Genomic DNA, 57,671 nt, shown 5'->3' with positions numbered 1-57,671 from the left:
ATAGGAGGATTCTTTATGGCTTTAACTTATTCACTAGACGATTTCACAGTAAGTTTCTTCGTTACTGGTAATGGCTTTAGTGTGTTATCAGTTGAAGTTTATGCTATGGCGAGAAAAGGAATTAGTATGGAAATTAATGCGATTTCAACATTATTGTTTGCTGTTATTGTATTAGGAATACTAGGATATTATTTGATTCAATACGTGATAAATAAGAAAAAACTAATCAAGCGAGGTGTAAAATAATGAAACGTTTTTTACAACTCATTATAGGTGCATTAGTTGTGGGTATGCTTTGTCTTATTTTAAGTCATTGGTTTAAATCTAAAGAACAAGTGCATACAAATCAAAAAATTTACGTATACAATTGGGGCGAATATATTGATCCAGAGTTAATTAAGAAATTTGAAAAAGAAACTGGCATTCAAGTCGTTTATGAAACTTTCGATTCAAATGAAGCGATGGAAGCCAAAATTCGCAATGGCGGTACACATTATGATGTTGCTTTTCCTAGTGAATATACAGTTCAAAAATTGAAAAGAGATTATTTATTGTTACCAATAGATCATAATAAGGTACCTAATATTAAAAATTTAGATTCAGATTATATGAATATGTCATTTGATAGAGGCAATAAATATTCTTTACCTTATTTCTTTGGAACTGTAGGTATTTTATATAATAAAGAAAAGTATCCAAATGAATCATTTGATAGTTGGAAGTCATTGTATAATCCTAAATTTAAAAACCAAATTTTACTAGTTGACGGTGCTAGAGAGATTATAGGCATGAGTTTGAATAAACTTGGGTATAATCTAAATGACCGTAATTCGCACCATTTAAAAGAAGCAGAGCGAGATTTAACCAAACTAGCACCACAAGTAAGAGGTGTCGTAGGTGATGAAATTACCATGATGCTTCAACAAAATGAAGGTAACATAGCGGTTGTTTGGAGTGGTGTTGCAGCACCTCTAGTGCAAGAAGGGGATAAATATAACTATGTTATTCCTAAAGAAGGATCGAATTTATGGTTCGACAATATGGTAATTCCAAAAACGGCACAAAATAAAGAGGGTGCATATAAATTTATGAATTTTTTATTAGATGCTAAAAATAACAAGCAGAATACAGAATTCGTAGGCTATGCAACGCCAAACAAGGCTGCTCGACAATTGTTGCCTAAAGAGGTTAAAGACGACCATCGTTTCTATCCGACTAAGAAAGAGCAAGAACGCCTTGAAGTTTATAAAGATTTAGGACCTGAAGTTTTAAGTGAATACAATGAAAACTTTTTGAATTTCAAAATGTCATTAAAATAAAATCATAAATAGTAGTTATTTACTGTATATTTAGTTATAATAACGGGATAAGTACTATAAGGAGTTGTAACGAATGACTGGAGAACAATTTACTCAAATTAAACGTCCAGTAAGTAGATTAACTGAAAAAGTTCTAGGTTGGTTATGTTGGGTGATGTTATTAGTGCTTACTGTCATTACTATGTTTATAGCACTTGTTTCATTCAGTAATAACACATCGATTGCTAATCTTGAAAATACATTAAACAATAATGCATTTATCCAGCAATTATTAGCTGGAAATGGCTATAATACAACACAATTTGTAATATGGTTACAAAATGGTATATGGGCTATAATCGTTTACTTTATTGTTTGTTTGTTGATTTCATTTTTAGCTCTCATATCTATGAATATAAGAATCTTGTCAGGTTTCTTATTCTTAATATCAGCAATTGTAACGATTCCTTTAGTTTTACTTATCGTTACTTTAATCATTCCGATATTATTCTTTATTATTGCGATGATGCTATTTATAAGAAAAGATAAGGTTGAAATGGTTGCGCCACAATATTATGAAGAGTATAACGGACCGATTTATGATTATCGTGAACCTGTGTATGAGCGCCCCCAACCGAAAGATGATTATTATGATGTGCCTAAATATGAAAAAGAATTGGATAAATCAAACACTGTATATGATCAAGAACAGGAAAGAGATAAATATGATCAATTTCCTAAACGTGCAGTTGAAAGTGAATATAATCATGATGAGCGCACTGAGGAAGAACCATCAGTATTATCCAGACAGGCTAAATACAAACAAAAAAGTACTGAAGAACTAGGTATTGAAGATGATGGTTATTATGCAGAACCTGAAGTTGATCCAAAAGAATTGAAAGCACAACAAAAGCGAGAAAAAGCTGAAATTAAAGCTAAGAAAAAAGAAAAACGTAAAGCTTATAACCAACGAATGAAAGAACGTAGGAAAAATCAACCTAGCGCAGTTAGTCAACGTCGAATGAATTTTGAAGAGCGACGTCAAATTTACAACAATGATATTTCTGAAGAACGCAATTCAAGTGAAGTTAAGGACAAAAAAGAGCAAGAATAAATATTGATGATACCCAGATTAGTAAGTAGAGGTCTTTTGCTTATTAATCTGGGTTTTTATATGAGGTTAATTATCGATAACGTTTAATTAAAGTGTTTAGGTGTCATAATTTTAAATGACGATTTCTCATTACCATACACCTAAATTATCATCAATCTGAATTCAGATGTTTATTATAAAAATTAGATGAAAAATATGTTAATATACAAGTAATTTAATGTGCGTATATCTATAGGCTCGTAGTATACTTATTAAAATATTAAACAAAGAAAGGATTTTAAGATGAATAGAAAACCTGAATTAATCATGGCTTGGATTGCAAATAGTATTAGTATTATTTATTTATTAGTTATGGGGCTATCCTATTTTTCTTTAAAAAGTGGTAATGCATCACAACGTGAAGAATTAGCGAAGCAATTATCTCAGAACGGTGGCAATGTTTCTTTAGATATGCTTCAGACAACAATGGGTGCATTAGCAATTATTTTATTAATTTCAACACTTTATGGTATATTTGCGACAATTTGTATTAAAGGGCGTAGAAAATTATCGATTATACTTTTTGTTATCGCGATAATTGTAAGTTTGATGGCTCTTAATTTAATTGCAATTGTCTTATGGGTTATCGTGATGATTATGTTGATTTCTAAAAAAGAATCAAAAGAAACTACACATAAGGACGATGAGTATATTTATCATTAATATGTTCATAGCAAAAGAAAAACCATTAAAATGTTAAGTTGTTAATTATTAGATACAACCAGCATTTTAATGGTTTTATTTTTAACTTTGTAGTTCTTGGAATGTTTGAACGATTAAATAGACATTTAAAATACTTAGAATAATAATAAGTGTCCATGAAATGATATTAACCCATGTTTTATTATAGAAAGGTCCCATCAAGTCTTTATTACTAGTAGCCAATTGTAATGGTATTAAACAGAATGGCAGAGCAATACTTAAAAATACTTGAGAGAATACAAGTAGTTGCTCAATTTTAGCTGCATTACCTTTAAAAATGATTAAGCATACGATAACAGGAATGACAGCAAGGGAACGTGTAATTAAACGTCTTAACCAATTTGGTATGTGTAATCTTAAAAATCCTTCCATTACAATTTGTCCTGCTAAAGTACCAGTAATCGTTGAATTTTGACCTGACGCTAATAATGCAACTGCAAATAATGTACTCATGATTGCACCCATTGTTGCACCTAGTACAGGTTCAGTTTTTAAGGCGTGATATAAATCATAGAAACCACCTAAATCGTCAGCGTTTGAGTTGAAAAATAGTGATGCTCCTAACACTAATAATAAGCAATTGACTACAAATGCGATTGATAACTGAATGTTCGAATCTATCGTAGCAAATTTAATCGCTTGGGCCTTTTCTTCATTGTTATGTCTTGAGTATGTTCTAGATTGTACAATTGATGAATGTAAGTACAAATTATGAGGCATAATTGTAGCGCCAATAATACCTAATGCAATATAGAGAATGCCGTTATTTGTAATGATTTCACTATGTGGTATAAATCCATTTAACACAGCGTTCAACTGTGGTGATGAAATATAGACTTCAAATATAAAGATGAATAACACTGTGAAAATTAATGTACCAACAATAGCTTCAATTTTTCTAAAACCATATTTCATTATAAATAGTAGTAAAAATACATCAAGTACAGTTATTAGTGCACCGACGATTAAAGGTATGTTAAATAGGAGATTAAGAGCAATAGCACTACCAATTACCTCAGCAATATCTGTGGCGATAATTGCTAGTTCTGCAATGATCCAAAATATTATAGCAATAGGTCTTGATAAATAATGTCGTGTCATTTGAGCTAAGTCCATACCTGTTGCTATTCCTAATCTCACTGTCATGCTTTGAAGTAACATTGCTGATAAACTTGAAATAAGAATTACGAATAGCAAAGTATAGCCATATTGCGCGCCACCTTGCATTGATGTTATCCAGTTTCCGGGATCCATGTAACCAACAGCGACTAATAACCCAGGTCCAAGAAATGATAAAAATTTCTGTTTATTTGAACTGCGATGATCGAATTTAATTGTATTGTTTATTTCGTCTAAACTTAATTGTTCATTTGTTGAATGTCGTTTATTATTCATTTTGACTCACCTCTACTTCTTATGGACAATATAATAACCTAATAAAATGTTTAGGTCAACCTAAATTTATTTTAATTTTTTTAAAAGCCTGAATTATTATGTTGAACGTTCGATTTAATATTAAGAAAAAAGAGCACGAAATCATGGATGTGATTAAGTGCTCTATTATTTAAACAAAGTTATTTATGCAGAATAAAATGGTAAGAACTGATCGAAGGTTTCTTCTAAAAATGCAATAAATGCTTTGTCACTTTTTAATCTTTTATCTTGTGGTGTGATTGCACGCGCTATAAAGAATTCACTTTTTTTCACATTGATGGCTCTTTGTATCGCTTCTTTTAAATCATCATCCGTTAAATCTTTAATAAATGGTTTATCAGGTTTCATATGATCTAAGCAAACACGATAATCGTCAGGTAATTGTTGAATAGCTTTAAATTTTCTTTCAAAAACTTTTGCACGTGTTGCTTTATCTTTTGCTTCATGCATGATTCCAAACATAACAAACAGTTGATCTTCAAACATACCAATTTGGAAATGAGGTAACATTTTATAGCCTCTTTTGTTTGTTGCAAAAGCAACCCATGTATCTTTAGGAGGATTCACACTTCTTCTAGCATGCTTTGCTACGTGAGGATAAAATGTTTCACCAGTTTGACTTGTAAAGAAGTCACTAAAATATTCTCCTAATTCATGGAGTTGTGGTCGTATGTATTCGTTTAAAGCTTCCATTCGTGCGTCTAAGCCTTCTACGTTGAACGCTTTGAAATCTTTAGGTTTAAATGTATATTTTGTCATAGAGTACCTCCTGTATAGTGTTTTAAAATATTGTAGCATATGTTTTATCAATTGCGGCTTAAGACGCTCTCATTAAAATTAGTATTTTCATTTTTATCATAAGAAGTTATTTTTATAAAATGTTGATGTATAATAAAGATGTTAGGAGATGATGTTATGGCACTTTATGGATTTGCCCAAGGACTTATTCAAGAAGCAGGAATTAGAATTAAACAATTGATGGAGCAAAATTTAACAATTGAAACAAAGTCAAATCCGAATGACCTTGTTACAAATGTAGATAAAGCAACAGAAGATTTCATTTTTGATACAATTTTAGAAACATATCCCAATCATCAAGTATTAGGTGAAGAAGGGCATGGTCATGACATCGATACTTCCAAAGGTACGGTATGGGTTGTTGACCCAATAGACGGTACATTGAATTTTGTTCATCAACAAGAAAATTTCGCAATTTCAATTGGTATTTATATCGATGGTAAACCTTATGCAGGTTTTGTATATGATGTTATGGCTGACGTCTTATATCATGCTAAAGTAGGGGAAGGTGCATATCGTGGTAGCCAACCCTTGAAACCATTGAATGATTCTAATCTAAGACAAAGCATTATTGGGATCAATCCGAACTGGTTAACTAAACCAATTTTAGGAGAAATCTTTAAAGAAATTGTTAATGATTCTAGAAGTGCAAGGGCATATGGTAGTGCAGCGCTTGAAATCGTTTCAGTTGCTACAGGTAATTTAGAAGCATATATGACGCCAAGACTTCAACCATGGGATTTTGCTGGCGGATTGGTTATTTTATATGAAGTAAATGGACAAGCTTCCAATTTACTAGGAGAACCATTAACAATTAGTGGTCCAAATTCAATCTTAGTTGGAAATCGTGGTCTCCATCAAGAAATTAGCAACGATTATTTAGAGCCCCACCATGATGCGTTAATACAATTACATGAACAACGATTTAAAAGAAAATCAAAATAATTACCAAAAGCGTAATATGAAGTCCTAACAATTAGGTAACATATTACGCTTTTATACCTTAAATAATAAAAACACGCGCCAATATAAAACCAGTTAAATGTTCATCATGAACATGTGTGGTCTTAAATCAACGCGTGTTATTGTCGATATAACTTATAGCCAATCGTTTTCTCGATATTTTTTCTTTGTAGTAAATCCAATTCCAAAGGTTGCAACGAGTAATATAAATGTTAAAATCATCATTGGTACATTTGATGCACCAACAGCAAAACTAAATAATACTAAGAAAACAACAGCTAATATAGAAAATACCCAAAAGATATTTTTAGATTTTTTTTGTTTCATCCTATCCCCACCTTTTGCTTATCTTTTCTCAATTATATGATATAATAAAAAAGTTGTAATTAAAAGTGGGATTTTACTTAAGAAAGAAGGAAACTATTTATATGACTAATAAAAGAGAAGATGTCCGCAATATAGCAATTATTGCTCACGTTGACCATGGTAAAACAACTTTAGTAGATGAGTTGTTAAAACAATCTGGTATATTCAGAGAAAATGAACATGTCGATGAACGTGCAATGGACTCTAACGATATCGAAAGAGAGCGTGGAATTACGATTCTAGCCAAAAATACGGCTGTTGATTATAAAGGTACACGTATTAATATTTTGGATACACCAGGACATGCAGACTTTGGTGGAGAAGTAGAACGTATTATGAAAATGGTTGATGGGGTTGTCTTAGTAGTAGATGCGTATGAAGGTACAATGCCTCAAACACGTTTTGTACTTAAAAAAGCGCTAGAACAAAACCTGAAACCTGTTGTTGTTGTTAATAAAATTGATAAACCATCAGCACGTCCAGAGGGTGTTGTAGATGAAGTTTTAGATTTATTTATTGAATTAGAAGCAAACGATGAACAATTAGAATTCCCTGTTGTTTATGCTTCAGCAGTAAATGGAACAGCTAGCTTAGATCCTGAAAAACAAGATGATAATTTACAATCATTATATGAAACAATTATTGATTATGTACCAGCTCCAATTGATAACAGTGATGAGCCATTACAATTCCAAGTAGCATTGTTGGACTACAATGATTATGTTGGACGTATTGGTATTGGTCGTGTATTCAGAGGTAAAATGCGTGTCGGAGATAATGTATCACTAATTAAATTAGACGGTACAGTGAAAAACTTCCGTGTAACTAAAATCTTTGGTTACTTTGGATTAAAACGTTTAGAAATTGAAGAAGCACAAGCTGGAGATTTAATTGCTGTTTCAGGTATGGAAGACATTAATGTTGGTGAAACTGTAACACCACATGACCATCAAGAAGCATTGCCAGTTCTACGTATTGATGAGCCTACTCTTGAAATGACATTTAAAGTTAACAATTCTCCATTTGCTGGCCGTGAAGGTGACTTTGTAACAGCGCGTCAAATTCAAGAACGTTTAAATCAACAATTAGAAACAGATGTATCTTTGAAAGTTTCTAACACAGATTCTCCAGATACATGGGTAGTTGCTGGTCGCGGTGAATTGCATTTATCAATCCTTATTGAAAATATGCGTCGTGAAGGTTATGAATTACAAGTTTCAAAACCACAAGTAATTATTAAAGAAATAGATGGTGTAATGTGTGAACCATTTGAACGTGTGCAATGTGAAGTGCCACAAGAAAATGCAGGTGCTGTTATTGAATCATTAGGTGCACGTAAAGGTGAAATGGTTGATATGACTACAACTGATAATGGACTTACACGTTTAATCTTTAATGTACCGGCTCGTGGTATGATTGGTTATACGACTGAATTTATGTCAATGACAAGAGGTTACGGTATTATTAACCATACATTTGAAGAATTTAGACCACGTATTAAAGCACAAATTGGCGGTCGTCGTAATGGTGCATTAATTTCAATGGATCAAGGTTCTGCAAGTACTTATGCCATTTTGGGACTTGAAGATAGAGGTGTAAACTTCATGGAACCTGGTACTGAAGTTTATGAAGGTATGATTGTTGGTGAACATAATCGTGAAAATGATTTAACTGTTAACATCACTAAAACAAAACATCAAACTAACGTACGTTCTGCAACGAAAGACCAAACACAAACAATGAATAGACCGCGTATTCTAACATTGGAAGAAGCGTTACAATTCATTAATGATGATGAACTTGTTGAGGTTACACCAGAAAGCATACGTTTAAGAAAGAAAATTTTAAACAAAAATGTTCGTGAAAAAGAAGCAAAGCGTATCAAACAAATGATGCAAGAAAACGAATAATTTAACATAATAAAAGAGAAGCTGAGCGATGAAAGTTGCTTAGCTTCTCTTTTGGCATATAATATTTGAAAAAGTGTTTAAATGCTATTATTTCCTGTTACTTTCACATTTTCAAATTTCTAACTTGTTTATTCAGATATTAATCGAGCGGATAGTGTTGCGCACGTTGTTTAGGTGTGTCTAATCGACTTTTACAATCATCACACATAAATGTTCGAATAGGATTGTTTTTAAGTCGTTTAGACTCAGTTGTGCGCTCATCTATAAATACTTTTGCATCACAGATAATGCATTGCACTTGTCTCAAATTAAATCACCTCAATATGAGTTACATGGTTGATTCGATATGAATAACCATCTTCTTGATTGTAAATAAAACTATCTACACCATTATCGCTGTAAAGTCGTTTACCGTCTTTTGCAAATTGGAAAAATAAATAGGGTAATAGATCTATCGGTATATCTAAATGATTATGCTCATTTGATAATCGAATAGTAGTTGCAGAGTCATGTGGTTCGGAATGTTTGAAAAAAGGTGTCATATTAATGACAAATGAACCTTCTAACATGGCACGTTTTTTATATTTTATTTCTGAATTTAAAGTAGGCGGATTAGTTTGTCCTTCTAGGATAGCACGATTCCATTCATGATTATCTTCAAAGTCGATTGGTTTTGAACCATCAAATACACCTTTTTCTAAATCTTCGATGCTAACTTTTCTATCATCGAAAATCCAAGTCGTACTATCTAATGTTATAGGAAACTTTACGGCTCCTTTAATTTGTATCATTTTCCCACTCCCTATCAATGTATATAGCATTATTTTAACACAAATTGCTAACGACACATTTTAAATCTACTTGCTTTTTAATATTTAGTAAGATAAACTTTTAGTAAGACTTGAGAATTTATATAGAGGGGGAGCGTGTCATGGCGAAACAAGCAACAATGAAAAATGCAGCTTTGAAACAATTGACTAAAGATGCTGATGAAATCTTGCATCTGATTAAAGTTCAACTAGATAATTTAACATTACCTTCATGCCCATTATATGAAGAAGTACTAGATACACAAATGTTTGGACTTCAAAAAGAAGTTGATTTTGCTGTTAAATTAGGTTTAGTTGACCGCGAAGATGGCAAACAAATTATGTTACGTCTTGAGAAAGAACTTTCAAAATTACATGAAGCTTTTACACTTGTTTAAGGTTTAATATATAAGCATATTAAAATGGCGTGAGATATCGACAATTGAGCTGCGCCGATTTTATATTTATAGTTTAATTACTGATTAAAGTGGCTGTTATGTTGTCTTCTTGATGACATGTCAGTCACTTTTATTGGGTTTTAGCAATTCACGATATTAAGTAAACAAATATTCTATAAATTACCTCAAGAGACCTGTTAATATTTGTGATTATGACTGTGTCATGTATATAATAAGTAACATGGATTTTTAAAATTAAAGTATAAAACGAAATCATTTGAAGTATAAATTGTAGAATTGGATGACTGAATATATGAAGAATTTTAGAAGTATTTTACGGTATATTGGTAAAACCTCAAAGTTTATTGATTATCCGTTATTAGTTACATATATTGTATTGAGTTTAATTGGATTAGTTATGGTATATAGTGCAAGTATGGTTCCAGCAACTAAAGGCACATTGACTGGTGGTATCGATGTTCCAGGAACGTATTTTTACAACCGACAATTAGCATATGTCATAATGAGTTTTATAATTGTATTTTTTATTGCATTTTTAATGAATGTTAAATTACTGAGTAATATTAAAGTGCAAAAAGGTATGATTATAACTATCGTCTCACTATTATTACTGACGTTAGTAATAGGTAAAGATATTAATGGTTCTAAAAGTTGGATAAACTTAGGATTTATGAACTTACAGGCATCTGAGTTATTAAAAATTGCAATCATATTATATATCCCATTTATGATCAGTAAAAAAATGCCTAGAGTATTAAGTAAACCAAAATTAATTTTAAGTCCTATTGTATTAGCATTAGGTTGTACGTTTTTAGTTTTCCTACAAAAAGACGTAGGGCAAACATTACTAATATTAATTATTTTAGTTGCGATCATTTTTTATTCAGGAATTGGGGTAAACAAAGTCCTAAGATTTGGTATACCAGCAGTGCTAGGATTCTTAGTAGTATTTGTCATTGCATTAATGGCTGGTTGGTTACCAAGTTATTTAACAGCCAGATTTAGTACGCTAACAGATCCATTCCAATTCGAATCAGGAACTGGATACCATATTTCCAATTCATTGCTTGCGATAGGTAACGGTGGCGTATTTGGAAAAGGATTAGGAAATAGTGCAATGAAATTGGGCTATTTACCAGAACCACATACAGATTTTATTTTTGCAATTATTTGCGAAGAATTAGGTTTAATCGGAGGATTGCTAGTTATTACTTTAGAGTTCTTTATTGTATATCGTGCCTTCCAGTTTGCAAATAAAACATCATCATATTTTTATAAACTTGTGTGTGTTGGGATTGCCACATACTTTGGAAGTCAAACGTTTGTAAACATTGGCGGTATTTCGGCAACAATTCCATTAACTGGTGTGCCATTGCCATTTATCAGCTTTGGTGGATCATCAATGATTAGTTTAAGTATTGCTATGGGATTACTTCTGATTGTAGGTAAACAAATCAAAGTAGACCAGCAACGAAAGAAACAACAACAAAAAGTTGATATAAGAAGACAATTTAATTAAAAAAATACTAGCCAATATTTAGTACGAGATGACTTCTGTCATTAAGCAATGCTAAACATTGGCTATTTGTATACTCTTTGTCAAATTGGACTGATGAGTTCAATAACGGAAGTTAGGCAACCAAACAACGCTTAACTTCCTTTTTGTTTTGATATTACGAGATTACTCATGATTATCAAATTTTATAAACAAAACAACGTATAATTATAACTAAATTTTATGACTAAAAATTACTAAATGTGGTGGCGAAATTAGAATCATGATGATAAGATAAAGTTATCGCTATTGATAATAAATGTTGATGTTTTGCAATTTTATTTTTAATTTTTTAGAGTTGTAGAAATCGAAAATGTTTCACAACAAAAACGTGAACTACCTGTTGTTGCATAGTCATTTTTGAAATTATTATTTCTGAAGCGGAGGTTTTAATTGTCTCAAGAATGTTAAATTTTGAAAATTTGAAACATAACTATAGCAAAACAGAGCGCTTTAAGATAAAATTTTATTATCTAATTAGTTAGAAAATTCTAATAGTTTGAGGAGTGTATCGCTATTGAAACAAATAAAAAAGTTACTTGTTGCTAACCGTGGAGAAATTGCAATTCGTATATTCAGAGCGGCGGCAGAATTAGACATCAGCACAGTTGCAATTTATTCGAATGAAGACAAAAGTTCATTACATAGATATAAAGCAGATGAATCCTATTTAGTTGGAAGTGATTTAGGTCCTGCTGAAAGTTATTTAAATATTGAGCGTATCATTGATGTAGCAAAACAAGCGAATGTGGATGCGATTCATCCTGGCTATGGATTTTTAAGTGAAAATGAACAATTTGCGCGTCGTTGTGCAGAAGAAGGAATTAAATTTATTGGTCCTCATTTAGAACATTTAGATATGTTTGGAGATAAAGTTAAAGCTCGTACAACGGCTATCAAGGCAGATTTACCAGTTATTCCTGGTACAGACGGTCCAATTAAATCATATGAATTAGCAAAAGAATTTGCAGAAGAAGCTGGTTTCCCGCTAATGATTAAAGCCACAAGTGGTGGCGGCGGTAAAGGTATGAGAATCGTTCGTGAAGAAAGTGAATTAGAAGATGCTTTCCATAGAGCAAAATCAGAAGCTGAAAAATCATTTGGTAATAGTGAAGTTTACATAGAAAGATACATTGATAATCCAAAGCATATTGAAGTACAAGTTATAGGTGACGAACATGGAAATATCGTACACTTATTTGAACGTGATTGTTCAGTACAACGTCGTCATCAAAAAGTTGTAGAAGTTGCACCATCAGTTGGATTATCACCAACATTACGTCAACGTATTTGTGATGCTGCAATTCAATTGATGGAAAATATTAAATATGTCAATGCAGGTACTGTTGAATTTCTAGTATCTGGTGACGAATTCTTCTTTATAGAAGTTAACCCTCGTGTACAAGTTGAGCATACAATTACAGAGATGGTAACAGGAATTGATATTGTTAAGACACAAATTTTAGTTGCAGCAGGTGCCGATTTATTTGGTGAAGAAATTAATATGCCGCAACAAAAAGATATTACAACATTGGGCTATGCCATCCAATGTCGTATTACAACAGAAGATCCGTTAAATGATTTCATGCCGGATACTGGAACAATCATTGCTTATCGTTCAAGCGGTGGCTTTGGTGTACGTCTCGATGCTGGAGATGGTTTCCAAGGTGCTGAGATATCACCTTATTATGATTCATTACTCGTAAAATTATCTACACACGCGATATCATTTAAACAAGCAGAAGAAAAAATGGTACGTTCATTACGAGAAATGCGTATTCGTGGTGTTAAAACTAATATTCCATTCTTAATTAATGTAATGAAGAATAAAAAGTTCACAAGTGGTGATTACACAACTAAATTTATTGAAGAAACACCAGAACTTTTTGACATTCAGCCGTCTCTAGATAGAGGTACTAAAACATTAGAATATATAGGTAATGTAACAATTAATGGTTTCCCAAATGTTGAGAAACGTCCGAAACCAGACTATGAATTAGCATCAATTCCAACTGTATCTTCAAGTAAAATCGCTTCATTTAGTGGTACGAAACAATTGCTTGATGAAGTAGGTCCAAAAGGTGTAGCTGAATGGGTTAAAAAGCAGGATGATGTCTTACTAACAGATACAACCTTTAGAGATGCACACCAATCATTATTAGCTACACGAGTTAGAACTAAGGATATGATTAATATCGCATCCAAAACAGCGGACGTATTTAAAGATGGTTTCTCACTTGAAATGTGGGGCGGTGCTACATTTGATGTGGCATATAATTTCTTGAAGGAAAACCCATGGGAACGACTTGAACGTCTACGTAAAGCTATTCCAAATGTATTATTCCAAATGTTGTTACGTGCTTCAAACGCAGTTGGTTATAAAAACTATCCTGATAATGTTATTCATAAATTCGTACAAGAAAGTGCTAAAGCAGGCATAGATGTCTTTAGAATTTTCGATTCTTTAAACTGGGTAGATCAAATGAAAGTTGCCAATGAAGCAGTACAAGAAGCGGGCAAAATCTCTGAAGGTACTATTTGTTATACAGGTGACATTTTAAATCCTGAGCGATCAAACATTTATACTTTAGAGTATTATGTCAAACTAGCTAAAGAGTTAGAACGTGAAGGTTTCCATATTTTAGCGATTAAAGATATGGCAGGCTTATTAAAACCTAAAGCCGCTTACGAATTGATTGGTGAGTTAAAATCAGCTGTAGATTTACCAATTCATCTTCACACTCATGATACAAGTGGTAATGGTTTATTAACATACAAACAAGCAATAGATGCTGGTGTCGATATCATTGATACTGCTGTTGCTTCAATGAGTGGTTTAACAAGTCAGCCAAGCGCCAATTCGTTATATTATGCATTAAATGGCTTCCCACGCCACCTTAGAACTGATATTGAAGGTATGGAGTCACTTAGTCATTATTGGTCAACTGTACGTACTTATTATTCAGACTTTGAAAGTGATATCAAATCACCGAATACTGAAATTTATCAACATGAAATGCCTGGTGGACAGTATTCGAATTTAAGTCAACAAGCTAAAAGTTTAGGTTTAGGCGAAAGATTTGATGAAGTCAAAGATATGTATCGCAGAGTGAATTTCTTATTTGGTGATATCGTAAAAGTAACGCCATCGTCTAAAGTAGTTGGTGATATGGCACTTTATATGGTACAAAATGATCTTGATGAACAATCCGTGATTACAGATGGCTATAAATTAGATTTCCCAGAATCAGTAGTGTCGTTCTTCAAAGGTGAAATAGGACAACCTGTAAATGGTTTTAATAAAGATTTACAAGCGGTTATTTTAAAAGGCCAAGAAGCACTAACAGCTCGTCCAGGTGAATATCTAGAGCCAGTTGATTTTGAAAAAGTCCGTGAGTTGCTTGAAGAAGAGCAACAAGGTCCTGTTACGGAGCAAGATATTATTAGTTATGTATTATATCCAAAGGTATATGAACAATATATTCAAACTAGAAATCAATACGGAAACTTATCGTTACTTGATACGCCTACATTCTTCTTTGGAATGCGTAATGGTGAAACAGTAGAAATCGAAATCGATAAGGGTAAACGATTAATTATTAAACTAGAAACGATTAGTGAACCAGATGAAAATGGTAATAGAACGATTTACTATGCGATGAATGGTCAAGCGAGACGTATTTACATTAAAGATGAGAATGTGCATACAAATGCGAACGTTAAGCCAAAAGCAGATAAGAGTAATCCAAGTCATATCGGTGCGCAAATGCCAGGTTCAGTAACTGAAGTCAAGGTTAGTGTAGGTGAATCTGTGAAAGCTAACCAGCCGTTGCTAATTACTGAAGCTATGAAAATGGAAACAACAATTCAAGCACCATTTGACGGTGTGATTAAACAAGTAACTGTAAATAATGGTGACACAATAGCGACAGGCGATTTATTAATCGAAATTGAAAAAGCAACTGACTAAAATGATTAAAATAAAACGAGATTACACAACAATTGACGTGTAATCTCGTTTTTACATGGCTTAGGTTTAATTTTAAATATTGATATAAAAAACCGTAATTTTAATGGGCGTGCCATTAAAATTACGGTTTGCTTTTTTGTTATTGCTTGTCACTTCTTACTGATCGTAACATTAGCATGATAAAGTATGTTGTCATACCAAATAAATAAGTGATAAATAATGCATGGAAAAGTGCGATTATCAGGTTAACATTTGTCATAATAGATAATGCACCTGTGATAACTTGTAATATAACAAGTATAAATGCAGCTGTATAACCATAATGAACAGTACGGTTATTTGGATAATTTTTAACAGCGTGAATATAAGTAATCATAATAATCGTAAACACTATAAAAGCCATGATACGATGCGTGAGTTGAACCCAATCTTGTTCTGAATGTGGTACAAGATCGTGGAATGGCAATGGCCAACCACCATATGCTAAACTTGCATCCGCATGTCTCACTAGTGCACCAGTATAAACACCACAATAAATGATGATTGCCATTAACCATGTTAAACGTCTTAATGGCTTTTTGATATATAATTCGTCAGCTTCATATTTTTGATCTATAGAGAAAATAATCAATGTTATTAAAAATACAGATGAGAAACTGATTAATGATATACCAAAGTGCAATGCTAAAACGTAATCGTTTTGTTGCCAAATAACAGCAGCAGCTCCGATTAATGCTTGCAATAATAAGAATCCAACACTAATGATTGATAAAGGTTTAATTTCTTTAATATAGCCTATATGTTTCCATGCAGTGATAACTAACCATAAGACCATTAATAAAGACAAAGCTGAAACGGCTCTATGACTTAACTCAATAATCGTATCAATAGGAAAGAATTCTGGAATCAACGCACCATGACATAGTGGCCAAGAAGAACCACAACCATCAGCTGATCCGGTTTTGGTAACTAAGGCTCCACCAAGTTGTACAAATGTCATCATTAACGTTGCTACGACACCTAACCATTTTAAATTCTTTTTGCCAAACAATTTATACACCCCATCATAAAAAAACGCATCACTGAGAATTAGAATTAATAGCCGGATTTGAGATGATACTATAAATTGACCTGATTGTAGGATATGAAAAGATGGGATCCAACGCAGGAAATATGATTTAATTTTACAAGTATTGTATGTGGACGACATAAAAAGAACTTAATCGTAATGATTTTTTTATTGGGATAATTATGTAATCCACGTTTACTCAAATTTGAAGCTTAAATATTAATCTCTTTTAGATGCATGATTCTACTTATTAAAATTTTCTAACATATACATTATAGCAATAAATTAAATGTTATTTGTGTCACAAAATTGACATTTTCTCTTGTCGTTAATTTGTCACAATTTAATTTTATTAAACCTAGTCTTTTTATGCAATCTAAGATATCATAATCTTATATGAACAAATTTAAGGAGGGGGATTATGAGCAAAGAGCATACTTTGTCACAAAATATTAGCAGAGTTAACTTCAAAGAATTGCAACAGATAATTAAAATGGGACTTGTTCAAGGTAACTTAATTCCGGCTTTTGCGGGCGCATGGCTAGCAGTTGTAATGACAAATCATTCCTTCTTATCATCAATACCTCAAATTTTATTAATGCTATTTGGATCTACTTTAATTATGGGTGGCGCATGTGCGTTAAATAATTATTACGACCAAGATATTGATCGTATTATGCCTAGTAAACAAAATAGACCAACTGTAAATAATAGAATTACAGATCAAAATTTATTACTATTAAGTTTTGGTATGATGTTAGTTGGAGAAATTTGTTTGTTTTTATTGAATATACCATCAGGCGTACTTGGTCTTATGGGGATTGTAGGTTATGTGTCTTATTACTCAATATGGTCTAAAAGACATACAACATGGAACACAGTCATTGGGAGTTTTCCTGGAGCAGTACCACCACTAATTGGATGGGTTGCAATTGAAGGACAAATTAGTTTAACAGCGATTGCGCTGTTTTTAGTTGTATTTTGTTGGCAACCAATTCATTTTTATGCCTTAGCTATTAAACGTAAAGATGAATATGCACTTGCAAATATTCCAATGTTACCATCAGTTAAGGGCTTTAAACGTACACGTGTCAGTATGTTTATCTGGTTGATTATTTTATTGCCAGTACCTTTATTACTAATAAATTTAGGTGTCGTATTCGTAGTGTTAGCTACATTATTAAATTTAGGATGGATTGCATTAGGTTTAACAACATTTAAGAAAAATTCAGATCAAACAAAATGGGCAACACAAATGTTTATATATTCACTAAATTATTTAGTGATCTTTTTCGTGTTAGCTGTGATTGTTTCATTACTTACTTTGATCTAGATTAATTAAGTTAGGATGAAAAATATGGGCGTTCCAATTTTACCAACGATTAGTACGACATGTATTGTCATTAGTGCAATTTTAATTGCCATTGGTTGGAGACTTATTTGGAAAAGGGAAATAAATAAACACAAAAATGTTATGTTAGCTGCAGCTGTTTTTGCTTTAACTTTTTTCTTAATCTATGCAAGTAGAACGATTTTTATCGGTAATACAGCATTTGGCGGACCAGCATCAATTAAGAAATATTATACGATTTTCTTATTTTTCCACATTAATTTAGCAACAATTGGTGGTATTCTAGGCCTAGTTCAAATTATTACTGCATTTAAAGATAAATATAATGTACACCGCAAATTCGGGCCATTCGCTTCAGTTATATGGTTCTGTACTGCAATTACAGGTGTAGCAGTTTACTTATTATTATATGTATTATATCCAGGTGGAGAAACGACATCACTGATTAAAGCAACATTTGGTCATTAATATGCTTATACAAATGATACTAATCTGATAAGGCAATTTGTTTTATCAGGTTTTTTGATGAAGAATAGTCGGACAGTTGATGGTATTCATTTGATACCTTAACTGTCCATTTTTTTATACATATTTTAATCTTAATAATGAAATTCAACCTGAAAACATAAAGATAGGTTATGATATAGAGTGTAGGGAAAATCTTTATGACGTTAAAATTATGCCTGAAGATGATTTTGTTTTATCGAAACGACACAGTTATGTCAGTGTTGAAAATTTGCTAATTAATGTGTTGTTTTTTACAATAGTATTAATACTTTTTAGGTGGTTGATTGATGAAAAAGTTAATTATAAGAGTCGTCGGTGTATTATTTTTAGTTGGATTTTTAATATATCTTTTTTATTCACCGAGATTAAAATTTGATGTATTAGAGAACCCGAATAAAGGTAATAAAGTAAATAGATCTGAACAGGTGAATAAATCAAATAACCATGCTGAAAATCCAAAGCCTAAAGAAGGTGTTGGTACATGGGTAGGTAAAGATATTAAAGTGCTTACTTCTAAATTTGGACAAGCAGATCGTGTCTACCCTTTTAGAGATGGTTACAAAAATTATGTGTTTAAAGACAAAAACAGTTATTACATTGTTTCAACTAAACGTGAAGAGATCGTTTCAGTGTATGCTACAGGTGAGAAAGTCAATGTTAGTCCGTTAAAAATAGGACAACATTCTGCAGAAATTTTTAATCATACAAGTATTAATCCAGAACCGTCCTTTAAAGTTGATGGTAAAAAATATGAATTTGAACTTTCAGATGAAGATTTAAAAACACAAACACTGATTAAATATGGCGACATATATGCACAAGTGTATTCTGATCAACAATCGAAAAAGGTGCTAAGTGTACGATTTTTAACAAAAGAAATGTTAGCAGATATTGAACCTTATCAATTAAATTCTAATTCTACGTCAGAAGAGCATAATAAGCGTCCAGTTGAGCAAAATCCAAATCAATTAATTTCTCTTTATGAAGTAACGAATGAAATGAGAAAATTAAAAGGATTAAAACCATTGAAAATCAATAGCGATTTAGCACATATTGCATCTAATAACTTATATGAAGCGACCTCTAATGGTTCTGATAGTGTTGAATTTACAGAGGACGCATTAAGAGGGCAATTAGATAAAAATCACGTTACTTATAAAACAACTGCTCAAAATGTTGGTTATGCGTTTAATGATGTACCAACATTAATCCATAGTTGGATGAATTCAGATATACATCGATCTCGTCTATTAAATTCAAAATACGATGAGATGGGTGGAGATGTAATGAGAGATTATTATTCACTAATTTTCTTAGAAAAATAACAATGAGGGGTATTTATGATTAATGAAGCTTCACTAGCGATATTAGATGATATTGATGAACTAGCTGATATGATAGTTGCATCAGATATTTATGCATCATTTGAGCAAGCTAAACAGGCGCTCGAAAACAATGACGAAGCACATTTACTTTATCAATCATTTTTAAAATCAAAAGAGAAATATGATGAAGTAATGCGATTCGGGAAATATCATCCTGATTATAAGAAAGTTATGTTAGAGACAAGACAACGCAAAAGAGCATATGAGATGCTTGACGTTGTGATGCATTACAAAGCTAGGGAAATGGCACTTCAACATTTAATAGATGAAGTTGTTACGAAAATTGCGTACGCTGTTTCAGAACATGTCAAAATAGAAACAGGTAATCCATTCTTTCAAACATCACATAGTGGTTGTGCGACGGGCGGATCCTGTAATTGTTCATTATAAAAAACATCGAGTCAGAAAAAGGTGGTTATTGAAACCACTAACTAGCATCTGACTCGATGTTTTTATTTATTCGGGATTGTTTGTTTGAATTGTTGTGCTAAATCTGGTCGATCTGTCACAATCGTGTGTGCACCTTTTTGGTATAAATCATTCATCAGATCTATACTATTTACGCCATAATAGCCTGGAATGATATTCATATCATTTAACCATTTGATAAAACGAGATGAAGTCAAATCAATGCCTTTAAAATGAGTAGGCATTTGGAACGTTTGTGCTAATGGTTGGTAGTACCTACCACCTAATAAATGATATTTTAAAAATGCTTCTGTAACTTCCTGTTGGCTAGCACCAATTGCGACGGATCCTTGTGCAATTTTATTAAAACGAACGATTTGTTCTTTATAAAAACTTGTCACAAGAACGCGGTCAAATGCTTGATTTTCTGCAATTGTATCAAACATAATTTGTGGTGCGATTGAGCCTTCATAGGATTCAGGAGCATCTTTTAAGTCTACGTTTATATACATATCAGGATATTGCTTCAGCAACTCATCGAAGGTTAGTATAGCTGTGTGTGCATGACCACGATATGGTGTTAGTCCATTGATATCTTTGAAGTGATAAGCTGCGTCTAATTTCTTTAATTCTGCTAATGTATGGGCACTAACTTTTCCAGAGCCGTTCGTCGTTCTATCAACAGTTGCGTCATGAAAAACGATAAGCTGTTGATCTTTTGTGAGTCTCACATCTGTTTCAAAGCCATCAACGCCTAATTGTTTAGCATAGTCAAATGCAAGTTGCGTTTGCTCTGGTCTTAAAGCCATACCACCGCGATGCGCAAATATATATGGTGCATTGCCTTTGAAAAAAGCAGGGATGGTTTGCTTTTTAGTAATCACTTTATTTTTATTGATCATTAATAGACTACTTAAAAATCCAGCACCGACTAGTACCGCATTTAAAATGTTTCTGTTTACTTTTTTCATAGAAAATTCCTCCTCGTTTACTTTTATAGCTTATCAAAATCATAGTTCTGACTACAGCGAAATGTGTGGTTAATCATATAGTGATGCTCTTGAGAATTGAATTAATATAATGATGTTTAATATAATCTAAATACATTTATCGAGCAATTACATAAGACATAATTAAGGTAGCTTAATATTTTAAAATTAATAAAGACATGATATGATTAATGCTGAAAATAAATGGAGTGAGGTTTAAATGAATTTAATCCCAAGAACTAGTATTGTAGTTTATTTAAAACATATGAAACATGAACGACAAATCCGAAAATATGGACATATCGTTCATTCAAATAGAGATCGTAAATTTGTAATTATGTATGTGAATGAGCAGGATGTTGATCAAATTGTACATAAACTAATGCAACTTAAATACGTTAGACACATTGATGGCTCACCATATAAATACTTAAAGAAAACTTACGAAAAAGAGAAACACGAAATATATAATTAATATTATTGAAGTTCTGGTATCCATTTTTGGAGCCTTAACACACTAATTAAATAATTATAATATAACGATAAATCATGAAATGCTTGAGGGGGCTGTACATCGATACCTAAAATAGGTATGTCGAATTTTTCAGCACAATCATTAATCATTTGAAACTTTTTATTTGAATCTGGATATGGATATTTAATAGCGTTTATCATGATATAAAATGCTTGGAAATGATTGCCAGTTGTAGGGTTCATAATGATTGCTACAGATGACTTTTTATTTTCAGCTTGTGGTGAATGAAAATAGATAATTTTATCAATACGTTGATGGTTATATTCAATCATCGTCATGAATTCGAACAAATCTGTTAGACCTTCACCAAGTGTAATAAATGTTTGTTTCATTGGTTTATCATTCTCCTTTTTCTCAATAAATTATATTAAATAACTAAATGAATTGGAAGTGTGAACAACATGCGCGTTATTGCAGGTAAACATAAAAGTAAAGCTTTAGAAAGTATGGAAGGCCGTAATACGAGACCAACTATGGATAAAGTTAAAGAAGGTATCTTTAATAGTTTATATGATGTGTCAGGTATAGGTTTAGATTTATTTGCAGGAAGCGGGGCGCTTGGAATAGAAGCACTCTCTCGAGGTATGGATAAGGTAATCTTTGTTGATCAAAATTTTAAAGCTGTAAAAGTTATTAAATCAAATCTTGCGAATTTGGATTTAGAGGCACAATCTGAAGTTTATAAAAATAATGCAGATAGAGCTTTAAAAGCATTGTCAAAACGTGATATTCAATTTGATGTCATTTTCTTAGATCCACCTTATAATAAAGGTCTCATTGATAAAGCTTTAAAACTAATTTCAGAGTTTAATTTATTGAAAGAAAATGGTATCATCGTTTGTGAATTTAGCAATCATGAAGAAATAGATTATCAACCGTTTAATATGATTAAACGTTACCATTATGGGTTGACAGACACATTGTTATTAGAAAAGGGAGAATAGCATGGAACATACAATAGCGGTCATTCCGGGTAGTTTTGACCCCATTACTTATGGTCATTTAGACATTATTGAGAGAAGTACAGATAGATTTGATGAAATTCATGTCTGTGTTCTTAAAAATAGTAAAAAAGAAGGTACGTTTAGTTTAGAAGAGCGTATGGATTTAATTGAACAATCTGTTAAACATTTACCTAATGTCAAGGTTCATCAATTTAGTGGTTTACTAGTCGATTATTGTGAACAAGTAGGAGCTAAAACAATCATACGTGGTTTAAGAGCAGTCAGTGATTTTGAATATGAATTACGCTTAACTTCAATGAATAAAAAGTTGAACAATGAAATTGAAACGTTATATATGATGTCTAGTACTAATTATTCATTTATAAGTTCAAGTATTGTTAAAGAAGTTGCAGCTTATCGAGCAGATATTTCTGAATTCGTTCCACCTTATGTTGAAAAGGCATTGAAGAAGAAATTTAAGTAATAAAAATAACAGTATTTTAGGTTTATCATGGTTTACAATCCTAAAATACTGTTTTCATTTGTTAACGATATTGCTGTATGACAGGCGTGTTGAAATCTGTTTGTTGTTGCCCGCTTATTGCATTGTATATGTGTGTTGCTTTGATTTCATTTGTGAAGTAATGTGCATTGCTTTTGTTAATATTGGTTATATATTGTCTTTCTGGGAACGCTGTTTTTAAATGCTTTAAATATTGTCTGCCACGGTCGTTCATCGCTAATACTTTAACTGCGTGAATGTTTCTCGTAACATCTGTAGGTTTAATGTTTAATAATACATTCATTAACAGTCTTTGGATATGCGTATATGTATAACGCTTTGTTTTTAGTAATTTTACAAAATGATGAAAATCAGTTGCTTCATAAATGTTAGATTTCAAACGATTTTCAAAACCTTCAGTAACAGTATAAATATTTTTTAATGAATCTGTAGTCATAGCTATGATTTGATATTTCAAATATGGAAATATTTGATTTAATGTTATATGAGGTGTTACGTACAAGTGTTGAATATCTTTAGGTACCACATGATGCCAATGATCATCTTGACTAATGATTGATGTTCTAATAGATGTACCACTTGCAAACTGATGGTGTTGAATTAATGAATCATGATGTTGAGCATTTTCTCGTTTGATAGAAATTGCATTGATGTTTTTAGCATTTTTAGCAATTGCTTTCAGATAACTAATACCAAGTATGTTGTTAGGACTTGCTAGTGCTTCATGATGCTCTAATAATTCGCTAATGATACGAGGGTAGCTTTTACCTTCTTTTACTTTTTGTGAAAAGGATTCAGATTGTTCAATTTCATTAATGCTGTGTGCTAATTGCTTTAATGTTTTGATATCATTATTTTCACTACCAAATGCAATTGTATCGACACTCATATAATCTGCGACTTTAACTGCTAGTTCGGCAAAATGATCGCCAGATGATAAACTGGCAGTTGCTGGTAGTTCGATAACTAAATCAGCTGTTGATAATGCCATTTTTGCACGAGTAAACTTATTATAGATTGCTGGTTCGCCACGCATGACAAAGTTACCACTCATTATTGCAATAGTAACGTCAGCATTTGTAAGTTTTTTAGATTGATTAATATGATATTGATGCCCATTATGAAAGGGATTATATTCTGTGATTAAGCCAACGCTTTTCATTTGCAATTCGTCCTTTCGGTATTCATTATTAATATTGTAACAGAACATGATATGTTAAGAAAAAATCTTGACAACTTGTTCTTAGAAAGTTAAAATAAATTTTGTGCTTGTTAGAGGTGAAGCCATATGAAATGGTCAATTACGCAATTAAGGAAATATCAAGGTAAGCCATTTGAATTTGATCAAACGGTGAGTTTTGACAATTTAAAAGAATCATTAGATTTAATTGATTTATCTCCAATTACAATCCAAGGTCAGTTAACCATTAAGTCAACAGAAGTCGTTGCGAATATTCACATTACTGGAACGTATACAATGCCTTGTGCACGTACTCTTGTACCAGTTAAAGTCCCACTAGATGTAACTACTACAGAAGTATTTGATTTAGAAGGGTACAATCAGTATAACGATGATCAAGATGATGTAGATGAACACTATCACATTATTAAAGATGGTATGGTTAATCTTCAGGATATTGTCGAGGATATAGTTATTATTGAGAAACCAATGAGAGCTTATTCAGAGCAAAGTGACCAAATGTTGACAGTAGGTAATGGTTGGGAAGTAATCGATGAGGATCAATTAGATGAGCTTGCTAAACAGCAAGAACAAGATGATTCAGAATCACGACAAGTTGATCCAAGGCTTCAAAAATTACAACAATTATATGATAAAGAGCAATAAGTAGTTTAATTAATGATATAATGTTGTTAATTAAACTAACATTTAGTATTTTTCGTTTATAATCTAAGGAGGATATATCATGGCAGTACCAAAAAGAAGAACTTCTAAAACTAGAAAAAACAAACGTCGTACGCATTTCAAAATTTCAGTACCAGGTATGACTGAATGCCCAAACTGTGGCGAATACAAATTATCACACCGTGTATGTAAAAACTGTGGTTCTTACAATGGCGAAGAAGTAGCAGCTAAATAATTTTAGTTACTCAATATAAAAAGTCCCGCTTAAAATGATTGTTTTAAGTGGGACTTTTTATAGTGCAAAAAATAATTGGCGAACGAGGTAACAGGATACCTCATCCGCCAATTAAAATTTGTTAATTTAATAATTAAATATAAAGACGATTAATTAGTTTTTACGTTTTCTAGGTAATACGAATGCAACGATGCTACTTAAAGCTAATAATGCCATTAATGGTAATGTCATATCTTTATTTGATTCTTCACCAGTTTGTGGTAATGATTTTGCTTTATTTTCTTGTGTGTTTTTATTGTTTTGGCTTTGAGTGTGTCCATCATTTGTGTTTTTAATGTTTGCTTTTTGTAATGGAGCACTATCTTTTGCTTCGCTAGAACCTGCTGAAGTTTGAACAACATCTTTTGTTGTTTTTGATGAAGCAGTTGTTGGTTTTACAACATTTTGAGTCGTAGATACTACCTTAGTTGGAGTTGTACTACTTGATTCTACTTCACCTTTAGCTGGTTTTGTAGCAGGCGTTTTGTCTTTACCTGACTCACTAGATGCGTCATTTTCTTTTTCAACACTTGGTAATTGTTTATTGTCATCTTTTTGGCTGTCTTGTTTTTGTGATTCTTTTTCAACAGGTGATGGTGTTGGTTTGCTAGGCGTAGCTGGAGTAGCTTCCTTCTTAGCTGAGTTATCTTGTTGTTCTTTTTTGTTAGATTTATCGGTATTGGCTTTTGTAAATGCTTCTTTATCAACGATTCTGACATGGTATTGTCCATCATAATCAATCGTTTTTACGTGAACTTTAACGATAGCATCATATAGAGTTTTACCTTCAACATATGGGAAAATAATTGTTCTAGTATTATTTTTAGCATCTTTGCTTATAGTTCTAACACGTTGACCTTCAACCATGAAATCTTTCCAGTAATCGTCATTAGTAGTTTCCATGACCATATATTTTTTGCCGTTAAGCATACCTGTTTTAATAGGGTGTTTAACAAAAGTATCCATCATAGATTCGTTATTCTCAACACTTTCATAAACAACATATTTTGTATCTTGTAAATCAGTCATTTTTTCATTTGTTGGTTGTACATTTTGGAATTCAGTAATAGCTGATTTCACTTGCTCATCTAAAGCTTTCTTTGTATCCTCTAATTTCTTCTTGTACTCAGCCTTTAATTTTTCAGGAAGTTTATCTTGAATTTTATTTAATTCATAAACTTGTCTTTCTAGTGTTTTCGCTTTTTTATATGGCGCTAATAATTTTTCAGCTTTATAATCTTCTTCAGTTTTGAATTTATCTGCACTGTTATAAATTGGTTGTGCGAATTCCATTAATGTGTAATCGTATTTTTCTTCTTTGTTATTGAAGTGTGTTGAACTAACAATTTTAACAGCTTTTGTTCCATTTGATATAGAGAAGCGAATGTAAGCATAATCTTTAACAGTATCGTATGATACTAATTTAATTGGCAACTTTTTGTCACCTTCATAAACTTCAAATTTTCTCCAAAATTGACCTGATTGTAATCCTAATTCAATTTCTGGTTTTGAATCAGTGAAAATAACTCTAGCAGGTTTAACAGAACTTGCATAATGATAAAACTGTTGAGTTCCATCTTTCTTTTTCATTTCAAAATCAATTGGACGAGAGTTTGGTGCGCTATGATCTTTGTCTTTTATTTCAGGGTTTTTAATCGCTTCTCTAAGTTCCTGATTCAAAATAGGATATGTATTGTTAGTGGCTTTTGCTGCTGGTTTAACTTCTTTTGTTTCCTTAGGGGCTTTAACTTCTTTAACTTCTTTAGCTTCTTTTGTTTCAGAAGTAGGGGCCTCAACTTCTTTATTAGATACTGAGACAGCATTAGCTACTGGTTTAGTTTCTGGAGCTTTTTCAGATGTTGTTGTTGGACTTGCAACTGCTTCAGTTTTTGGTTGTGCTTCTGTATTTGTACCACCTGTTTCTTCAGCTGCTTGTGCTTCGCCATTTGACATTAATAATAAAAGTGTACTAATCGCTACAGATGCAACGCCTAGTGATGACTTTCTAATTGAATAAAATGATTTAAATTCTTTTTGCTGTTTGTTCATGTTGTAGAAACAACTCCTAATTGTATATTATCAACTGATAATCATTATCAATTGATTACTTGTATTGTACATTGAAATGGTAGTTAATTGCAACGTTATTTTATAAAAAAATAACCTATGTTATAGATTATGAAATATCTATGACATAGGTTAAATAAAATTTAAAATAAAAAATATATTAAGTTATGAGTGTGACGATGATTTATTTAGATTCTTTTCTTTTGAAAAGTAATAAAGATAATGAACCTAAAAGGGCAAGTGTTGCGAAGGCAACTGTGCTAATAAAGTTATCAACTGAAGTTAAACCAGTTTTTGGTAATTCTTTAGCTTTAGATGCTTGTTTAGGCGTTTCGTTATGTTTTGTAACTTTGTTAGTTTGTTGTGATTTATTATCACTTACAGCTTGATTGTTGCTTTCAGATTTCGCTGTTGCAACATCTTTAACAGGTGTTTGAACTTTATTTTGTTCTTGAGCAGTTTGTGCTGTTTTAACTGTATGAGCAGTTTGTGTTTTAGTTTGATCTTTTGTTGTGTCAGTACTTACAACTTTAGTAGAGTGATTGTCTTCAACTTTGCTTGTTGTAGTTACAGTAGGTTTAACTTTTTCAACTTTAGGTTGAACTGGTTTAGTTTGCTCAGTAGGTGTTTTAGGTTGAGCTGGTTTTGGTTGAACCGGTTTAACATTGTTTGGTTTTGCTGCGTCAGCTAATGTAGGAATTGCTTTTTCAAATTCCAAATGCGTAGTATATCTATGATTGTAATTAATTTGTGGCACGACAATATGTACTTTAGTAGTTAAGCTCTTATATCCAGGTTCAACTGCAACATTGATTGTTCTAGTATCCGCTTTTTTATTATCGTTAACAACAGTTGTTGCTAATTCTTGATTGTTTGCATTGTAAAATTTGTATTCTTTCCAGAATGATGCATTGTTTAACACGGTTTGGAAATAATATTTATTATTTTGTTTAATTACTTTACCAGGGTGTTGCATATAGTCATCCATGTGTGACTTCTCTGAAGAGCCATCTTTTTGCACTTGGAAATTAATTGGTTGTGATGTTGCTTGAGAAACTTGTGTGCTTTGATTATTAGTTGCGTTCGTAGCTTCTGTTGCCGCATTGACTTGTTGGCTGTCTGCGCCTATGTATACAAGGGAACCTAAAATGATAGATGCTGTACCCATTGTAATCTTTTTTATAGCTGATGAACGTTGTTCTGATTGATACTTACTGTTTAAATAATGTTTTGTCATGTTGTTTTCCTCCTAAGGATACAAATTATGTGTTGTTATATGAGATGATTAACCATTGCAATTGATAATGGTTATCAATTATACTAGCACATCTATTTTCGTATAACAATAATAAATTGATTATAAAATAAATATTGACAATGATAATCATTATTATTTATGATTTTACTAAAGACTTAAAAGCAATCATAAAAAGGAGGATTATGTTTTGAAAAATATTTTAAAAGTTTTTAATACAACGATTTTAGCGTTAATTATCATCATCGCGACATTCAGTAATTCTGCAAATGCCGCAGATAGCGGTACTTTGAATTATGAGGTTTACAAATACAATACCAATGACACGTCAATTGCTAATGACTATTTTAATAAACCGGCAAAGTACATTAAGAAAAATGGTAAATTGTATGTTCAAATAACTGTCAACCACAGTCATTGGATTACTGGAATGAGTATCGAAGGACATAAAGAAAATATTATTAGTAAAAACACTGCCAAAGATGAACGCACTTCTGAATTTGAAGTAAGTAAGTTGAACGGTAAAATAGATGGAAAAATTGACGTTTATATCGATGAAAAAGTAAATGGTAAGCCATTCAAATATGACCATCATTACAACATTACATATAAATTTAATGGACCAACTGATGTAGCAGGTGCTAATGCACCAGGTAAAGATGATAAAAATTCTGCTTCAGGTAGTGACAAAGGATCTGATGGAACGACTACTGGTCAAAGTGAATCTAACAGTTCGAATAAAGACAAAGTAGAAAATCCACAAACAAATGCTGGTACACCTGCATATATATATGCAATACCAGTTGCATCCTTAGCATTATTAATCGCAATCACATTGTTTGTTAGAAAAAAATCTAAAGGCAATGTGGAATAATGAGAAATGTTAAACAAATTGCTACAAAATCTATTATAGCTATTATTAGCTTAGGTATACTTACATATACAACAATGATTGGTAGCGTGTTGGCTGATGAGATAAAATATCCATCAGCCAAATTTAATCAACCTGAAGCAAAAGATAAAACAGAATTAACTACATCAATTTTTGATGAAAAGATAAAAGAGAATAAAGCGTTAGAGTTACTAATTTTTAATCAAGAAAATAAAAATGTAACTGAGGAACAAAAACTAGTTGACGAAAAGGCGCAATTGATTTCAGATATGACTGGTAAAATTTACTTGCAAGTAAAGCTAAAAGGTCAAATAGATAAAGAACAACTTGTTTTTCAAAATGACAAAAATGAAGAATTTCCTTTTGTTATAAAAGATGAAAAGGATGACACAATAGTAAGAATTTTAATTGAACAGCATATGGATAAAATCAATATGCATGTTAAAACGTTGGCTGAAAAGAAAAATCTAGATAACAAAGAAATGGTGTATTCTATTCATTTTAAAGAGAAAAAAGTACAACATGATGATGCAAAAGAAGTGCCTTCAAAACATCAAAATCAAGAAAATAATCAAGATCAGCTTAAAAAAGATATTGATGACAAAAAAGATAGTCAAAAATCAGATACTAAGGAAAGACGTACTAGCCTTTTTACTGAAAAAGGATTAAATGATATTCCTGTACAAAAAGATAAAGTGCAACAAGACAGTAATAAAAAGATTGAAAATGAGCGACCTAAAGCATCAGGTACATTAAAAGTTGAAAATAGCCCTCCAACAATAAAAAAGGTTGAAAATAATCACAAAGAGCAACCGAAACATAAAGATGAAAAATCAAAAAAGGAAAAGAAAAAAGTAGTTGAAAAAGAAAAAGCGTTACCAGCTTTTAATAGAGATGATGATAGCAAGAATAGTAGTCAATTATCTAGTGATATTAAAGAACTTGATGAACCAAATCATAAAAAGCAATATATTTTATTTGCAGCTGGCATTGTGTTAGCAACTATTTTACTTATTTCGGCACATTTATACAGCAGAAAGAGAGGTAACCAAGTTTGAGAATCATAAAGTATTTAACCATTTTAGTGATAAGCGTCGTTATCTTAACCAGCTGTCAATCTTCCAGTTCTCAAGAATCAACTAAATCCGGCGAATTCAGAATCGTACCAACAACTGTTGCATTGACAATGACATTGGACAAATTGGATTTACCAATTGTCGGCAAACCCACGTCATATAAGACATTGCCTAATCGTTATAAAGATGTACCGGAAATTGGTCAACCAATGGAGCCGAATGTTGAAGCTGTTAAAAAGTTAAAACCAACACATGTTTTGAGTGTGTCAACGATTAAAGATGAAATGCAACCATTTTACAAACAATTAAATATGAAAGGCTACTTTTATGATTTTGATAGTTTAAAAGGGATGCAAAAGTCGATTACACAATTAGGTGATCAATTTAATCGTAAAGCACAAGCAAAAGAATTAAATGACCATTTAAATTCTGTTAAGCAAAAAATTGAAAATAAAGCAGCTAAACAAAAGAAACATCCCAAAGTATTAATATTAATGGGTGTACCGGGTAGCTATTTAGTAGCAACTGATAAATCATATATTGGTGATTTAGTTAAAATAGCAGGTGGAGAAAATGTTATTAAAGTGAAAGATCGTCAATATATTTCGTCTAATACTGAAAATTTGTTGAATATCAATCCAGATATTATTTTAAGATTACCACACGGAATGCCTGAAGAAGTTAAGAAAATGTTTCAAAAAGAATTTAAACAGAATGATATTTGGAAACATTTTAAAGCTGTGAAAAATAATCATGTTTATGACTTAGAGGAAGTGCCATTCGGTATTACAGCAAATGTTGATGCTGATAAGGCAATGACTCAATTATATGATTTATTTTATAAGGATAAAAAATAGTGAGTTGATATGATGATAAAAAATAAAAAGAAACTACTATTTTTATGTTTGTTAGTCATTTTAATCGCAACTGCTTATATTTCGTTTGTAACCGGTACAATTAAATTGTCATTTAATGACCTAATTACAAAATTTACAACTGGTAACAATGAAGCAGTGGATTCAATCATTGATTTGCGATTGCCACGTATATTAATTGCATTGATGGTTGGCGCAATGTTAGCAGTTTCTGGAGCATTATTACAAGCAGCACTACAAAATCCTTTGGCAGAGGCGAATATCATTGGCGTTTCCTCAGGTGCACTTATAATGAGAGCACTTTGTATGTTGTTTATTCCACAATTGTACTTTTACTTACCATTATTAAGTTTTATTGGAGGTTTAATACCATTTTTAATAATTATATTGTTGCATTCTAAATTTAGATTCAATGCTGTAAGTATGATATTAGTAGGTGTTGCGTTATTCGTATTATTAAATGGTGTTTTAGAAATTTTAACTCAAAACCCTTTAATGAAAATTCCTCAAGGCTTAACAATGAAAATATGGAGCGACGTATACATATTAGCAGTATCAGCATTATTGGGATTAATATTAACATTACTATTGTCCCCTAAATTGAATTTACTAAATTTAGACGACATACAAGCGCGAAGTATCGGTTTTAATATTGATCGTTACAGATGGTTAACAGGTTTATTAGCAGTATTTTTAGCAAGTGCAACTGTTGCGATTGTTGGACAACTAGCCTTTTTAGGTATTATTGTGCCACATGTGGTTAGAAAGCTAGTTGGGGGCAATTACAGAGTACTTATTCCGTTTTCTACAGTTATTGGTGCATGGCTATTGTTAGTGGCTGATTTATTAGGACGAGTGATACAGCCTCCTTTAGAAATTCCAGCCAATGCTATTTTAATGATTGTCGGTGGTCCAATGCTAATTTACTTAATTTGTCAAAGTCAACGAAATCGAATCTAAAACGGTACAACAACTGGTTTAGTGATGACTGAAGAAACGTCATTAATAAAAGAGGATTTTTATGAGAATGAAGCGATTTTTAACTATTGTACAAATTTTATTGGTTGTAATTATTATCATTTTTGGTTACAAAATTGTTCAAACATATATTGAAGACAAGCAAGAACGCGCAAATTATGAGAAATTACAACAAAAATTTCAAATGCTGATGAGCAAACATCAAGCACATGTGAGACCACAATTTGAATCACTTGAAAAAATAAATAAAGACATTGTTGGATGGATAAAATTATCAGGAACATCATTAAATTATCCAGTACTACAAGGTAAGACAAATCACGATTATTTAAATTTGGATTTTGAGCGAGAACATCGACGTAAAGGTAGTATTTTTATGGATTTTAGAAATGAATTGAAGAATTTAAATCATAATACTATTTTATACGGGCACCATGTCGGTGATAATACGATGTTTGATGTGTTAGAAGATTATTTAAAGCAATCGTTTTATGAAAAACACAAGATAATTGAATTTGACAATAAATATGGTAAATATCAATTGCAAGTATTTAGTGCATATAAAACTACTACTAAAGATAATTACATACGTACAGATTTTGAAAATGATCAAGATTATCAACAATTTTTAGATGAGACAAAACGTAAATCTGTAATTAATTCAGATGTTAATGTAACGGTAAAAGATAGAATAATGACTTTATCAACGTGCGAAGATGCATATAGTGAAACAACGAAAAGAATTGTTGTTGTCGCAAAAATAATTAAGGTAAGTTAAACAGAAAAGAGGATAATTATGAAATTTATGGCAGAAAATAGGCTGACGTTAACAAAAGGAACAGCAAAAGATATTATAGAACGATTTTACACGAGACATGGGATTGAAACATTAGAAGGCTTTGATGGCATGTTTGTTACACAAACTTTAGAACAAGAAGATTTTGATGAAGTGAAAATTTTAACAGTTTGGAAATCAAAGCAAGCTTTTACGGATTGGTTAAAATCTGATGTCTTTAAAGCAGCACATAAACATGTTAGAAGTAAAAATGAAGATGAAAGTAGCCCGATTATCAATAACAAAGTAATTACATATGATATAGGCTATAGTTACATGAAATAATTGAATTTAAAGAGGTTGCAGTACTTGTTATGACAATTGGTATTGTTAACTTTAGTAACGACCATACATGATACCGATGATGGTCGTTTTTTTTAATGAACACAAACATGCTAACAACAAATTGCTAAAACATAGTTTGATTTGAATGTGCTTTGAAAATAATCATCAATTATATCATTTTGATTTATTTTGAAGAAGAAAAGAATTAATAATGATATTTTGGGGCGTATGATTTATAGTAGTAGTATCGATAAAAGAAATTTATACAATTTGAAATATTATGAGTGATAAAAGCGATTAATTAATATTAACTATACAATCAAATGTTTTCATCTTATTAATGATTAATATTTTTATTTTTAAAAATAAAGCGAGGAGCTATCAATGGAACAAATTACTTCTGCACAAAATAATAGAATTAAACAAGCGAACAAGCTAAAAAAGAAACGTGAGAGGGATAAAACTGGATTAGCTTTAATTGAAGGTGTGCATTTAATTGAAGAAGCTTATCAAAGTGGAATTGTAATTACACAATTATTTGCAATTGAACCGGTAAGATTAGATCAGCAAATTATCGCATACGCGCAAGAAGTTTTTGAAATAAACATGAAAGTTGCTGAATCTTTATCAGGTACAGTGACACCACAAGGGTTTTTCGCAATCATTGAGAAGCCGCATTATGATATTTCTAAAGCACAACAAGTATTGCTCATCGATCGTGTTCAAGATCCTGGAAATTTAGGCACATTAATTAGAACTGCGGATGCAGCTGGAATGGATGCTGTAATAATGGAGAAGGGTACGACAGATCCTTATCAAGATAAAGTGTTGCGAGCGAGTCAAGGTAGTGTTTTCCATTTGCCAGTTATGACACAAGATCTCGATACGTTTATTACTCAATTTAATGGTCCTGTTTATGGTACAGCACTTGAAAACGCAGTGGCATACAAAGAAGTTACTTCAAGTGATTCTTTTGCATTACTATTAGGTAATGAGGGAGAAGGTGTTAATCCTGAATTATTAGCACATACTACACAAAATTTAATCATACCTATTTATGGTAAAGCTGAAAGTTTAAATGTAGCGATTGCAGGTAGTATTTTACTTTATCATTTGAAAGGTTGACCGTGTTGAAAGTTTTCCGATATAATTATAATTAATTGTTTAACAGAACATTTCTACGTGATTGCATACACAATTGAATATAAACCAATAAAAAGGCATGGACATTTATATAAATAATTGTTTTAGGGAGAATAATCGTGACTGCAAGTTATTCCAATTATTTAAAGTCTTTTCACCTTTTTGGTTACTTAAAGAGATTTAAGTCGGAAAGACAATCCGTTATCAATATTAAACAAGTGTATGCTTAGGCATAAATTTGGGTGGTACCACGGAAATGACTTTCGTCCCTTATTTTTAAGAGGATGAAAGTCATTTTTTAGTTAAACAACAAATATGATAAATAGAAAATGAATAGTTCGAATAGGGAGGTCAGTGACATATGTCTGAACAACAAACAATGTCAGAGTTAAAACAACAAGCGCTTGTAGATATTAATGAAGCAAATGATGAACGTGCACTGCAAGAAGTTAAAGTGAAATACTTAGGTAAAAAAGGGTCAGTTAGCGGACTAATGAAATTGATGAAGGATTTGCCGAATGAAGAGAAACCTGCGTTTGGTCAAAAAGTGAATGAATTGCGTCAAACAATTCAAAATGAATTAGATGAAAGACAACAGATGTTAGTTAAAGAAAAATTAAATAAGCAATTGGCTGAAGAAACAATTGATGTATCATTACCAGGTCGTCATATTGAAATCGGTTCAAAGCATCCATTAACACGTACAATAGAAGAAATTGAAGACTTATTCTTAGGTTTAGGTTATGAAATTGTGAATGGATATGAAGTTGAACAAGATCATTATAACTTCGAAATGCTGAATTTACCTAAATCACACCCTGCACGTGATATGCAAGATAGTTTCTATATTACGGATGAAATTTTATTACGTACGCATACATCACCAGTGCAGGCACGTACGATGGAATCACGTCATGGTCAAGGTCCAGTTAAAATTATTTGCCCTGGTAAAGTGTATCGTCGTGACTCTGATGATGCGACACATAGTCATCAATTTACACAAATCGAAGGATTAGTTGTTGATAAAAACGTTAAAATGAGTGATTTGAAAGGCACTTTAGAATTGTTAGCTAAGAAATTATTTGGTGCTGATCGTGAAATTCGTTTACGTCCAAGTTACTTCCCATTCACTGAACCTTCTGTAGAAGTTGATGTGTCATGTTTTAAATGTAAAGGAAAAGGTTGTAATGTGTGTAAACACACAGGATGGATTGAAATTTTAGGTGCTGGAATGGTACATCCTAATGTATTAGAAATGGCTGGTTTTGATTCTTCAGAGTACTCTGGATTTGCATTTGGTATGGGACCAGACCGTATTGCAATGTTGAAATATGGTATAGAAGATATTCGTCATTTCTATACTAATGATGTGAGATTTTTAGATCAATTTAAAGCGGTAGAAGATAGAGGTGACATGTAATGTTGATATCAAATGAATGGTTGAAAGAATATGTAACAATCGATGATTCTGTAAGTAATTTGGCAGAACGTATTACGCGCACAGGTATTGAAGTGGATGATTTAATTGACTACACAAAAGATATCAAAAATTTAGTTGTCGGTTTCGTTAAGTCAAAAGAGAAACATCCTGATGCCGATAAATTAAATGTTTGCCAAGTTGATATCGGAGAAGACGAACCTGTACAAATCGTATGTGGTGCACCGAACGTTGATGCAGGACAATATGTCATTGTTGCTAAAGTAGGTGGCAGATTGCCTGGTGGTATTAAAATTAAGCGTGCCAAATTACGCGGTGAACGTTCAGAAGGTATGATTTGTTCGTTACAAGAAATTGGTATTTCAAGTAACTATATACCGAAAAGTTTTGAATCAGGCATTTATGTTTTTAGTGAATCCCAAGTTCCAGGAACAGATGCCTTACAAGCTTTATATTTAGATGATCAAGTAATGGAATTTGATTTAACGCCGAATCGTGCAGATGCTTTAAGTATGATAGGTACTGCTTATGAAGTTGCAGCATTATATAATACAAAAATGACTAAGCCAGAGACAACATCAAATGAGCTTGAGTTATCTGCAAATGATGAATTGACTGTGACAATTGAAAATGAAGATAAAGTACCATATTATAGTGCACGTGTTGTTCACGACGTGACAATTGAACCTTCGCCAATTTGGATGCAAGCACGCTTAATAAAAGCGGGTATACGTCCTATTAATAATGTTGTTGACATTTCAAATTATGTGTTATTAGAATACGGTCAACCATTGCACATGTTTGATCAAGATGCGATTGGTTCACAACAAATTGTTGTTCGTCAAGCTAATGAAGGCGAAAAAATGACAACATTAGATGATACAGAACGTGAATTATTAACGAGCGATATTGTCATTACTAATGGACAAACTCCAATTGCATTAGCTGGTGTTATGGGTGGCGATTTTTCAGAAGTTAAAGAACAAACATCAAATATAGTGATTGAAGGTGCTATTTTTGATCCAGTTTCAATTCGTCATACATCAAGACGTTTAAATTTACGCAGTGAATCATCTAGTCGTTTTGAAAAAGGAATAGCTACTGAATTTGTAGATGAAGCAGTCGACCGTGCATGTTATTTATTACAAACTTATGCAAACGGAAAAGTGCTAAAAGATAGAGTGTCTTCAGGAGAACTTGGTGCATTTATTACACCAATCGACATCACTGCTGATAAAATTAATCGCACTATTGGATTTGATTTGTCACAAAATGATATTGTTACTATTTTTAATCAACTAGGGTTTGATACAGAAATAAATGATGATGTTATTACAGTGCAAGTACCATCACGTCGTAAAGATATTACAATTAAAGAAGATTTAATTGAAGAAGTTGCACGTATATATGGTTACGACGATATTCCATCAACGTTACCTGTCTTCGAAAAAGTTACTAGTGGTCAGCTAACTGATCGCCAATATAAAACTAGAATGGTTAAAGAAGTGTTAGAAGGTGCTGGATTAGACCAAGCTATTACGTATTCGTTAGTTTCTAAAGAAGATGCTACTGCATTTGCGATGCAACAGCGTCAAACAATTGATTTATTGATGCCAATGAGTGAAGCGCATGCGTCATTGCGTCAAAGTTTATTACCACATTTAATCGAAGCGGCATCATATAATGTGGCACGCAAAAATAAAGATGTAAAATTATTTGAAATCGGCAATGTCTTCTTTGCTAATGGAGAAGGTGAACTACCAGATCAAGTTGAATATTTAAGTGGTATTTTAACTGGAGATTATGTAGTCAATCAATGGCAAGGTAAGAAAGAAACGGTTGATTTCTATTTAGCAAAAGGTGTCGTGGGTCGAGTATCTGAAAAGTTAAACCTTGAATTTAGTTATCGTCGTGCTGATATTGATGGATTACATCCAGGTCGTACTGCTGAAATCTTATTAGAGAATAAAGTTGTTGGTTTTATTGGTGAATTACATCCAACATTAGCAGCTGATAATGATTTAAAACGTACGTATGTTTTTGAGTTGAATTTTGATGCATTAATGGCTGTGTCGGTAGGTTACATTAATTACCAACCAATTCCGAGATTCCCAGGCATGTCTCGTGACATTGCATTAGAAGTAGATCAAAATATTCCAGCAGCTGATTTATTATCAACGATTCATGCACATGGTGGCAATATATTAAAAGATACACTTGTCTTTGATGTATATCAGGGCGAACATTTAGAAAAAGGTAAAAAATCAATTGCAATACGTTTAAATTATTTAGACACAGAAGAAACATTGACAGATGAGCGAGTTTCGAAAGTACAAGCGGAAATTGAAGCAGCATTAATTGAACAAGGTGCTGTTATTAGATAATGATTTAAACCCCATGTATAAGGATATCTGAAGTAGATTGATATCCTTAACATGGGGTTTTATTTTTGGATTCACCAATTAGGTTCCAATGCATTTAAAAAGTCAAAGAGGAACAGCGGAATACAGATGATGCTTTGCACAACTGCATATAAAGTCATACTTATGAGCAAAGCAAATTAGTATGACTTACCTAATAGGATTTCCTATTAGGATCCAATTTATAATGATTAAAAATCAAAGAGGAACAGCGGAATACAGATGATGCTTCGCACAACTGCATAAAAGCCTCTAATGATTAAAAATCAAAGAGGCTTTAAAATTTTTTGGGCTTTTTCACGATTTTTAAAATGCTTTTTTGAAATGGTATCTAAACGTGAAAGACCGTATTTTTTTATAATTTTTGCGGCAATTACATCGACTTTAGCACCGGCACCTTTAGGAATTGTCATATTAATATTTTTTGATATTTGATCCATATATGCAACAAATGCGTATCGAGAAATTATGCTTGCCACTGCAATGGCTAATGACTTCGATTCTCCTTTTGTTTCAAATTTTGTTTTCTTTGGAAGTGGTATATCTGATAATGCGTAATGGCTATACACTTCGCGTTTTGCGAACTGATCAATGACGATATAGTCTAATTGAGACGAATCAATTTTTTCAAGTACATTTTTGATGGCTTCATTATGAAGAACAGCTTTCATTTTTACTTGAGTCCAGCCTTTTGCTTGCTGAATATTATATTTTTCATTGTGTAGTGTTAATAGTGAATGTGGGATGAAAGTAACCAATTGCTCAGCAAGTTCTACAATTTTGGTATCGGTTAATTTTTTTGAGTCATCTACACCCAAAGTTTTTAAAATAGGGACATGCTCTTTGGTAACGAAAGCAGCACACACAGTCAACGGACCAAAGTAATCGCCACTTCCAGCTTCATCACTACCAATACAGTTAAATTGATCATACATTAAAGTTTGTTCAAGAAAAGAATTAGCCATATTTTTCTTTTTAGTTTTATTAGTATTCAATTGAGAATGCTGCGGTAGAAGTTCTTCAGACACAGCTTCTGCATGATTACCCTGAAACATGACTTTACCTGATTGGTAAATATTTACAGTTGTATTTTGATACTTTGCACGTGCTTTCATACCTTGAGGTAAATTCTCAGTATCAAAAGTAATGCGTGACATTAATGTCGTTATGTCTTTATCCGACAATTTAAAAACGATATTCGCCATTTGTGTAAATCCTTTCATATAATTTCATTATCATTAGCAAAAATAATCATATCATAAATGATAATAACGTCAGAAACATTTATGTATGTTGTAAAGAATTAATTGCGGATACTTACAAAATACATAGTGGTCATGTATAATGTTTATGAAAATGTTATAGTGACACAATTTAAACATGATAAAGTATTGAATAGAAAATTCTTTACATTATTTCATTTCATTATAAAAAGTACATTAAGTCATCTATAGAGATTGCGTTGTTGTTTTATCATAATTGCAATATAACACAATATTAGTATCAAATTCAGACAAACTATCCAGTCATATTTTATAACGTGAATTTAGATTTTAAAAAAAGGATCAGGAGAAATTATAAATGGCACAGTTTAAAAACAAGGTAAATGTATCAATTAATGATCAGCTTTTTACAATTGTTGGGGAAGATAACCCAGAGCACATACGATATGTAGCACATTTAGTTGATGATAAAATAAAAGAATTAGGGTATAAAGCAGCAGGTTTAGATACTTCAAGAAAAGCAATACTAACTGCTGTGAATATTATGCATGAAAAAGTACTACTAGAAGAAGAAAATCGACGTTTGAAACAACAAATTCACAAATTGCAGCAGCGTGAGCAATAAATGGTCATTGATTTTATCATAATCATTTTCTTTGTGTATTTTGTCATCGTTGGATTCAGACGAGGTTTTTGGTTATCTATGATACATTTGAGTGCAACGATTGTATCATTGTGGATTGCCAGTCAATTTTACAAATCTATTGTAGAAAGATTAATTGTATTTATTCCATATCCTAAAACAACAGCATTTAATACAACTTTTGCGTTTCATTTTAATCATCTACAAAATCGATTTGAAGCGATTGTAGCTTTTTTAATGATTACATTGTTTTGTAAGTTCATTTTATATCTAATTATCGTAACTTTTGATAAAATAATAGCGTATCAAAACATTCATATTTTCAGTCGTGCAATGGGAATGATAGTTGGTGTGTTTATGACGATAATTGTCTTACACTTTACGTTATATCTATTGGCATTATATCCTAACGAAGCATTACAACATCAGCTTAAAATATCTATTGTGAGTCATTCATTGATTTTTCACATCCCATATTTATCGGCTTTCACCATTAATTTATAAATTATCATAAGAGGTCAGGACAAAGGTATATATTAATGATACGTCCTGGTCTTCTTTTTATGGAGTGTTATTATGACAAAAAAAGATGTTATCAAACTATTAGAACAAATTGCTACTTATATGGAATTAAAAGGGGAAAATACTTTTAAAATATCAGCGTATCGAAAAGCAGCTCAAAGTCTTGAATTAGATGAACGACCATTAGATGAAATATCTGATGTAACGGAGTTAAAAGGCATTGGTAAAGGTGTTGCAGAAGTAATCAATGATTACCGTGAGACCGGTGAATCTCAGTATTTACAGCAATTACAGGAAGAAGTTCCGGAAGGTCTTATTCCACTTTTGAAAATTCAAGGACTTGGAAGCAAGAAAATTGCTAAGCTATATAAAGAGTTGAATATTGTTGATAAAGCGTCACTTCAAGTTGCTTGTGAAAATGGAAAAGTTAGTGAATTAAGCGGATTTGCTAAGAAAACGGAACAAAATATATTAGAAGCTGTGAAACAACTTGGTGCTAAGAAAGATAGATATCCAATTGATCAAATGAGAAGACTTAATCAAGAAATCATTGATTATATAGATACATTAAATTATATCGATCAATATTCATCTGCAGGAAGCTTCCGTCGTTTTAAAGAAATGAGCAAAGATTTAGATTTCATAATAAGTACCGATAACCCAAAAGCAGTGCAGCAGCAATTATTAAATATTCCCAATAAAGTAAAAGAAGTTGCAGTGGGGAACACAAAAGTTTCATTAGAATTAGCGTATGATGATGAAACGATTGGTGTCGATTTTCGATTAATTGAACCAAGTGCTTTTTATCATACATTGCAGCATTTTACTGGGTCAAAAGAACATAATATAAGAATTCGACAACTTGCTAAAGCACGTGATGAAAAAGTAAGTGAATATGGAATTGAACAAGCTGATGGTACATTAATTCAATATGATAGTGAAGCCAAGATATATGAACATTTTAATGTGAATTTTATACCACCTGCTATGCGAGAAGATGGTAGCGAATTTGATAAAGATCTAAGTAATATCATTACAATAGATGATATTAATGGTGATATTCATATGCATACAACGTATAGTGATGGTGCGTTTTCTATTCGAGACATGGTAGAAGCAAATATCGCAAAAGGTTATAAATTCATGGTAATTACTGATCATTCACAAAGTTTACGTGTTGCAAATGGCTTACAAGTGGAAAGACTTTTAAGACAAAACGAAGAAATTAAGGCTTTAGATAAAGAATATAGTGAAATTGATATTTATTCAGGTACAGAAATGGATATATTACCTGATGGCTCGCTGGATTATGATGATGAAATTTTAGCACAACTTGATTATGTAATTGGAGCTATTCATCAAAGCTTTAACCAATCAGAAGAACAAATTATGGAACGATTAGCTAATGCATGTCGCAATCCATACGTGCGACATATAGCGCATCCAACAGGGCGTATTATAGGTAGAAGAGATGGTTATAAACCGAATATTGAACAATTAATGGCATTAGCTGAAGAAACGAATACAGTATTAGAAATTAATGCCAATCCACATCGACTGGATCTGAACGCTGATATCGTTCGTAAATATCCAAATGTGAAATTAACTATTAACACTGATGCGCATCATACAAATCATTTAGATTTTATGAATTATGGCGTAGCAACTGCGCAAAAAGGATTTGTAACAAAAGATAGAGTGATTAACGCATTATCGCGTGAAGCTTTTAAAGACTTTATTGAAAATAATATAAAACTTAAGAAATAGAGGGATTTTATGAGACAAAAAACATTAGACGTCTTAGAATTCGAAAAAATAAAATCACTCGTTGCCAATGAAACTATTAGTGACTTAGGCTTGGAAAAGGTCAGTCAAATGATGCCAGCTACTAATTTTGAAACGGTTGTTTTTCAAATGGAAGAAACGGATGAGATTGCTCAAATCTATAATAAGCATCGTTTACCAAGCTTGAGTGGCTTATCTAAAGTATCAGCATTCATTCATCGCGCTGATATTGGCGGCGTTTTAAATGTATCAGAGCTTAACTTGATAAAAAGATTAATTCAAGTACAAAATCAATTCAAGACATTTTATAATCAATTGGTTGAAGAAGATGAAGGTGTTAAATACCCAATATTAGATGACAAGATGAATCAATTACCTGTGTTAACTGATCTTTTTCAACAAATAAATGAAACATGCGATACGTATGATTTATATGATAATGCGAGTTATGAATTGCAAGGAATTAGAAGTAAAATTTCGAGTACAAATCAACGTATTAGACAAAACTTAGATCGTATTGTTAAAAGCCAAGCAAATCAGAAAAAATTATCAGATGCTATTGTAACAGTTAGGAATGAAAGAAACGTTATACCTGTCAAAGCTGAATATCGACAAGATTTTAATGGGATTGTACATGATCAATCTGCTTCAGGACAAACATTGTATATTGAGCCATCATCAGTTGTTGAAATGAATAATCAAATTAGTCGATTACGTCATGACGAAGCAATTGAAAAAGAACGCATTTTAACGCAACTAACTGGTTATGTGGCTGCGGACAAAGATGCACTACTTGTGGCAGAACAAGTCATGGGGCAGTTAGATTTTTTAATCGCAAAAGCGAGATATAGTAGAAGTATTAAAGGAACAAAGCCGATATTTAAAGAGGAACGTACTGTATATTTACCTAAAGCATACCATCCATTATTAAATCGTGAGACTGTTGTAGCTAATACCATCGAATTTATGGAAGATATTGAAACGGTAATTATTACAGGACCGAATACAGGTGGTAAAACTGTAACATTAAAAACATTAGGTTTAATTATTGTTATGGCTCAATCAGGATTGTTGATTCCCACACTTGATGGTAGTCAGTTAAGTGTATTTAAAAATGTATATTGCGATATCGGAGATGAACAATCAATAGAACAATCATTATCAACTTTTTCATCTCATATGACGAATATAGTTGAAATTTTAAAGCATGCAGACAAACATAGTTTAGTTTTATTTGATGAATTAGGTGCAGGTACAGATCCAAGTGAAGGTGCTGCATTAGCAATGAGCATTTTAGATCATGTTAGAAAAATTGGTTCTCTAGTAATGGCAACGACGCACTATCCTGAACTTAAAGCATATAGTTATAATCGAGAAGGCGTTATGAATGCGAGTGTAGAATTTGATGTAGATACTTTGAGTCCAACGTATAAGTTGTTAATGGGTGTGCCGGGTCGTTCAAATGCTTTTGATATTTCTAAAAAGTTAGGTCTTAGTTTGAATATTATTAATAAGGCTAAGACGATGATTGGTACTGATGAAAAAGAAATAAATGAAATGATTGAATCATTAGAGCATAATTACAAACGTGTAGAGACACAGAGGTTAGAACTGGACCGTCTTGTAAAAGAAGCGGAGCAAGTGCATGATGATTTATCTAAGCAGTATCAACAATTCCAAAATTATGAAAAGTCTCTAATAGAGGAAGCGAAAGAAAAAGCAAATCAGAAGATTAAGGCTGCAACAAAAGAAGCTGACGATATTATTAAAGACTTAAGACAATTGCGTGAACAAAAAGGTGCAGATGTTAAAGAACATGAATTGATTGATAAGAAGAAACGATTAGATGATCATTATGAAGCGAAATCTATAAAGCAAAATGTACAAAAGCAAAAATACGATAAAATTGTTGCTGGTGATGAAGTAAAAGTATTATCTTACGGTCAAAAGGGTGAAGTTTTAGAAATTGTCAATGATGAAGAAGCAATTGTTCAAATGGGAATTATTAAAATGAAGTTACCTATTGAAGATTTAGAGAAAAAACAAAAAGAAAAAGTTAAGCCAACGAAAATGGTTACACGTCAAAATCGTCAAACAATTAAAACTGAACTAGACTTACGAGGCTATCGTTATGAGGATGCTTTAATTGAACTAGATCAATATTTAGATCAAGCTGTTTTAAGTAATTACGAACAAGTTTATATCATTCATGGTAAAGGTACAGGTGCACTTCAAAAAGGTGTACAACAACATTTGAAAAAGCATAAAAGTGTTAGTGACTTTAGAGGTGGTATGCCAAGCGAAGGTGGATTTGGCGTTACCGTTGCAACACTAAAATAAATTATAATTTGATAAATTAAATAGCTGCAGTTAAAATAATGTAAAGCAACAAGAATACATTTCAAACATGTTATTTGAAATAAGCATAAAAATTGAGCAAATAGAAATACATGAAGCATGTTATCTGATATAATTTGAACATCATAATAATAATTAAGGAGGATTGGCATTTATGGCAATCGTAAAAGTAACAGATGCAGATTTCGACTCAAAAGTAGAATCTGGTGTACAATTAGTAGATTTTTGGGCAACATGGTGTGGTCCATGTAAAATGATCGCTCCGGTATTAGAAGAATTAGCAGCTGACTATGAAGGTAAAGCTGACATTTTAAAATTAGATGTTGATGAAAATCCATCAACTGCAGCTAAATATGAAGTGATGAGTATTCCAACATTAATCGTCTTTAAAGACGGTCAACCAGTTGATAAAGTTGTTGGTTTCCAACCAAAAGAAAACTTAGCTGAAGTTTTAGATAAACATTTATAAGTTACAACCAATGACGACTGGGGCATTTCTTTAATGAATTGCTCCAGTTTTTGTTTGTGTTTTTAATATAAAAAGTTGAATGATAAGTCATCATATTGTTTACGACTTGAGAATGGCGGGATTAATAAATCTATGAACGTTAAATGATAATCTAGCATGCAGATAGATTTGTAGCAGTTGGTTTGATAAAACAATGTTCAATATTACATGATGTGCATGAAAAGTCATACTCGAAGATGTTGATTATTAACTAGAATTAGTGGTGATAAATTTGAAGCACTTTTGTAGCATCATTCATTTTAAAATTAGAAGGGGGGATATTTTTGGAAGACTATAAGCAACGAATTAAAAATAAATTAAATGTCGTACCTATGGAACCAGGCTGCTATTTAATGAAAGATCGTAATGATCAAGTGATATATGTTGGCAAAGCTAAAAAGCTAAGAAATCGATTGAGATCATATTTTACGGGTGCTCATGATGCTAAAACAACGAGACTGGTTGGTGAAATACGTCGTTTTGAGTTTATTGTCACGTCAAGTGAAACAGAGTCACTTTTACTGGAATTGAATCTGATAAAACAATATCAACCAAGATATAATATATTATTAAAGGATGATAAAAGTTATCCATTTATTAAAATTACGAAGGAGAAATATCCTAGACTACTAGTGACGAGAACTGTAAAACAAGGTACTGGCAAATATTTCGGACCGTATCCGAATGCATATTCTGCTCAAGAAACTAAAAAGTTATTAGACAGAATATATCCATATCGCAAATGTGATAAGATGCCAGATAAATTATGTCTTTATTACCATATTGGACAATGTTTAGGACCATGTGTATATGACGTTGATTTGAGTAAATACGCACAAATGACGAAGGAAATTACTGATTTTCTGAATGGGGAAGACAAAACAATTTTAAAAAGTTTAGAAGAGCGAATGTTAACTGCAAGTGAATCACTTGATTTTGAACGGGCTAAAGAATATAGAGATTTAATTCAACATATTCAAAATCTGACAAACAAACAAAAAATTATGTCATCAGATAAAACGATTCGTGATGTCTTTGGTTATAGTGTTGATAAAGGATGGATGTGTATCCAAGTTTTCTTTATACGACAAGGTAATATGATAAAGCGAGATACAACGATGATTCCATTACAGCAAACAGAAGAAGAAGAATTTTATACATTTATTGGACAATTTTATAGCTTAAACCAACATATTTTACCTAAGGAAGTTCATGTACCACGTAATTTGGATAAAGAAATGATTCAATCTGTTGTGGACACTAAAATCGTTCAACCCGCGCGAGGTCCCAAAAAAGATATGGTTGACCTAGCTGCACATAACGCTAAAGTATCCTTAAATAATAAATTTGAATTAATATCACGTGATGAGTCAAGAACGATTAAAGCTATTGAAGAACTTGGAACACAAATGGGAATTCAAACACCAATTAGAATTGAAGCATTCGATAATTCTAATATTCAAGGTGTGGATCCAGTGTCAGCAATGGTTACATTTGTCGACGGTAAACCAGATAAGAAAAATTATAGAAAGTATAAAATCAAAACGGTTAAAGGTCCAGATGATTACAAATCAATGAGAGAAGTAGTAAGACGACGATATTCTCGCGTTTTAAACGAAGGATTACCATTACCTGATTTAATAATAGTCGATGGTGGTAAAGGACATATGAACGGGGTTATTGATGTGCTACAAAACGAATTAGGTCTTGATATCCCTGTTGCAGGTTTGCAGAAAAATGATAAACACCAAACATCTGAATTATTATATGGCGCTAGTGCAGAAATTGTACCACTGAAGAAAAATAGCCAGGCATTTTATTTGTTGCATCGTATCCAAGATGAGGTTCACAGATTCGCAATCACATTTCATAGACAAACACGTCAAAAGACAGGCTTGAAATCAATACTTGATGATATAGATGGTATCGGTAACAAACGTAAAACATTATTATTGCGTTCATTCGGTTCAATCAAGAAAATGAAGGAAGCTACACTTGAAGATTTTAAAAATATAGGTATTCCTGAAAACGTCGCAAAGAACCTACATGAACAATTGCATAAATAAATTACTGGGCGTGAGAATCATTCTCATGCCCCAAAATATATGAAATAATGTTACAATATGGTTAACAAAGTTATTTTTTTGAATGTACGTGGAAGCGTTTTCTAAATGAGAAAGTTTATCATCACAAGCAATTTTAAATATCGAATCCAAATGTTACATTGTTCGACATGCAGTTTGGTGATCGTACAGTGTGTATTTGTCTTTAAAATGTTTCGCTTAATGATAATGACAACGCTAGAAACGATATCACTTTAGGGGGTTAAGCGTACGTTTAATATAAATAGCTCAATAAATTAAATATTCGTTCACAGGGGGGACTCCTTTTGGCTCAATCAAAAAATGAATTTTATCTAAGACGTATTCACTCGTTATTAGGTATTATCCCAATAGGTGCATTTTTGGTCGTTCATTTATTAGTGAATCACCAAGCAACACAAGGTGCTGAAGCGTTTAATAAGGCATCTAACTTTATGGAATCATTACCATTTCTAATTATTGTAGAATTTTTATTTATATACATTCCGTTGTTATATCACGGTTTGTTTGGTATACACATTGCATTTACAGCAAAAGAAAATGTTGGACATTACTCGATTTTTAGAAACTGGATGTTCTTCTTCCAAAGAGTGAGTGGTATCTTAACATTTATCTTTATTGGTATCCATTTATGGCAAACACGTTTACAAAAAGCATTTTACGGCAAAGAAGTGAATTACGATTTAATGCACGAAACATTGCAACATCCTGGATGGGCAATATTTTATATTATTTGTATTATTGCTGTTGTGTTCCACTTTGCAAATGGCTTATGGTCATTCTTAGTTACTTGGGGTGGACTTCAATCTCCAAAATCACAACGAGTATTTACATGGGTTTCATTAATCGTATTTTTAGTTATTTCGTATATTGGTGTTACTGCAATTATTGCCTTTATGTAATACATCGCATTTAACAAATATAGATTGAAAATTTAGGGGAGTGAAATTTTTATGGCAGAGAAACATCTTATTGTTGTCGGAGGTGGCCTAGCGGGCTTAATGTCAACAATTAAAGCGGCAGAAAAAGGTGCACATGTAGATTTGTTCTCAGTTGTACCAGTAAAGCGTTCGCACTCTGTTTGTGCCCAAGGTGGCATTAATGGTGCGGTCAATACTAAAGGGGAAGGCGATTCTCCTTGGATTCACTTTGATGATACAGTGTATGGTGGCGACTTCCTTGCAAACCAACCACCTGTTAAAGCGATGACAGAGGCAGCACCTAAAATTATTCATTTATTAGACCGTATGGGCGTAATGTTCAATAGAACAAATGAAGGTCTATTAGATTTTAGACGTTTCGGTGGTACATTACACCACAGAACAGCATATGCAGGGGCAACAACTGGACAACAATTATTATATGCATTGGATGAACAAGTTCGTGCATATGAAGTAGATGGATTAGTTACGAAGTATGAAGGATGGGAATTCCTTGGCATAGTTAAAGGTGACGATGATAGTGCAAGAGGTATCGTTGCACAAAATATGACAACTGCTGAGATTGAAACATTTGGTTCAGATGCAGTTATTATGGCAACGGGTGGCCCTGGTATTATTTTCGGTAAAACAACAAACTCAATGATTAATACAGGATCAGCGGCTTCCATTGTTTACCAACAAGGCGCTATTTATGCTAATGGTGAGTTCATTCAAATTCATCCTACTGCAATCCCTGGTGATGATAAACTGCGACTAATGAGTGAATCAGCACGTGGTGAAGGTGGACGAATTTGGACATATAAAGATGGTAAGCCTTGGTACTTCTTAGAAGAGAAATATCCTGATTATGGTAACTTAGTACCTCGTGATATCGCAACGCGTGAAATTTTCGATGTATGTATTAACCAAAAATTAGGTATAAATGGCGAAAACATGGTATATCTTGATTTGTCACATAAAGATCCACATGAGTTAGATGTAAAACTAGGTGGTATCATTGAGATTTATGAAAAATTCACTGGTGATGACCCACGCAAAGTACCAATGAAGATTTTCCCAGCTGTTCACTATTCAATGGGTGGTCTATATGTAGATTATGATCAAATGACAAATATTAAAGGGTTATTTGCAGCTGGAGAATGTGACTTCTCTCAACATGGTGGTAACCGCTTAGGTGCCAATTCATTGTTATCAGCGATTTATGGTGGTACAGTAGCAGGTCCAAACGCGATTGATTATATTTCAAATATTGATCGATCATATACTGATATGGACGAAAGTATTTTTGAAAAGCGTAAAGCTGAAGAGCAAGAACGTTTTGATAAATTATTAGCTATGCGCGGTACAGAAAATGCCTATAAATTACACCGTGAACTTGGTGAAATTATGACAGCAAATGTAACTGTTGTTCGTGAAAATGAAAAACTGTTAGAAACAGATAAAAAGATTGTTGAATTGATGAAACGTTATGAAGATATTGATATGGAAGATACTCAAACTTGGAGTAACCAAGCGGTATTCTTTACTCGTCAATTATGGAACATGTTAGTACTTGCACGTGTTATTACGATTGGTGCATATAACCGTAACGAATCACGCGGTGCCCATTATAAACCAGAATTCCCAGAGCGTAATGATGAAGAGTGGTTAAAAACGACAATGGCCTCATTCCAAGGCGCATTTGAAAAACCACAGTTTACTTATGATGACGTCGATGTGAGTTTAATACCACCTCGTAAACGTGATTACACAAGTAAGTCTAAAGGGGGTAAAAAATAATGACTGAACAATCAGTGAAAAACACTCCACAACATGAAACACAATCTAAACCGAAACAAAAAACAGTAAAATTAATTATTAAACGACAAGATACAAGTGATTCTAAGCCTTATGAAGAAACATTTGAAATTCCATATCGTGAAAATTTAAACGTCATTGCTTGTTTAATGGAAATTAGACGTAACCCAGTTAATATTAAAGGTGAAAAAACAACACCTGTTGTCTGGGATATGAACTGCTTAGAAGAAGTATGTGGAGCATGTTCTATGGTTATCAATGGTCGTGCAAGACAATCTTGTTCTGCGATTGTTGATCAATTAGAACAACCTATTCGTTTAGAGCCAATGAATACTTTCCCAGTTATCCGTGACTTACAAGTTGATCGTTCTAGAATGTTCGATAACTTAAAACGTATGAAAGCATGGATCCCAATTGATGGAACGTATGATTTAGGTCCGGGACCACGTATGCCAGAGAAAAAACGTCAAACAGCTTATGAATTATCTAAATGTATGACATGTGGTGTATGTTTAGAGGTTTGTCCTAATGTTACTGAAAATAATAAATTCGTTGGTGCGCAAGCAATCTCGCAAGTTCGTTTGTTTAATTTGCACCCAACAGGATCTATGACTAAAGATGAACGTTTAAATGCATTAATGGGTACTGGTGGCTTACAGCAGTGTGGAAATTCACAAAACTGTGTTAATGCTTGCCCTAAAGGTATTCCATTAACAACATCCATTGCAGCAATGAACAGAGAAACAACATTCCACATGTTTAAATCATTCTTTGGTTCAGACCATGAAGTAGAATAAAAATTAATCCCTTTTGAGTTAAAATGTTATGTTCCTTTCAAAATTAAATTGAATGGAGATACACAATAACTTGGAAGGGATTTTTTTAATAAGCAGATTACATGACAATATGATAGTGGGCTGATTTAAAATAAATATTATAATGACAAAAATGGTAAACACAGTGCATAATACTAAAATCCAATGCTTAGTTATGATAAACTAAAAATTAAATTAAAAGTAAGGATGACCGAATATGAATAAACCAATAGGTGTAATAGACTCTGGTGTCGGAGGTTTGACAGTAGCTAAAGAAATTATGCGTCAGTTGCCAAATGAGACGATTTATTACTTAGGTGATATTGGACGATGTCCATATGGGCCAAGACCAGGAGAACAAGTAAAACAATATACAGTTGAAATCGCTCGTAAATTAATGGAATTTGATATAAAAATGCTCGTGATTGCTTGTAATACAGCAACTGCTGTAGCTTTAGAATATTTACAAAAGACCTTATCAATCCCAGTGATTGGCGTAATTGAACCAGGTGCTAGAACAGCAATAATGACTACTAGAAATCAAAATGTATTAGTACTAGGAACGGAAGGCACAATTAAATCTGAAGCATATCGTACGCATATTAAACGTATCAATCCACATGTAGAGGTACATGGCGTTGCCTGTCCAGGTTTTGTGCCACTTGTAGAACAAATGAGATATAGTGATCCAACAATTACAAGCATTGTCATTCATCAAACACTGAAACGTTGGCGTAATAGTGAGTCTGATACTGTCATTTTAGGATGTACCCACTATCCATTGCTCTATAAACCTATCTATGATTATTTTGGTGGTAAAAAGACAGTGATTTCGTCTGGATTAGAAACGGCTCGTGAAGTTAGTGCATTGCTAACATTTAGTAATGAACATGCAAGTTATACTGAACATCCAGATCATCGATTTTTTGCAACAGGTGATCCTACTCACATTACTAACATTATCAAAGAGTGGTTAAATTTATCTGTCAATGTGGAACGTATATCAGTGAATGACTAGGAGGATTTTTAATGAAAGAGATTGTTATTGCATCGAATAATCAAGGGAAAATAAATGACTTTAAAGTAATATTTCCAGATTACCACGTAATAGGTATTTCAGAACTAATACCTGATTTTGATGTGGAAGAAACAGGATCAACATTTGAAGAAAATGCTATATTAAAATCAGAAGCTGCTGCAAAAGCATTGAATAAAACGGTCATAGCTGATGACAGTGGACTAGAAGTTTTTGCATTAAATGGTGAGCCAGGTATATACTCTGCACGTTATGCTGGTGAAAATAAAAGCGATGAAGCAAATATTGAAAAATTATTAAATAAGCTTGGTAATACAACTGATCGTCGTGCGCAATTTGTTTGTGTCATAAGTATGAGTGGCCCTGATATGGAAACAAAAGTATTTAAAGGTACTGTTTCAGGTGAAATTGCAGATGGAAAATATGGCGAAAATGGTTTCGGATATGATCCGATATTTTATGTACCGAAATTAGATAAAACCATGGCTCAACTTTCAAAAGAACAAAAAGGGCAAATTAGTCATAGACGAAATGCGATTAATTTACTTCAAGCTTTTCTTGAAGGTGAAAAAAATGTCTAAATGGATTATTGTGAGTGATAACCATACTGAATCAGGCGTTTTATATCAAATTTATGAAATGCACCCAGATGCAGATGTATATTTACATTTAGGAGATTCAGAATTCGCGTATGATGATACGGAACTTAGCTTATTTAATAGAGTAAAAGGCAATTGTGATTTTTACCCAGAATTTGAAAATGAAGCGGTCGCAAAATATAATGACGTGAAAGCATTTTATACTCATGGACATTTATATCAAGTCAATCGAACAAGAGATTTATTAGCTGAAAAAGGACTTGAATTAGGTTGTTTGTTTGCATTTTATGGACATACACATGTGGCAAAATATGAGTATATTAATGGTGTTCATGTTATTAATCCTGGAAGTATATCTCAATCTAGAAGTTCAATGGAAGAAACATATGCTGAAGTTATTATTGATGATCAAACTTTACATGGCACCATCAATTTCAAAAATCGACATCACGAAACAATCAGTCATACTACTTTTTAAATAGAAGTAGCTATGGCTTTTTTTAGTTTATAGACTGATTTAACTAGGAGGTCGTGTCATGAATGTTTGTTTAAAAGTATTTCTGACAATTTTATAAGATAATTGGAATGAATAACACATTTATGTTATGAAAAGAATTGTAATTTTGGAGAATGTGATTGTTGATAACCCTATATGGTTGAATCATGTTGATTATTTGGTTAAAAGTGTATTATTAAAAAGTATAAAATTAAGATTCCAAGAAGTCAGGAAATTTGAAATTTTAGTTAAAATCATGAATCGTATACATATTTAAAAGGATTTCTAAAGTCATAAATTATATCAATAATTTGATGGTTAAAATATGGAGTAGCAAAATTCTTGAAATTCAGAAATGTAGTGACACAAATATTAATGTTTAGTTAATAAATAGTTAATGTAGTTTTTTGTATCTGTCTATTATTATAAATATATACAAAATAAATATTTGAGGATAGGTGTTATTAATTATGAAAAAGAATTTTATTGGGAAATCAATTTTAAGCATAGCTGCTATTAGTTTAACGGTATCAACGTTTGCCGGTGAATCTCATGCACAAACTAAAAACGTTGAAGCTGCTAAAAAATATGATCAGTATCAAACAAACTTTAAAAAACAAGTAAATAAAAAAGTTGTGGATGCACAAAAAGCTGTAAACTTGTTCAAACGTACAAGAACTGTTGCAACACACCGTAAAGCACAAAGAGCTGTTAATTTAATTCATTTCCAACACAGCTATGAAAAGAAAAAATTACAAAGACAAATCGATCTAGTTTTAAAATATAATACTTTAAAATAATTGATAGAAGCCATGCTATAGAGTGTGGCTTTTTGCTATATTCAAAGGTATAATTAGTTTATAATATTGTGTTCATTTGAATGGTGAGATTATTAGAATAAATAATATAAATAATTACTTAAAAGTGAATGCAATAGTTGTTTATGTTTTGAACAAGCGAGGTGGCTATTGTGAAAAGGAAATCGAATGTATTAACAATCATAAAAATTGTAACGGATATAGTGGCAACCGTGTTAATCATACGTGCTTTATTAAACAGTCGTAAAGATGCTAAATAAATTAGAAGTTACTTAAAATAAAAAAAGCACGCCAAAACGTTAGCATTGTTTTCTAACGTTTGGCGTACAACTATTTAATTCAGTATGTTTTTTAATACCAAGTAATCGAATCGATTTCGCCTTTAGCGACTACTTTAATATTTTTTCTGTGTTCTTCTAATGGACGCGTGATATCAAACGTATAGTAACCGTTTTTACCACCATCTATAATTCTTACTACAGCTATAGTATTACCTTTACCTAATTTTTTAGCAATGACATATAAATCTTCAACCGTTTTACCTGTATAAGTTCTTTCTTTCTCGGCGTCTTTAATTAATCTATCAGCACGTTCTTCATCTTTTTTCTCATCATCTGCTAACTTTTTAGCAATTTCTAAACCTTTCCATTCATAACTAAAGAAAGCTTTAGCATCATTTGAATGAGTTAGAAGACCTGTAGCGATGACTGTAGATGCAATAATTACTTTTGTAATATTTTTTTTCATAATAAGTTCTCCCTGTAAAATAGATTTGTACTTACTAATGCGAGTACACTGTTATTTTACAAACGGTTTCATGCATTTACCAGTTAACACTTCATTAATTAAAATTAAGTGCAAATTAATAAGGTTTAATGCAATCGAAAAAGAATAATGATGAATTTGATGGTATTATTTTTATTTGAGGTATTATTGAATTTGTTGATAGTATAATAATAGTAGTAAACGTCACTCAACTATGATTTAATAATTTTTATTGCTAAAACGATATTTATATTTCTCTACATTTTGTTTGCTATGTTGGATAGACAAACACTCCAAATTGTTATACATATAGCTTTTTTGATAATTAATGTTTATAAAACAAAGAAATGACACATAGTAGAGAAGTAATTAATATGTATAATTTTACTTATAAAGAAATAAGAGATATATTCTAATTAAGGTTGATATGTTATGATTAATATATAAGTTAAAAATTATACTATTTAATTGAATTATGCATTTTCGAAGTAAGCATAATTCAACACTTACATTTTTAAATAGATAAAATAGTGTGAAATCACGTGCCAAGATTACTATAGAGTAGGCAATGAGTATTATTGGCAATCACTTAAGTGATTGTTATTTTTTCGTGGTCAATAATAAAGATATAAATAAATATATTGAGGTCAAACGATGATAATTAAAATTTTAACAATTCTATTACTACTTTGTATATTGAGCTATTTGGTTACAAATAGAAAGAAGCCTTTTCTGTTCTTAAAAACACTCTTTATGGGTGTGGTATTTATCTTTATAGGATATATTTCACTGGCAATATCTGCCGTAATTATTTATGGCATTATTCAATTTATCACAATTGATTTTGGTAGTTTTTTCTTAATGGGTATTATATTAATCTTGATTTCAAGTATATTCCAATTATTTATAGTTAGATTACTTTTTAGAAAAAAGAATGTCGATTTGACAGAGGTTGTCGTTTTAGAACATTTAATTCAATGGTTCTTAGTTTACTTTGCGATCTATCAAGCAGTAAATGAAAAAATGGACATTAATGATATTAATATCGACAATTTTCAATCTGTCTTTTTTGACGTGTCTAATTTGAATTTAGTAATTCTACCAACGTTAATCATTAGCTGGGTCACAATATTTAACTATAGAATGAGAAGTTACAAATAAAATCAATGAAATTATACCATCAGACACCAACATTCAAATGGTGTCTTTTTTGTTGTGTGGTTTTATTTTTGAAATTCGAAAAAGTAGAGGCATGAATTTTTTGACTAGTGTATAAGTGCTGATGAGACACAAGATAGATAACTATATTTTGTCTATATTATAAAGTGTTTATAGTTAATTAATAATTAGTTAATTTCAAAAGTTGTATAAATAGGATAACTTAATAAATGTAAGATAATAATTTGGAGGATAATTAACATGAAAAATAAATTGATAGCAAAATCTTTATTAACAATAGCGGCAATAGGTATTACTACAACTACAATTGCGTCAACAGCAGATGCGAGCGAAGGATACGGTCCAAGAGAAAAGAAACCAGTGAGTATTAATCACAATATCGTAGAGTACAATGATGGTACTTTTAAATATCAATCTAGACCAAAATTTAACTCAACACCTAAATATATTAAATTCAAACATGACTATAATATTTTAGAATTTAACGATGGTACATTCGAATATGGTGCACGTCCACAATTTAATAAACCAGCAGCAAAAACTGATGCAACTATTAAAAAAGAACAAAAATTGATTCAAGCTCAAAATCTTGTGAGAGAATTTGAAAAAACACATACTGTCAGTGCACACAGAAAAGCACAAAAGGCAGTCAACTTAGTTTCGTTTGAATACAAAGTTAAGAAAATGGTCTTACAAGAGCGAATTGATAATGTATTAAAACAAGGATTAGTTAAATAAAACTTCAATCGTTGCTGTTATCTGGAAATAATTAATTAAATGTTATGTTAATTTTTGTTAATGAAAAAAGTAATCTATTTAATGACAGGTTAATGTAATTGTCCTGAAATTGACTATATACTCAGTAAGTATCAATTTTAAGGAGAGCTTATAATGAAATTTAAAAAATATATATTAACAGGAACATTAGCATTACTTTTATCATCAACTGGGATAGCAACTATAGAAGGGAATAAAGCAGATGCAAGTAGTCTGGACAAATATTTAACTGAAAGTCAGTTTCATGATAAACGCATAGCAGAAGAATTAAGAACTTTACTTAACAAATCGAATGTATATGCATTAGCTGCAGGAAGCTTAAATCCATATTATAAACGTACGATTATGATGAATGAATATAGAGCTAAAGCGGCACTTAAGAAAAATGATTTCGTATCAATGGCTGATGCTAAAGTTGCATTAGAAAAAATATACAAAGAAATTGATGAAATTATAAATAGATAATAAATAAAACAGGTTGAGACAAAAAATGGTCTTAACCTGTTTTCAATTTGCATATGTGATAAATTCTATATCAAAATGCTTATGTATAATGAATGACATTTAAAAGTAGGGGAGACAAATATAAATACAATAGTTCCTAGGATTACTCTCAAAATAACTATATCAATTATTTACTTTGCTCTCCTATTTTTTAAAATATGTACATGTTTAAACAATCAAAAGTGTACAATATTAAATTATCATTTCCAGTTCTAGTGCTATATTGGTAGTAGTTGACTAAATGAAAATAAGCTTATAACAAGTTTTTTCAATACTCGTGGGGCCACAACAGAGAGAAATAGGATCACCAATT

Annotated in this window: 58 protein-coding genes and 2 pseudogenes (1 of these 60 running past the window's edge); 45 read left to right on the top strand and 15 right to left on the bottom strand. The window is 31.9% G+C overall.

Going from position 1 to position 57,671, the window contains the following annotated elements; genetic code table 11:
- The 4 genes from HMPREF3247_RS08045 to HMPREF3247_RS08030 all read left to right on the top strand — a co-directional run.
- On the top strand, nucleotides 1-246 hold the end of the coding sequence (locus HMPREF3247_RS08045; protein ID WP_000872390.1) for an ABC transporter permease. 564 nt of this gene lie to the left of the window's left edge; only the last 246 of its 810 coding nucleotides appear in the window; its start codon lies off the left edge, out of view; it ends in the stop codon at nucleotides 244-246.
- Nucleotides 246-1,319, top strand: coding sequence for an ABC transporter substrate-binding protein (locus HMPREF3247_RS08040; protein ID WP_070866224.1), 1,074 nt, complete (start codon nucleotides 246-248; stop codon nucleotides 1,317-1,319). Before HMPREF3247_RS08045 ends, HMPREF3247_RS08040 begins: the two co-directional genes overlap by 1 nt.
- A 73-nt stretch (nucleotides 1,320-1,392) precedes the next feature.
- Nucleotides 1,393-2,412, top strand: coding sequence for a lipoteichoic acid stability factor AuxB (gene auxB, locus HMPREF3247_RS08035; protein ID WP_000145499.1), 1,020 nt, complete (start codon nucleotides 1,393-1,395; stop codon nucleotides 2,410-2,412).
- A 282-nt stretch (nucleotides 2,413-2,694) separates the two neighbouring features.
- On the top strand, nucleotides 2,695-3,114 hold the full coding sequence (locus HMPREF3247_RS08030) for a DUF4064 domain-containing protein (protein ID WP_001080466.1): 420 nt from the start codon (nucleotides 2,695-2,697) through the stop codon (nucleotides 3,112-3,114).
- A gap of 81 nt (nucleotides 3,115-3,195) precedes the next feature.
- On the opposite strand, the gene HMPREF3247_RS08025 is transcribed toward HMPREF3247_RS08030, so the two are convergent.
- Entirely contained in the window at nucleotides 3,196-4,548 is a 1,353-nt protein-coding gene (locus tag HMPREF3247_RS08025; protein ID WP_001060842.1) for an Nramp family divalent metal transporter, read from the bottom strand.
- A gap of 183 nt (nucleotides 4,549-4,731) precedes the next feature.
- Nucleotides 4,732-5,346, bottom strand: coding sequence for a YktB family protein (locus HMPREF3247_RS08020; RefSeq protein ID WP_070866223.1), 615 nt, complete (start codon nucleotides 5,344-5,346; stop codon nucleotides 4,732-4,734).
- 156 nt (nucleotides 5,347-5,502) lie between these two features.
- Here HMPREF3247_RS08020 and HMPREF3247_RS08015 point away from each other — a divergent pair, with 156 nt between their 5' ends.
- Nucleotides 5,503-6,330, top strand: a complete 828-nt coding sequence (locus HMPREF3247_RS08015) for an inositol monophosphatase family protein (RefSeq protein ID WP_001240316.1) — start codon at nucleotides 5,503-5,505, stop codon at nucleotides 6,328-6,330.
- A gap of 153 nt (nucleotides 6,331-6,483) precedes the next feature.
- Here HMPREF3247_RS08015 and HMPREF3247_RS08010 read toward each other — a convergent pair whose 3' ends face one another.
- On the bottom strand, nucleotides 6,484-6,675 hold the full coding sequence (locus HMPREF3247_RS08010) for a DUF5325 family protein (RefSeq protein WP_000810620.1): 192 nt from the start codon (nucleotides 6,673-6,675) through the stop codon (nucleotides 6,484-6,486).
- Nucleotides 6,676-6,776: 101 nt separating this feature from the next.
- Here HMPREF3247_RS08010 and typA point away from each other — a divergent pair, with 101 nt between their 5' ends.
- Entirely contained in the window at nucleotides 6,777-8,624 is a 1,848-nt protein-coding gene (gene typA / locus HMPREF3247_RS08005; RefSeq protein WP_000182654.1) for a translational GTPase TypA, read from the top strand.
- A 139-nt stretch (nucleotides 8,625-8,763) separates the two neighbouring features.
- On the opposite strand, the gene HMPREF3247_RS08000 is transcribed toward typA, so the two are convergent.
- Both HMPREF3247_RS08000 and HMPREF3247_RS07995 read right to left on the bottom strand, forming a co-directional pair.
- The gene (locus HMPREF3247_RS08000) at nucleotides 8,764-8,931 is read right to left on the bottom strand and encodes a YlaI family protein (RefSeq protein WP_001250275.1); all 168 of its coding nucleotides are present in this window, start codon (nucleotides 8,929-8,931) and stop codon (nucleotides 8,764-8,766) included.
- 1 nt (nucleotide 8,932) lies between these two features.
- Complete coding sequence (locus HMPREF3247_RS07995) at nucleotides 8,933-9,415, bottom strand: hypothetical protein (RefSeq protein WP_000614716.1); 483 nt, start codon at nucleotides 9,413-9,415, stop codon at nucleotides 8,933-8,935.
- A gap of 140 nt (nucleotides 9,416-9,555) precedes the next feature.
- Between HMPREF3247_RS07995 and HMPREF3247_RS07990 the strand changes: the two genes are divergently transcribed.
- The 3 genes from HMPREF3247_RS07990 to HMPREF3247_RS07980 all read left to right on the top strand — a co-directional run bounded on the left by HMPREF3247_RS07990 (nucleotide 9,556) and on the right by HMPREF3247_RS07980 (nucleotide 15,377).
- The gene (locus HMPREF3247_RS07990) at nucleotides 9,556-9,831 is read left to right on the top strand and encodes an Fpa/YlaN family protein (RefSeq protein WP_001118417.1); all 276 of its coding nucleotides are present in this window, start codon (nucleotides 9,556-9,558) and stop codon (nucleotides 9,829-9,831) included.
- A gap of 313 nt (nucleotides 9,832-10,144) precedes the next feature.
- Nucleotides 10,145-11,371 (top strand): cell division peptidoglycan polymerase FtsW, encoded by a 1,227-nt coding sequence (gene ftsW, locus HMPREF3247_RS07985; protein WP_000787940.1) that lies wholly within the window; start codon nucleotides 10,145-10,147, stop codon nucleotides 11,369-11,371.
- Between the two features lie 553 nt (nucleotides 11,372-11,924).
- Nucleotides 11,925-15,377, top strand: a complete 3,453-nt coding sequence (locus HMPREF3247_RS07980) for a pyruvate carboxylase (RefSeq protein ID WP_000809512.1) — start codon at nucleotides 11,925-11,927, stop codon at nucleotides 15,375-15,377.
- 139 nt (nucleotides 15,378-15,516) lie between these two features.
- Here HMPREF3247_RS07980 and HMPREF3247_RS07975 read toward each other — a convergent pair whose 3' ends face one another.
- The gene (locus HMPREF3247_RS07975; protein ID WP_000467123.1) at nucleotides 15,517-16,428 is read right to left on the bottom strand and encodes a COX15/CtaA family protein; all 912 of its coding nucleotides are present in this window, start codon (nucleotides 16,426-16,428) and stop codon (nucleotides 15,517-15,519) included.
- Nucleotides 16,429-16,867: 439 nt separating this feature from the next.
- Here HMPREF3247_RS07975 and cyoE point away from each other — a divergent pair, with 439 nt between their 5' ends.
- The 4 genes from cyoE to HMPREF3247_RS07950 all read left to right on the top strand — a co-directional run bounded on the left by cyoE (nucleotide 16,868) and on the right by HMPREF3247_RS07950 (nucleotide 20,079).
- A complete protein-coding gene (cyoE, locus tag HMPREF3247_RS07970; RefSeq protein WP_000031401.1) occupies nucleotides 16,868-17,779 on the top strand; it encodes a heme o synthase in 912 nt (303 codons plus the stop codon).
- A 24-nt stretch (nucleotides 17,780-17,803) separates the two neighbouring features.
- A complete protein-coding gene (locus HMPREF3247_RS07965) occupies nucleotides 17,804-18,265 on the top strand; it encodes a DUF420 domain-containing protein (protein WP_000538766.1) in 462 nt (153 codons plus the stop codon).
- Between the two features lie 326 nt (nucleotides 18,266-18,591).
- Nucleotides 18,592-19,629 (top strand): CAP-associated domain-containing protein, encoded by a 1,038-nt coding sequence (locus HMPREF3247_RS07955; protein ID WP_000733409.1) that lies wholly within the window; start codon nucleotides 18,592-18,594, stop codon nucleotides 19,627-19,629.
- Nucleotides 19,630-19,644: 15 nt separating this feature from the next.
- The gene (locus tag HMPREF3247_RS07950; RefSeq protein WP_000606480.1) at nucleotides 19,645-20,079 is read left to right on the top strand and encodes a YlbF/YmcA family competence regulator; all 435 of its coding nucleotides are present in this window, start codon (nucleotides 19,645-19,647) and stop codon (nucleotides 20,077-20,079) included.
- A 62-nt stretch (nucleotides 20,080-20,141) separates the two neighbouring features.
- Here the strand turns inward: HMPREF3247_RS07950 and HMPREF3247_RS07945 are convergent, their stop codons facing one another.
- The gene (locus HMPREF3247_RS07945) at nucleotides 20,142-21,068 is read right to left on the bottom strand and encodes a glycerophosphodiester phosphodiesterase family protein (RefSeq protein ID WP_000757568.1); all 927 of its coding nucleotides are present in this window, start codon (nucleotides 21,066-21,068) and stop codon (nucleotides 20,142-20,144) included.
- A 238-nt stretch (nucleotides 21,069-21,306) separates the two neighbouring features.
- Here HMPREF3247_RS07945 and HMPREF3247_RS07940 point away from each other — a divergent pair, with 238 nt between their 5' ends.
- On the top strand, nucleotides 21,307-21,561 hold the full coding sequence (locus HMPREF3247_RS07940) for a YlbG family protein (RefSeq protein ID WP_001049150.1): 255 nt from the start codon (nucleotides 21,307-21,309) through the stop codon (nucleotides 21,559-21,561).
- Between the two features lie 2 nt (nucleotides 21,562-21,563).
- On the opposite strand, the gene HMPREF3247_RS07935 is transcribed toward HMPREF3247_RS07940, so the two are convergent.
- Complete coding sequence (locus HMPREF3247_RS07935) at nucleotides 21,564-21,953, bottom strand: DUF7147 family protein (RefSeq protein ID WP_000814565.1); 390 nt, start codon at nucleotides 21,951-21,953, stop codon at nucleotides 21,564-21,566.
- Between the two features lie 69 nt (nucleotides 21,954-22,022).
- Here HMPREF3247_RS07935 and rsmD point away from each other — a divergent pair, with 69 nt between their 5' ends.
- Both rsmD and coaD read left to right on the top strand, forming a co-directional pair.
- The gene (gene rsmD, locus HMPREF3247_RS07930) at nucleotides 22,023-22,565 is read left to right on the top strand and encodes a 16S rRNA (guanine(966)-N(2))-methyltransferase RsmD (protein ID WP_001263796.1); all 543 of its coding nucleotides are present in this window, start codon (nucleotides 22,023-22,025) and stop codon (nucleotides 22,563-22,565) included.
- A 1-nt stretch (nucleotide 22,566) separates the two neighbouring features.
- Entirely contained in the window at nucleotides 22,567-23,049 is a 483-nt protein-coding gene (coaD, locus tag HMPREF3247_RS07925; RefSeq protein WP_000401377.1) for a pantetheine-phosphate adenylyltransferase, read from the top strand.
- Between the two features lie 61 nt (nucleotides 23,050-23,110).
- On the opposite strand, the gene HMPREF3247_RS07920 is transcribed toward coaD, so the two are convergent.
- The gene (locus HMPREF3247_RS07920; RefSeq protein ID WP_000843610.1) at nucleotides 23,111-24,250 is read right to left on the bottom strand and encodes a nucleotidyltransferase; all 1,140 of its coding nucleotides are present in this window, start codon (nucleotides 24,248-24,250) and stop codon (nucleotides 23,111-23,113) included.
- Between the two features lie 126 nt (nucleotides 24,251-24,376).
- Here HMPREF3247_RS07920 and HMPREF3247_RS07915 point away from each other — a divergent pair, with 126 nt between their 5' ends.
- Both HMPREF3247_RS07915 and rpmF read left to right on the top strand, forming a co-directional pair.
- Complete coding sequence (locus HMPREF3247_RS07915; RefSeq protein ID WP_000872161.1) at nucleotides 24,377-24,934, top strand: YceD family protein; 558 nt, start codon at nucleotides 24,377-24,379, stop codon at nucleotides 24,932-24,934.
- 79 nt (nucleotides 24,935-25,013) lie between these two features.
- Nucleotides 25,014-25,187: a 50S ribosomal protein L32 gene (rpmF, locus tag HMPREF3247_RS07905; protein ID WP_000290472.1), complete on the top strand. Its 174-nt coding sequence runs from the start codon at nucleotides 25,014-25,016 to the stop codon at nucleotides 25,185-25,187.
- A gap of 153 nt (nucleotides 25,188-25,340) precedes the next feature.
- On the opposite strand, the gene isdB is transcribed toward rpmF, so the two are convergent.
- Nucleotides 25,341-27,275: a heme uptake protein IsdB gene (isdB, locus tag HMPREF3247_RS07900; protein WP_001041600.1), complete on the bottom strand. Its 1,935-nt coding sequence runs from the start codon at nucleotides 27,273-27,275 to the stop codon at nucleotides 25,341-25,343.
- Nucleotides 27,276-27,477: 202 nt separating this feature from the next.
- The gene (gene isdA / locus HMPREF3247_RS07895) at nucleotides 27,478-28,530 is read right to left on the bottom strand and encodes an LPXTG-anchored heme-scavenging protein IsdA (RefSeq protein WP_000160836.1); all 1,053 of its coding nucleotides are present in this window, start codon (nucleotides 28,528-28,530) and stop codon (nucleotides 27,478-27,480) included.
- Between the two features lie 208 nt (nucleotides 28,531-28,738).
- Between isdA and isdC the strand changes: the two genes are divergently transcribed.
- The 10 genes and pseudogenes from isdC to pheT all read left to right on the top strand — a co-directional run bounded on the left by isdC (nucleotide 28,739) and on the right by pheT (nucleotide 38,454).
- Complete coding sequence (isdC, locus tag HMPREF3247_RS07890) at nucleotides 28,739-29,422, top strand: heme uptake protein IsdC (protein ID WP_000789821.1); 684 nt, start codon at nucleotides 28,739-28,741, stop codon at nucleotides 29,420-29,422.
- Entirely contained in the window at nucleotides 29,422-30,498 is a 1,077-nt protein-coding gene (gene isdD / locus HMPREF3247_RS07885; protein WP_001246696.1) for an iron-regulated surface determinant protein IsdD, read from the top strand. Before isdC ends, isdD begins: the two co-directional genes overlap by 1 nt.
- Complete coding sequence (gene isdE, locus HMPREF3247_RS07880) at nucleotides 30,495-31,373, top strand: heme ABC transporter substrate-binding protein IsdE (RefSeq protein ID WP_001220199.1); 879 nt, start codon at nucleotides 30,495-30,497, stop codon at nucleotides 31,371-31,373. The genes isdD and isdE overlap by 4 nt, the downstream gene beginning before the upstream one ends.
- A gap of 12 nt (nucleotides 31,374-31,385) precedes the next feature.
- Nucleotides 31,386-32,351, top strand: coding sequence for a hemin ABC transporter permease protein IsdF (gene isdF, locus HMPREF3247_RS07875; RefSeq protein ID WP_000594537.1), 966 nt, complete (start codon nucleotides 31,386-31,388; stop codon nucleotides 32,349-32,351).
- A 61-nt stretch (nucleotides 32,352-32,412) separates the two neighbouring features.
- On the top strand, nucleotides 32,413-33,147 hold the full coding sequence (srtB, locus tag HMPREF3247_RS07870; RefSeq protein ID WP_001242420.1) for a class B sortase: 735 nt from the start codon (nucleotides 32,413-32,415) through the stop codon (nucleotides 33,145-33,147).
- Between the two features lie 18 nt (nucleotides 33,148-33,165).
- Complete coding sequence (gene isdG, locus HMPREF3247_RS07865; protein WP_000670950.1) at nucleotides 33,166-33,489, top strand: staphylobilin-forming heme oxygenase IsdG; 324 nt, start codon at nucleotides 33,166-33,168, stop codon at nucleotides 33,487-33,489.
- A gap of 36 nt (nucleotides 33,490-33,525) precedes the next feature.
- A pseudogene (locus HMPREF3247_RS07860) lies at nucleotides 33,526-33,634 on the top strand (hypothetical protein).
- Nucleotides 33,635-33,873: 239 nt separating this feature from the next.
- A complete protein-coding gene (locus HMPREF3247_RS07855; protein ID WP_000435384.1) occupies nucleotides 33,874-34,614 on the top strand; it encodes a TrmH family RNA methyltransferase in 741 nt (246 codons plus the stop codon).
- A 379-nt stretch (nucleotides 34,615-34,993) separates the two neighbouring features.
- Entirely contained in the window at nucleotides 34,994-36,052 is a 1,059-nt protein-coding gene (gene pheS / locus HMPREF3247_RS07850) for a phenylalanine--tRNA ligase subunit alpha (protein WP_000003566.1), read from the top strand.
- Nucleotides 36,052-38,454, top strand: coding sequence for a phenylalanine--tRNA ligase subunit beta (gene pheT, locus HMPREF3247_RS07845; RefSeq protein ID WP_064130011.1), 2,403 nt, complete (start codon nucleotides 36,052-36,054; stop codon nucleotides 38,452-38,454). The genes pheS and pheT overlap by 1 nt, the downstream gene beginning before the upstream one ends.
- Before the next feature lie 302 nt (nucleotides 38,455-38,756).
- Here the strand turns inward: pheT and rnhC are convergent, their stop codons facing one another.
- On the bottom strand, nucleotides 38,757-39,695 hold the full coding sequence (rnhC, locus tag HMPREF3247_RS07840; protein ID WP_001284277.1) for a ribonuclease HIII: 939 nt from the start codon (nucleotides 39,693-39,695) through the stop codon (nucleotides 38,757-38,759).
- Nucleotides 39,696-40,071: 376 nt separating this feature from the next.
- Here rnhC and zapA point away from each other — a divergent pair.
- The 5 genes and pseudogenes from zapA to trxA all read left to right on the top strand — a co-directional run bounded on the left by zapA (nucleotide 40,072) and on the right by trxA (nucleotide 45,490).
- A pseudogene (zapA, locus tag HMPREF3247_RS07835) lies at nucleotides 40,072-40,331 on the top strand (cell division protein ZapA).
- 7 nt (nucleotides 40,332-40,338) lie between these two features.
- Nucleotides 40,339-40,860 (top strand): CvpA family protein, encoded by a 522-nt coding sequence (locus tag HMPREF3247_RS07830; RefSeq protein ID WP_000234068.1) that lies wholly within the window; start codon nucleotides 40,339-40,341, stop codon nucleotides 40,858-40,860.
- 72 nt (nucleotides 40,861-40,932) lie between these two features.
- On the top strand, nucleotides 40,933-42,645 hold the full coding sequence (polX, locus tag HMPREF3247_RS07825) for a DNA polymerase/3'-5' exonuclease PolX (protein WP_000161940.1): 1,713 nt from the start codon (nucleotides 40,933-40,935) through the stop codon (nucleotides 42,643-42,645).
- Between the two features lie 9 nt (nucleotides 42,646-42,654).
- Nucleotides 42,655-45,003 (top strand): endonuclease MutS2, encoded by a 2,349-nt coding sequence (locus HMPREF3247_RS07820; protein WP_001249305.1) that lies wholly within the window; start codon nucleotides 42,655-42,657, stop codon nucleotides 45,001-45,003.
- Between the two features lie 172 nt (nucleotides 45,004-45,175).
- Nucleotides 45,176-45,490: a thioredoxin gene (gene trxA / locus HMPREF3247_RS07815; RefSeq protein ID WP_001018928.1), complete on the top strand. Its 315-nt coding sequence runs from the start codon at nucleotides 45,176-45,178 to the stop codon at nucleotides 45,488-45,490.
- 62 nt (nucleotides 45,491-45,552) lie between these two features.
- On the opposite strand, the gene HMPREF3247_RS07810 is transcribed toward trxA, so the two are convergent.
- On the bottom strand, nucleotides 45,553-45,648 hold the full coding sequence (locus tag HMPREF3247_RS07810; RefSeq protein ID WP_001788625.1) for a hypothetical protein: 96 nt from the start codon (nucleotides 45,646-45,648) through the stop codon (nucleotides 45,553-45,555).
- A 165-nt stretch (nucleotides 45,649-45,813) separates the two neighbouring features.
- On the opposite strand from HMPREF3247_RS07810, the gene uvrC reads away from it, so the two are divergent.
- The 9 genes from uvrC (at nucleotide 45,814) to ecb (ending at nucleotide 54,115) form a co-directional block, all read left to right on the top strand.
- Nucleotides 45,814-47,595 carry an excinuclease ABC subunit UvrC gene (uvrC, locus tag HMPREF3247_RS07805; protein ID WP_000390529.1) on the top strand — a complete coding sequence of 594 codons (1,782 nt, stop codon included), beginning with the start codon at nucleotides 45,814-45,816 and terminating at the stop codon, nucleotides 47,593-47,595.
- Nucleotides 47,596-47,918: 323 nt separating this feature from the next.
- Nucleotides 47,919-48,533 carry a succinate dehydrogenase cytochrome b558 subunit gene (locus HMPREF3247_RS07800; RefSeq protein ID WP_000079317.1) on the top strand — a complete coding sequence of 205 codons (615 nt, stop codon included), beginning with the start codon at nucleotides 47,919-47,921 and terminating at the stop codon, nucleotides 48,531-48,533.
- A gap of 51 nt (nucleotides 48,534-48,584) precedes the next feature.
- Entirely contained in the window at nucleotides 48,585-50,351 is a 1,767-nt protein-coding gene (sdhA, locus tag HMPREF3247_RS07795; protein ID WP_000818278.1) for a succinate dehydrogenase flavoprotein subunit, read from the top strand.
- A complete protein-coding gene (sdhB, locus tag HMPREF3247_RS07790) occupies nucleotides 50,351-51,166 on the top strand; it encodes a succinate dehydrogenase iron-sulfur subunit (RefSeq protein WP_000139712.1) in 816 nt (271 codons plus the stop codon). Before sdhA ends, sdhB begins: the two co-directional genes overlap by 1 nt.
- A 235-nt stretch (nucleotides 51,167-51,401) precedes the next feature.
- Nucleotides 51,402-52,202, top strand: coding sequence for a glutamate racemase (gene racE / locus HMPREF3247_RS07785; protein ID WP_001039659.1), 801 nt, complete (start codon nucleotides 51,402-51,404; stop codon nucleotides 52,200-52,202).
- 11 nt (nucleotides 52,203-52,213) lie between these two features.
- Nucleotides 52,214-52,801 carry an XTP/dITP diphosphatase gene (locus HMPREF3247_RS07780; RefSeq protein ID WP_000659319.1) on the top strand — a complete coding sequence of 196 codons (588 nt, stop codon included), beginning with the start codon at nucleotides 52,214-52,216 and terminating at the stop codon, nucleotides 52,799-52,801.
- The gene (locus HMPREF3247_RS07775; RefSeq protein WP_000049484.1) at nucleotides 52,794-53,297 is read left to right on the top strand and encodes a YfcE family phosphodiesterase; all 504 of its coding nucleotides are present in this window, start codon (nucleotides 52,794-52,796) and stop codon (nucleotides 53,295-53,297) included. Before HMPREF3247_RS07780 ends, HMPREF3247_RS07775 begins: the two co-directional genes overlap by 8 nt.
- 127 nt (nucleotides 53,298-53,424) lie before the next feature.
- Nucleotides 53,425-53,592 carry a hypothetical protein gene (locus HMPREF3247_RS07770; RefSeq protein WP_001791787.1) on the top strand — a complete coding sequence of 56 codons (168 nt, stop codon included), beginning with the start codon at nucleotides 53,425-53,427 and terminating at the stop codon, nucleotides 53,590-53,592.
- A gap of 193 nt (nucleotides 53,593-53,785) precedes the next feature.
- A complete protein-coding gene (gene ecb, locus HMPREF3247_RS07765; RefSeq protein WP_000739210.1) occupies nucleotides 53,786-54,115 on the top strand; it encodes a complement convertase inhibitor Ecb in 330 nt (109 codons plus the stop codon).
- A gap of 317 nt (nucleotides 54,116-54,432) precedes the next feature.
- Here the strand turns inward: ecb and HMPREF3247_RS07760 are convergent, their stop codons facing one another.
- Together HMPREF3247_RS07760 and HMPREF3247_RS07755 are read right to left on the bottom strand one after the other, a co-directional pair.
- Nucleotides 54,433-54,504: a hypothetical protein gene (locus tag HMPREF3247_RS07760; RefSeq protein ID WP_031775077.1), complete on the bottom strand. Its 72-nt coding sequence runs from the start codon at nucleotides 54,502-54,504 to the stop codon at nucleotides 54,433-54,435.
- Nucleotides 54,485-54,880, bottom strand: a complete 396-nt coding sequence (locus tag HMPREF3247_RS07755; protein ID WP_000739572.1) for a formyl peptide receptor — start codon at nucleotides 54,878-54,880, stop codon at nucleotides 54,485-54,487. The genes HMPREF3247_RS07760 and HMPREF3247_RS07755 overlap by 20 nt, the downstream gene beginning before the upstream one ends.
- A 672-nt stretch (nucleotides 54,881-55,552) precedes the next feature.
- Here HMPREF3247_RS07755 and HMPREF3247_RS07750 point away from each other — a divergent pair.
- The 3 genes from HMPREF3247_RS07750 (at nucleotide 55,553) to scb (ending at nucleotide 57,319) form a co-directional block, all read left to right on the top strand.
- On the top strand, nucleotides 55,553-56,059 hold the full coding sequence (locus tag HMPREF3247_RS07750) for an SA1002 family membrane protein (protein ID WP_000584398.1): 507 nt from the start codon (nucleotides 55,553-55,555) through the stop codon (nucleotides 56,057-56,059).
- A 258-nt stretch (nucleotides 56,060-56,317) separates the two neighbouring features.
- A complete protein-coding gene (gene efb / locus HMPREF3247_RS07745; protein ID WP_000791580.1) occupies nucleotides 56,318-56,815 on the top strand; it encodes a complement convertase inhibitor Efb in 498 nt (165 codons plus the stop codon).
- Nucleotides 56,816-56,968: 153 nt separating this feature from the next.
- On the top strand, nucleotides 56,969-57,319 hold the full coding sequence (scb, locus tag HMPREF3247_RS07740; protein WP_000669537.1) for a complement inhibitor SCIN-B: 351 nt from the start codon (nucleotides 56,969-56,971) through the stop codon (nucleotides 57,317-57,319).
- Nucleotides 57,320-57,671 lie beyond the last annotated feature (352 nt).

The organism is Staphylococcus sp. HMSC36A10 (genome assembly GCF_001838845.1).
GTDB classification, from domain to species: Bacteria; Bacillota; Bacilli; order Staphylococcales; family Staphylococcaceae; genus Staphylococcus; species Staphylococcus aureus.
The sequence above is the reverse complement of the archived record's forward strand: the minus strand, read 5'-3'. Positions and strand labels throughout refer to the sequence as shown.

Coding starts and splice junctions, on each gene's coding strand:
- HMPREF3247_RS07990 (WP_001118417.1), top strand. CDS start 9,556: ATGGCGAAACAAGCAACAATGAAAAATGCAGCTTTGAAACAATTGACT.
- pheS (WP_000003566.1), top strand. CDS start 34,994: ATGTCTGAACAACAAACAATGTCAGAGTTAAAACAACAAGCGCTTGTA.
- rnhC (WP_001284277.1), bottom strand. CDS start 39,695: ATGGCGAATATCGTTTTTAAATTGTCGGATAAAGACATAACGACATTA.
- sdhA (WP_000818278.1), top strand. CDS start 48,585: ATGGCAGAGAAACATCTTATTGTTGTCGGAGGTGGCCTAGCGGGCTTA.
- HMPREF3247_RS07820 (WP_001249305.1), top strand. CDS start 42,655: ATGAGACAAAAAACATTAGACGTCTTAGAATTCGAAAAAATAAAATCA.
- srtB (WP_001242420.1), top strand. CDS start 32,413: ATGAGAATGAAGCGATTTTTAACTATTGTACAAATTTTATTGGTTGTA.
- sdhB (WP_000139712.1), top strand. CDS start 50,351: ATGACTGAACAATCAGTGAAAAACACTCCACAACATGAAACACAATCT.
- HMPREF3247_RS08020 (WP_070866223.1), bottom strand. CDS start 5,346: ATGACAAAATATACATTTAAACCTAAAGATTTCAAAGCGTTCAACGTA.
- rpmF (WP_000290472.1), top strand. CDS start 25,014: ATGGCAGTACCAAAAAGAAGAACTTCTAAAACTAGAAAAAACAAACGT.
- isdA (WP_000160836.1), bottom strand. CDS start 28,530: ATGACAAAACATTATTTAAACAGTAAGTATCAATCAGAACAACGTTCA.
- pheT (WP_064130011.1), top strand. CDS start 36,052: ATGTTGATATCAAATGAATGGTTGAAAGAATATGTAACAATCGATGAT.
- typA (WP_000182654.1), top strand. CDS start 6,777: ATGACTAATAAAAGAGAAGATGTCCGCAATATAGCAATTATTGCTCAC.
- HMPREF3247_RS07950 (WP_000606480.1), top strand. CDS start 19,645: ATGATTAATGAAGCTTCACTAGCGATATTAGATGATATTGATGAACTA.
- auxB (WP_000145499.1), top strand. CDS start 1,393: ATGACTGGAGAACAATTTACTCAAATTAAACGTCCAGTAAGTAGATTA.
- HMPREF3247_RS07830 (WP_000234068.1), top strand. CDS start 40,339: ATGGTCATTGATTTTATCATAATCATTTTCTTTGTGTATTTTGTCATC.
- HMPREF3247_RS07935 (WP_000814565.1), bottom strand. CDS start 21,953: ATGAAACAAACATTTATTACACTTGGTGAAGGTCTAACAGATTTGTTC.
- HMPREF3247_RS08010 (WP_000810620.1), bottom strand. CDS start 6,675: ATGAAACAAAAAAAATCTAAAAATATCTTTTGGGTATTTTCTATATTA.
- HMPREF3247_RS07855 (WP_000435384.1), top strand. CDS start 33,874: ATGGAACAAATTACTTCTGCACAAAATAATAGAATTAAACAAGCGAAC.
- HMPREF3247_RS08040 (WP_070866224.1), top strand. CDS start 246: ATGAAACGTTTTTTACAACTCATTATAGGTGCATTAGTTGTGGGTATG.
- HMPREF3247_RS07940 (WP_001049150.1), top strand. CDS start 21,307: ATGAATTTAATCCCAAGAACTAGTATTGTAGTTTATTTAAAACATATG.
- HMPREF3247_RS08025 (WP_001060842.1), bottom strand. CDS start 4,548: ATGAATAATAAACGACATTCAACAAATGAACAATTAAGTTTAGACGAA.
- HMPREF3247_RS07780 (WP_000659319.1), top strand. CDS start 52,214: ATGAAAGAGATTGTTATTGCATCGAATAATCAAGGGAAAATAAATGAC.
- HMPREF3247_RS07775 (WP_000049484.1), top strand. CDS start 52,794: ATGTCTAAATGGATTATTGTGAGTGATAACCATACTGAATCAGGCGTT.
- HMPREF3247_RS07915 (WP_000872161.1), top strand. CDS start 24,377: ATGAAATGGTCAATTACGCAATTAAGGAAATATCAAGGTAAGCCATTT.
- HMPREF3247_RS07920 (WP_000843610.1), bottom strand. CDS start 24,250: ATGAAAAGCGTTGGCTTAATCACAGAATATAATCCCTTTCATAATGGG.
- trxA (WP_001018928.1), top strand. CDS start 45,176: ATGGCAATCGTAAAAGTAACAGATGCAGATTTCGACTCAAAAGTAGAA.
- HMPREF3247_RS07810 (WP_001788625.1), bottom strand. CDS start 45,648: ATGCTAGATTATCATTTAACGTTCATAGATTTATTAATCCCGCCATTC.
- ecb (WP_000739210.1), top strand. CDS start 53,786: ATGAAAAAGAATTTTATTGGGAAATCAATTTTAAGCATAGCTGCTATT.
- HMPREF3247_RS07770 (WP_001791787.1), top strand. CDS start 53,425: ATGAAAAGAATTGTAATTTTGGAGAATGTGATTGTTGATAACCCTATA.
- HMPREF3247_RS07945 (WP_000757568.1), bottom strand. CDS start 21,068: ATGAAAAAAGTAAACAGAAACATTTTAAATGCGGTACTAGTCGGTGCT.
- HMPREF3247_RS07955 (WP_000733409.1), top strand. CDS start 18,592: ATGAAAAAGTTAATTATAAGAGTCGTCGGTGTATTATTTTTAGTTGGA.
- scb (WP_000669537.1), top strand. CDS start 56,969: ATGAAATTTAAAAAATATATATTAACAGGAACATTAGCATTACTTTTA.
- isdD (WP_001246696.1), top strand. CDS start 29,422: ATGAGAAATGTTAAACAAATTGCTACAAAATCTATTATAGCTATTATT.
- polX (WP_000161940.1), top strand. CDS start 40,933: ATGACAAAAAAAGATGTTATCAAACTATTAGAACAAATTGCTACTTAT.
- efb (WP_000791580.1), top strand. CDS start 56,318: ATGAAAAATAAATTGATAGCAAAATCTTTATTAACAATAGCGGCAATA.
- HMPREF3247_RS07995 (WP_000614716.1), bottom strand. CDS start 9,415: ATGATACAAATTAAAGGAGCCGTAAAGTTTCCTATAACATTAGATAGT.
- ftsW (WP_000787940.1), top strand. CDS start 10,145: ATGAAGAATTTTAGAAGTATTTTACGGTATATTGGTAAAACCTCAAAG.
- HMPREF3247_RS07965 (WP_000538766.1), top strand. CDS start 17,804: ATGGGCGTTCCAATTTTACCAACGATTAGTACGACATGTATTGTCATT.
- HMPREF3247_RS07750 (WP_000584398.1), top strand. CDS start 55,553: ATGATAATTAAAATTTTAACAATTCTATTACTACTTTGTATATTGAGC.
- coaD (WP_000401377.1), top strand. CDS start 22,567: ATGGAACATACAATAGCGGTCATTCCGGGTAGTTTTGACCCCATTACT.
- rsmD (WP_001263796.1), top strand. CDS start 22,023: ATGCGCGTTATTGCAGGTAAACATAAAAGTAAAGCTTTAGAAAGTATG.
- isdG (WP_000670950.1), top strand. CDS start 33,166: ATGAAATTTATGGCAGAAAATAGGCTGACGTTAACAAAAGGAACAGCA.
- HMPREF3247_RS08030 (WP_001080466.1), top strand. CDS start 2,695: ATGAATAGAAAACCTGAATTAATCATGGCTTGGATTGCAAATAGTATT.
- HMPREF3247_RS08015 (WP_001240316.1), top strand. CDS start 5,503: ATGGCACTTTATGGATTTGCCCAAGGACTTATTCAAGAAGCAGGAATT.
- isdF (WP_000594537.1), top strand. CDS start 31,386: ATGATAAAAAATAAAAAGAAACTACTATTTTTATGTTTGTTAGTCATT.
- racE (WP_001039659.1), top strand. CDS start 51,402: ATGAATAAACCAATAGGTGTAATAGACTCTGGTGTCGGAGGTTTGACA.
- HMPREF3247_RS07755 (WP_000739572.1), bottom strand. CDS start 54,880: ATGAAAAAAAATATTACAAAAGTAATTATTGCATCTACAGTCATCGCT.
- isdB (WP_001041600.1), bottom strand. CDS start 27,275: ATGAACAAACAGCAAAAAGAATTTAAATCATTTTATTCAATTAGAAAG.
- cyoE (WP_000031401.1), top strand. CDS start 16,868: ATGAGCAAAGAGCATACTTTGTCACAAAATATTAGCAGAGTTAACTTC.